This window comes from Streptomyces sp. NPDC002309 (assembly GCF_053593375.1).
Genome location: NZ_JBSFCI010000014.1, coordinates 1 through 57,671 on the forward strand (window position 1 = coordinate 1; position 57,671 = coordinate 57,671).

At 69.5% G+C, this 57,671-nt stretch carries 44 protein-coding genes and 2 pseudogenes (1 of these 46 running past the window's edge); 10 read left to right on the plus strand and 36 right to left on the minus strand.

The genetic code is table 11. From position 1 onward, the window contains the following. The 3 genes from ACWCPM_RS13990 to ACWCPM_RS14000 all read right to left on the minus strand — a co-directional run. Positions 1–321 (minus strand): cation:proton antiporter domain-containing protein (locus ACWCPM_RS13990; protein ID WP_450976392.1); only part of this gene is annotated, 321 nt, incomplete at its 3' end. A gap of 36 nt (positions 322–357) precedes the next feature. Continuing rightward, positions 358–828, minus strand: a complete 471-nt coding sequence (gene cynS / locus ACWCPM_RS13995; RefSeq protein ID WP_450976393.1) for a cyanase — start codon at positions 826–828, stop codon at positions 358–360. A gap of 223 nt (positions 829–1,051) precedes the next feature. After that, positions 1,052–1,765 (minus strand): cysteine hydrolase, encoded by a 714-nt coding sequence (locus ACWCPM_RS14000; protein ID WP_450976502.1) that lies wholly within the window; start codon positions 1,763–1,765, stop codon positions 1,052–1,054. 266 nt (positions 1,766–2,031) lie between these two features. Between ACWCPM_RS14000 and ACWCPM_RS14005 the strand changes: the two are divergent. After that, positions 2,032–2,154 (plus strand): annotated as a pseudogene (locus ACWCPM_RS14005) (AAA family ATPase); the annotation flags it as partial. 1,084 nt (positions 2,155–3,238) lie between these two features. Here the strand turns inward: ACWCPM_RS14005 and ACWCPM_RS14010 are convergent. Continuing rightward, positions 3,239–3,355 (minus strand): annotated as a pseudogene (locus ACWCPM_RS14010) (WXG100 family type VII secretion target); the annotation flags it as partial. On the opposite strand from ACWCPM_RS14010, the gene ACWCPM_RS14015 reads away from it, so the two are divergent. Both ACWCPM_RS14015 and ACWCPM_RS14020 read left to right on the plus strand, forming a co-directional pair. Further along, a complete protein-coding gene (locus tag ACWCPM_RS14015) occupies positions 3,314–3,487 on the plus strand; it encodes a hypothetical protein (protein ID WP_450976509.1) in 174 nt (57 codons plus the stop codon). The pseudogene ACWCPM_RS14010 and the gene ACWCPM_RS14015 sit on opposite strands and share 42 nt — an antisense overlap. A gap of 125 nt (positions 3,488–3,612) precedes the next feature. Further along, a complete protein-coding gene (locus tag ACWCPM_RS14020; RefSeq protein WP_450976394.1) occupies positions 3,613–4,458 on the plus strand; it encodes a hypothetical protein in 846 nt (281 codons plus the stop codon). Between the two features lie 277 nt (positions 4,459–4,735). Here ACWCPM_RS14020 and ACWCPM_RS14025 read toward each other — a convergent pair whose 3' ends face one another. The 8 genes from ACWCPM_RS14025 to ACWCPM_RS14060 all read right to left on the minus strand — a co-directional run bounded on the left by ACWCPM_RS14025 (position 4,736) and on the right by ACWCPM_RS14060 (position 14,547). Further along, the gene (locus tag ACWCPM_RS14025; RefSeq protein ID WP_450976395.1) at positions 4,736–6,094 is read right to left on the minus strand and encodes a GH1 family beta-glucosidase; all 1,359 of its coding nucleotides are present in this window, start codon (positions 6,092–6,094) and stop codon (positions 4,736–4,738) included. A 29-nt stretch (positions 6,095–6,123) separates the two neighbouring features. Then, positions 6,124–6,963, minus strand: a complete 840-nt coding sequence (locus tag ACWCPM_RS14030) for a carbohydrate ABC transporter permease (RefSeq protein ID WP_450976503.1) — start codon at positions 6,961–6,963, stop codon at positions 6,124–6,126. Positions 6,964–6,970: 7 nt separating this feature from the next. Beyond that, positions 6,971–7,972, minus strand: coding sequence for a carbohydrate ABC transporter permease (locus ACWCPM_RS14035; RefSeq protein ID WP_450976396.1), 1,002 nt, complete (start codon positions 7,970–7,972; stop codon positions 6,971–6,973). 14 nt (positions 7,973–7,986) lie between these two features. After that, the gene (locus ACWCPM_RS14040) at positions 7,987–9,303 is read right to left on the minus strand and encodes an ABC transporter substrate-binding protein (RefSeq protein ID WP_450976397.1); all 1,317 of its coding nucleotides are present in this window, start codon (positions 9,301–9,303) and stop codon (positions 7,987–7,989) included. 475 nt (positions 9,304–9,778) lie between these two features. Further along, complete coding sequence (gene fusA / locus ACWCPM_RS14045; RefSeq protein ID WP_450976398.1) at positions 9,779–11,830, minus strand: elongation factor G; 2,052 nt, start codon at positions 11,828–11,830, stop codon at positions 9,779–9,781. 528 nt (positions 11,831–12,358) lie between these two features. Next, the gene (locus tag ACWCPM_RS14050; RefSeq protein ID WP_450976399.1) at positions 12,359–12,997 is read right to left on the minus strand and encodes a hypothetical protein; all 639 of its coding nucleotides are present in this window, start codon (positions 12,995–12,997) and stop codon (positions 12,359–12,361) included. A 275-nt stretch (positions 12,998–13,272) separates the two neighbouring features. Next, the gene (locus ACWCPM_RS14055; RefSeq protein ID WP_450976400.1) at positions 13,273–13,782 is read right to left on the minus strand and encodes a hypothetical protein; all 510 of its coding nucleotides are present in this window, start codon (positions 13,780–13,782) and stop codon (positions 13,273–13,275) included. Between the two features lie 60 nt (positions 13,783–13,842). After that, entirely contained in the window at positions 13,843–14,547 is a 705-nt protein-coding gene (locus ACWCPM_RS14060; RefSeq protein ID WP_450976401.1) for a nucleotidyltransferase domain-containing protein, read from the minus strand. A gap of 286 nt (positions 14,548–14,833) precedes the next feature. Here ACWCPM_RS14060 and ACWCPM_RS14065 point away from each other — a divergent pair, with 286 nt between their 5' ends. The 3 genes from ACWCPM_RS14065 to ACWCPM_RS14075 all read left to right on the plus strand — a co-directional run bounded on the left by ACWCPM_RS14065 (position 14,834) and on the right by ACWCPM_RS14075 (position 18,581). Then, the gene (locus ACWCPM_RS14065; RefSeq protein ID WP_450976402.1) at positions 14,834–15,901 is read left to right on the plus strand and encodes a glycerophosphodiester phosphodiesterase family protein; all 1,068 of its coding nucleotides are present in this window, start codon (positions 14,834–14,836) and stop codon (positions 15,899–15,901) included. A gap of 177 nt (positions 15,902–16,078) precedes the next feature. Then, positions 16,079–17,101: an endonuclease/exonuclease/phosphatase family protein gene (locus ACWCPM_RS14070; RefSeq protein ID WP_450976403.1), complete on the plus strand. Its 1,023-nt coding sequence runs from the start codon at positions 16,079–16,081 to the stop codon at positions 17,099–17,101. A gap of 115 nt (positions 17,102–17,216) precedes the next feature. Beyond that, positions 17,217–18,581, plus strand: coding sequence for a glycoside hydrolase family 18 protein (locus tag ACWCPM_RS14075; RefSeq protein ID WP_450976404.1), 1,365 nt, complete (start codon positions 17,217–17,219; stop codon positions 18,579–18,581). Between the two features lie 99 nt (positions 18,582–18,680). On the opposite strand, the gene ACWCPM_RS14080 is transcribed toward ACWCPM_RS14075, so the two are convergent. From ACWCPM_RS14080 to ACWCPM_RS14120, 9 genes are all read right to left on the minus strand, one after another. Beyond that, positions 18,681–21,230 carry a beta-galactosidase gene (locus ACWCPM_RS14080; RefSeq protein ID WP_450976405.1) on the minus strand — a complete coding sequence of 850 codons (2,550 nt, stop codon included), beginning with the start codon at positions 21,228–21,230 and terminating at the stop codon, positions 18,681–18,683. A gap of 161 nt (positions 21,231–21,391) precedes the next feature. Then, positions 21,392–22,324, minus strand: a complete 933-nt coding sequence (locus ACWCPM_RS14085; protein ID WP_450976406.1) for a formylglycine-generating enzyme family protein — start codon at positions 22,322–22,324, stop codon at positions 21,392–21,394. A gap of 10 nt (positions 22,325–22,334) precedes the next feature. Further along, entirely contained in the window at positions 22,335–23,975 is a 1,641-nt protein-coding gene (locus tag ACWCPM_RS14090) for an alpha-amylase family glycosyl hydrolase (RefSeq protein WP_450976407.1), read from the minus strand. 12 nt (positions 23,976–23,987) lie between these two features. Next, positions 23,988–25,424, minus strand: a complete 1,437-nt coding sequence (locus ACWCPM_RS14095) for a sulfatase family protein (protein WP_450976408.1) — start codon at positions 25,422–25,424, stop codon at positions 23,988–23,990. A gap of 141 nt (positions 25,425–25,565) precedes the next feature. Then, positions 25,566–27,713: a glycoside hydrolase family 3 N-terminal domain-containing protein gene (locus tag ACWCPM_RS14100; protein WP_450976409.1), complete on the minus strand. Its 2,148-nt coding sequence runs from the start codon at positions 27,711–27,713 to the stop codon at positions 25,566–25,568. Positions 27,714–28,142: 429 nt separating this feature from the next. Beyond that, the gene (locus tag ACWCPM_RS14105; RefSeq protein ID WP_450976410.1) at positions 28,143–29,036 is read right to left on the minus strand and encodes a carbohydrate ABC transporter permease; all 894 of its coding nucleotides are present in this window, start codon (positions 29,034–29,036) and stop codon (positions 28,143–28,145) included. Further along, complete coding sequence (locus ACWCPM_RS14110) at positions 29,033–30,088, minus strand: carbohydrate ABC transporter permease (protein WP_450976411.1); 1,056 nt, start codon at positions 30,086–30,088, stop codon at positions 29,033–29,035. The genes ACWCPM_RS14105 and ACWCPM_RS14110 overlap by 4 nt, the downstream gene beginning before the upstream one ends. A 3-nt stretch (positions 30,089–30,091) precedes the next feature. After that, positions 30,092–31,339 carry a sugar ABC transporter substrate-binding protein gene (locus ACWCPM_RS14115; protein ID WP_450976412.1) on the minus strand — a complete coding sequence of 416 codons (1,248 nt, stop codon included), beginning with the start codon at positions 31,337–31,339 and terminating at the stop codon, positions 30,092–30,094. 466 nt (positions 31,340–31,805) lie between these two features. Next, the gene (locus tag ACWCPM_RS14120; protein ID WP_450976413.1) at positions 31,806–32,852 is read right to left on the minus strand and encodes a LacI family DNA-binding transcriptional regulator; all 1,047 of its coding nucleotides are present in this window, start codon (positions 32,850–32,852) and stop codon (positions 31,806–31,808) included. Between the two features lie 767 nt (positions 32,853–33,619). Between ACWCPM_RS14120 and ACWCPM_RS14125 the strand changes: the two genes are divergently transcribed. Next, positions 33,620–34,255, plus strand: coding sequence for a nucleotide-binding protein (locus tag ACWCPM_RS14125; protein WP_450976414.1), 636 nt, complete (start codon positions 33,620–33,622; stop codon positions 34,253–34,255). Continuing rightward, entirely contained in the window at positions 34,252–34,512 is a 261-nt protein-coding gene (locus tag ACWCPM_RS14130) for a hypothetical protein (protein ID WP_450976415.1), read from the plus strand. The genes ACWCPM_RS14125 and ACWCPM_RS14130 overlap by 4 nt, the downstream gene beginning before the upstream one ends. A gap of 236 nt (positions 34,513–34,748) precedes the next feature. Here ACWCPM_RS14130 and ACWCPM_RS14135 read toward each other — a convergent pair whose 3' ends face one another. The 11 genes from ACWCPM_RS14135 to ACWCPM_RS14185 form a co-directional block, all read right to left on the minus strand. After that, a complete protein-coding gene (locus ACWCPM_RS14135) occupies positions 34,749–35,363 on the minus strand; it encodes a GAF domain-containing protein (protein WP_450976416.1) in 615 nt (204 codons plus the stop codon). Beyond that, a complete protein-coding gene (locus ACWCPM_RS14140) occupies positions 35,326–35,949 on the minus strand; it encodes a GTP-binding protein (RefSeq protein WP_450976417.1) in 624 nt (207 codons plus the stop codon). Before ACWCPM_RS14140 ends, ACWCPM_RS14135 begins: the two co-directional genes overlap by 38 nt. Continuing rightward, complete coding sequence (locus tag ACWCPM_RS14145) at positions 35,927–36,304, minus strand: DUF742 domain-containing protein (RefSeq protein WP_450976418.1); 378 nt, start codon at positions 36,302–36,304, stop codon at positions 35,927–35,929. Before ACWCPM_RS14145 ends, ACWCPM_RS14140 begins: the two co-directional genes overlap by 23 nt. A 3-nt stretch (positions 36,305–36,307) precedes the next feature. After that, positions 36,308–36,700 carry a roadblock/LC7 domain-containing protein gene (locus ACWCPM_RS14150; protein WP_450976504.1) on the minus strand — a complete coding sequence of 131 codons (393 nt, stop codon included), beginning with the start codon at positions 36,698–36,700 and terminating at the stop codon, positions 36,308–36,310. A 74-nt stretch (positions 36,701–36,774) separates the two neighbouring features. Beyond that, positions 36,775–38,355, minus strand: a complete 1,581-nt coding sequence (locus ACWCPM_RS14155; RefSeq protein WP_450976419.1) for an ATP-binding protein — start codon at positions 38,353–38,355, stop codon at positions 36,775–36,777. A 247-nt stretch (positions 38,356–38,602) separates the two neighbouring features. Next, complete coding sequence (locus tag ACWCPM_RS14160; RefSeq protein WP_450976420.1) at positions 38,603–39,511, minus strand: DUF6879 family protein; 909 nt, start codon at positions 39,509–39,511, stop codon at positions 38,603–38,605. 40 nt (positions 39,512–39,551) lie between these two features. Continuing rightward, complete coding sequence (locus ACWCPM_RS14165) at positions 39,552–40,520, minus strand: SCO2521 family protein (protein ID WP_450976421.1); 969 nt, start codon at positions 40,518–40,520, stop codon at positions 39,552–39,554. Between the two features lies 1 nt (position 40,521). After that, positions 40,522–41,508, minus strand: coding sequence for an SCO2522 family protein (locus ACWCPM_RS14170; protein WP_450976422.1), 987 nt, complete (start codon positions 41,506–41,508; stop codon positions 40,522–40,524). Next, complete coding sequence (locus tag ACWCPM_RS14175) at positions 41,505–42,425, minus strand: SCO2523 family variant P-loop protein (RefSeq protein WP_450976423.1); 921 nt, start codon at positions 42,423–42,425, stop codon at positions 41,505–41,507. Before ACWCPM_RS14175 ends, ACWCPM_RS14170 begins: the two co-directional genes overlap by 4 nt. Before the next feature lie 3 nt (positions 42,426–42,428). Further along, on the minus strand, positions 42,429–44,291 hold the full coding sequence (locus ACWCPM_RS14180; protein ID WP_450976424.1) for an SCO2524 family protein: 1,863 nt from the start codon (positions 44,289–44,291) through the stop codon (positions 42,429–42,431). Between the two features lie 61 nt (positions 44,292–44,352). After that, positions 44,353–45,126, minus strand: a complete 774-nt coding sequence (locus ACWCPM_RS14185) for an SCO2525 family SAM-dependent methyltransferase (RefSeq protein WP_450976425.1) — start codon at positions 45,124–45,126, stop codon at positions 44,353–44,355. Positions 45,127–45,316: 190 nt separating this feature from the next. On the opposite strand from ACWCPM_RS14185, the gene ACWCPM_RS14190 reads away from it, so the two are divergent. Further along, the gene (locus tag ACWCPM_RS14190) at positions 45,317–45,778 is read left to right on the plus strand and encodes an N-acetyltransferase family protein (RefSeq protein WP_450976426.1); all 462 of its coding nucleotides are present in this window, start codon (positions 45,317–45,319) and stop codon (positions 45,776–45,778) included. A 786-nt stretch (positions 45,779–46,564) separates the two neighbouring features. On the opposite strand, the gene drmC is transcribed toward ACWCPM_RS14190, so the two are convergent. The 3 genes from drmC to drmA are packed head-to-tail and all read right to left on the minus strand — an operon-like array spanning position 46,565 to position 53,045. After that, on the minus strand, positions 46,565–47,329 hold the full coding sequence (gene drmC / locus ACWCPM_RS14195; RefSeq protein WP_450976427.1) for a DISARM system phospholipase D-like protein DrmC: 765 nt from the start codon (positions 47,327–47,329) through the stop codon (positions 46,565–46,567). After that, positions 47,326–49,218, minus strand: coding sequence for a DrmB family protein (drmB, locus tag ACWCPM_RS14200; protein WP_450976428.1), 1,893 nt, complete (start codon positions 49,216–49,218; stop codon positions 47,326–47,328). The genes drmC and drmB overlap by 4 nt, the downstream gene beginning before the upstream one ends. Beyond that, entirely contained in the window at positions 49,215–53,045 is a 3,831-nt protein-coding gene (drmA, locus tag ACWCPM_RS14205; RefSeq protein ID WP_450976429.1) for a DISARM system helicase DrmA, read from the minus strand. The genes drmB and drmA overlap by 4 nt, the downstream gene beginning before the upstream one ends. A 181-nt stretch (positions 53,046–53,226) precedes the next feature. Here drmA and ACWCPM_RS14210 point away from each other — a divergent pair, with 181 nt between their 5' ends. Beyond that, on the plus strand, positions 53,227–55,401 hold the full coding sequence (locus ACWCPM_RS14210) for a UvrD-helicase domain-containing protein (protein ID WP_450976430.1): 2,175 nt from the start codon (positions 53,227–53,229) through the stop codon (positions 55,399–55,401). A gap of 97 nt (positions 55,402–55,498) precedes the next feature. Here the strand turns inward: ACWCPM_RS14210 and ACWCPM_RS14215 are convergent, their stop codons facing one another. After that, on the minus strand, positions 55,499–57,671 hold the 3' end of the coding sequence (locus ACWCPM_RS14215; RefSeq protein ID WP_450976431.1) for an AAA domain-containing protein. The gene runs 3,806 nt beyond the window's last position; 2,173 of the gene's 5,979 nt are visible here — the last part of the coding sequence; its start codon lies beyond the right edge, outside the window; its stop codon occupies positions 55,499–55,501.

Consider the following 57,671-nt stretch of genomic DNA (forward strand, 5'->3'; position numbering starts at 1 on the left):
GATGTGCATCAGCCAGCCGACCGCAGCCGCGAGGGCGGCCGAGGCGAGAAGGCCGGTGCCGATCAGCCGCGCGCGGGGCCCGCGGAGCTGCTGGACATCGATCTCCAGACCGGCGAGGAACAACAGGAAGCCCAGGCCGATGACCGACAGCAACTCGACAGCGTTGTCCGCCGCGACGACGTGCAGCACGGCCGGGCCGAGGACGATGCCCGCCAGGATTTCGAGCACCGCACCGGGGAGGGGAAGCCGGGGGACGGTGGCGAGCACAAGCGGCACACCGGCCGCTACGGCCAGCACGATCAGAAGGTTGTCGTAGCCCATCGGGACTCCAGCCACCACGCGTGTCTGCGCGGCCTCTCAGAAGGGCTTGTAGGGCAGGTACTTTCCGTCCAGGGTGATCACGGCGCGCTCGCCGCCCTCGGGGTCGGCGACCTTCTTCACGTCGATCTTGAAGTTGATCGCGGAGATGATGCCGTCGCCGAACTCCTCGTGGACCAGGGCCTTGAGCGTGGTGCCGTAGACCTGGAGGATCTCGTAGAAGCGGTAGATCGTGGGGTCGGTGGGGATACCGCCCTCGATCGAGCCGCGGGTGGGAATGGTGCGCAGCAGCATCGCCGCGTCGTTGTCCAGGCCGAGGAGCTCGGCGACGGCCGTGGCCGACTTCTCCGGCAGGGCGTGCTGGCCGAGGACGGCGGCGGTGACGAACGCGACCGAGAGGCCGGCGGCGTCCGCGATCTGCTGCCAGGTGAGGTCCTTGCGGGTCTTGGCCGCGACTGCGGCGATCGCGAGCTGCTGACGGACGTTGCCGTCGAACTGAGCGTGCCCCATGGGAATGGTTCCTTTCAGCCGGTCCGTCCCCTGAGGTTGCAGGGGTCGGGAAGAAGTGGTTCCAGGGATGCGGTCAGGCCGGGCCGGGGACGGAGTGAAGAGATGGGGCAGGCCGCGGGGGCGGGTGCGTGCCGGTGTCGGGTTCTTCGACGGTTCCGGTGGCGACGTCGAAGATCCGGCCGTGCGTCCGCAGGCTGTCCTCAGCCGACGCGCGGGCCGCCGGTCAGCGTTCGCGCAGCGCCGCGACGGCTTCCGCCGTTGTCCACGTCGCACTGGCCAGGTAGCGGTAGTTGATGAGCGCGGAGAGGTACCCGTCGCCTTCGGGAAGCCGTGCTCCGGCTGTGGCGTCACGCACGACGGCCACTTCGAAGCCCTGCTCGATGAGTTCGCGCAGATGGCTCTCGACACACAGATTGGCGGCCATGCCGGCCAGGACGACCTGTGAGACTCCGTGCTTGCGCAGCTGAAGCACGAGGTCGTTCGACTCGGGCCCGAAGATCTTGTGCGGCGAGGTGATGACGGTCCTGCCGTCGAGTATGTGCTCCCGGTAGGCGGGCAGGAAGTCGGCTCCGGAGTCCGCGAAGCCGTCGAGAGCGAGAGGGCTCCGGCGTTTGAACATGCCCACCTGGTGCATGAACTGCTCCAGCGGCCCGCCGAACTGCCAGGCGTCGTCGGACGGGTAATAGTAGTGCGGCGAGATGGCCACGGTGATGTCAGCGGCCTTCGCGGCTTCGAGCAGTTGCCCGATATGGGAAACGGTGCCGTTGTCGGTGATGCTGGCGCCGAAGACCTCCCAGGTGGCACCGGCCGGGCTGAGGAAGTCGATCTGCGGGTCGGTGACGACGAGAGCCGTGCGTGAGAGGTCGAGACGGAAGCCGCTGTCCGGAAGCCCGGGCGCGGAGGGCTCCGCGTAGGGGTCGGCCGGGGTGGACGCCATGCGTGGACTCCTTGGTAGCTCGAAGCTGCAAGAGCAACTGCTTGCAGATACAGAAATCGATCTGTCGCGATTTGCCCATTTTAGGGGGTTGACCAGATAGCGCCTGGATCTGTGACAGGGCCGCAACCGCGACCGAGGCGGACCAGGGTCCGACGCGAGGGGGATCCTGGTCGTTGTGATCACACGCCGCGCCCCCCATACCCTTCGCGGTGGGCCCGCGATGGGGCGCCCTGCCTCCGGAGCCGGGATGACCTTCTCGCCTGTCGAAGGAAGTCGGCGGGTCGACCGACCAGCTGACCGTCGTGCTGCGCGAGAGCGGGCTGCGCCGCCTGACCCCGCTCGCCGATGCCTCGTACGGGACGGTCCGCCTCCTGGGGCTGCTCGCCCTGCGTGCGGGACGAGCGCGTCGACCCGCCGGTTGTAGGCGGTGACGATCGAGTTCAGCTTGGCGGTGTCCATGTTCAGGACGATGCCCTGGCCCAGCTGGCTCGCGCCCTTGGCGACGCCTTTGAGCAGGCCCTTGACGTCGTCCATGCCGACGCCGTCCTTGAGGTCGACCTCGACCTTGGGGATCGCGTCGCGCACGGCCTCGATGTAGACGTCCCACACCTCGCGATTGAGGTGGACGGCCGCCTCGGCGAACTCGTAGAGGAGATCGCCGACTTTCTGAGCCGTGTCGAACAGCACGGTCATCGCGGGGTGGGTGGCGGTCTGCGAGGAGGAGCTGTCGTGTTTCCACTCGTAGTTCTCGCGGCGCTGGCCCCATGCCGTCGTGCCCCACAGCGAACTGCAGAACTGGCGCATCGTGTCGTACCACTCGCTGTGGGTCTGCTGCGTGATGCTGCCGACGTTCCCGGTCAGCCCGCTCTCCGCCATGGAGAGCGAGGTGGTCGTCGCCATCCACGCCTTGGACAGCGAGTTCAGGTAGTGCTGCTGGGGGAACGGATGGACCTCGGCGACCTTGCCCATTCGGAAGGCGTGCTTCACCACCACGGGCCTCAGCACCTCCCGGACCGGCTCGGGCACCCACTCGATGATCCGGCGGACGAAGTCGTCGCCGCCGCCGTCGTCGCCCCACCTCATTCGGCACGGAGCCGTAGGCGGGCGGCTTCTCGATGACCTTCGGCAACGGCTGGACGACCGGCTTCGCCTTCCCCGTGGGGTCGTTGGCCGCTTCCGCCTTCGCGTAGGTGTTGGCCGTCGAGGTGAAGCCGACCGCCGCTCCCCCGATGCTGACGACGCTCTTGGCCCACACCTCGAGGAAGCGGTTGCCGACCTTGACGTACGACGTGGCGAACGCCTGGGGCGAGGTGCCGTAGCCGCCGGCGTCCGGGTACTTCTGCAGATCGTCGAGGAGACTCTTGGCACCTCTCTCCATCACCGTCTGCTGGCTCGCCACACCGCAGGAGACGCGGTGGAGGTCGGTCGGCTTGACGTCGATGGTGCCGTTCTGGCCCGGCGTTGGTGTCCCCATCAGCCGGCCCCCCAGCCGCGCAGCACGGCCTGGTGCGCTGCCGCATAGTTGATGTGGCTCTTGGTCGCGCACTCGTGCAGCCACTTCTGGGCCGCCTGGAGGTCCTGGGCCGAGCGGCGACCGAGTACCTGCGGAGGCTGCTGCCGGTCCTCGCGGACGAGGGCGTGCTGTCGGCGCGCACCGACAAGGAGCTGCCATTCATCCTGTTCGCCGCGGTCGGCCGGGCTTCCGCACTCGACGACTTCTGACACAGGCATGTCGAGGAGGCGTTGTGACGGTTGCACGTAAGTGAACCGTCGTTGTGATCAAGCAGTGATTGACAGCGCGGTTGTCCACGTCGGATGGTGCTTCATCGGACGACTGGGGTGGAAAAGTGGAACGGCAGCGGTATGTGGAGCGGTGCTCGGAGCTCTTCGCGGTGGGTGGCTACGCGGCTGTGAGAGCAGCGGCTGAAGCGGGGCTGGAGGAACTCGGACCGGATCCGGTTCTCTTCCGCTGGCTCGGACAGGCACACGCCGCGGAGGACGAGGAGGACCACGATCGTGAGGCTGAGGCCGCGTATCGCAAGGGCCTCGCATTGGCCGGGGACGATCTCGGGCTCCTGGTGTCGTATCTGGAGCTGTGCCTTCGCTCGGACGCTTTCGAATACCCAGGTCGGGCGCGCCGTGCGGTGGCTCTGCAAGAGAAAATCGAAGAGTTGGCTCCTCCTGGTTCAGCTGAACGCGAGCGCGTCGATGCTGTCACCGGCTGGGCCGGACGAGGCTATTGGGACGATCTGAGCGTAGCCGCTGCTCGTGGGCAGGCTGAGCAGGCAGCCACAGCGGAGCAGAGCGTCCTGGTCACCGACGCGCTGCGGCAAGCCGCTCGCGGGGACTCCGGCCAGGACCCAGGAGAGGACCTCCAGGCCGCTGAACTTGCCGCGGCTGTAGAGCTCCTGCAAGGGGCCCGTAACGCGCCGCTACGGCTGCTCCTCGCACACCGGGTCGGAGCGTATGTGCTGACGTTCGTCGCATCGTTCGGTGTGAACAAGGCATTGGTATGGGGCGGCGTCCTGGACTTCAGCCTGTGGGGCTGGTTGTTCTGGATCCCCCTGTTCGCTGCCGAAGCCAAGCTCCGCCAGGCCAAGAGGCTGGGACGGGAGCGTGTCATCGCGCGCATACAGGAGCGCCACGACGAGATGAACCGCTCCGCGATGCCGACTCCCCCGTCATCCACTTGAGCAATCATGGTGTACGCAGCTCACTCGAAGGTGCCGGTCGGGCACATGCCACACGGCAGACCGCTGGGACCGGCCACTAGGAGCGTCCGCCCCACTTCGCGTGGGGCTTCGGCTACGACCCTGCGGGAGCCCGGCCTGACCCCCTGCACGCTGCGCTGAAGGCGGTCGAAGTCGTCCCACGTCCACTGCGGCCGTACGGCCGCACAGCCGTTCAGCCGTGGTGGGCGCGGACTCCCGCGGCCGCGCCCACCACGGGGTCCCTCGGCCCGGCGGGGCCTTACGCCGCCTCGCGCTCCCGGCCCCGGTGGTCGCGGACGATCTCCGCGTAGCGGTGGCCCGAGCCCTTGATGGTGCGGACCTGCGTGGCGTAGTCGACGTGGACCAGCCCGAAGCGCTTGTCGTAGCCGTAGGCCCACTCGAAGTTGTCCAGCAGCGACCAGGCGAAGTACCCGGCCAGCGGTGCCCCCTTGCGGGCGGCCGAGGCGCACGCCGCCAGGTGCTGGGTCAGGTACGCCTGGCGCTCCGGGTCGTCGATCGTGCCGTCGGGGCGGACCATGTCCGGGAAGGAGGAGCCGTTCTCCGTGACGTACAGCTTGCGCGGGCCGTACTCCTCCGTGAGGCGCAGCAGCAGTTCCTCGATGCCGCTCGCGTCGATCTCCCAGTCCATGCCGGTGCGCGGGACGCCGTCGCGCCGGACGGCGCGCACCTGGGGGGCGGGGGCGGTGGGGTCGTCGGCGACCGTCTGCGGGAAGTAGTAGTTCAGGCCCAGCCAGTCCAGCTCGGCCCCGATGGCCGCCATGTCGCCGGGCTGCTCGGGGAGTTCGACGCCGTAGACCTCGCGCATGTCCTGGGGGAAGCCCCGGCCGTGCACCGGGTCCAGCCACCAGCGGTTGGTGTGGCCGTCCATGCGGCGGGCCGCGTCCAGGTCCTCGGGCCGGTCGGTCGCGGCGTGGATCGTGGAGAGGTTGTTGACGATGCCGACCTGGGCGCGCGGGGCCGCCGACCTGATCGCCTGCATGCCCAGGCCGTGGGCGAGGAGCAGGTGGTAGGAGGCGCGGACCGCCGCGGTCAGGTCGGTCCAGCCGGGGGCCATCTTGCCTTCCAGGTGGCCGATCCAGGCGGAGCACAGGGGCTCGTTGAGCGTCGCCCAGTGGGACACGCGGTCGCCGAGGCGCTCGGCCACCACGGCCGCGTACGCCGCGAAGTGCTCGGCGGTCTCGCGCTCCGGCCAGCCGCCGCGGTCCTGGAGCGCCTGGGGCAGGTCCCAGTGGTAGAGGGTGACGGAGGGGGTGATGCCCGCCTCCAGCAGACCGTCGACCAGTTCGTCGTAGAAGGCCAGGCCCTTGGGGTTCACCGGGCCGTCGCCGCCGGGGACGACGCGCGGCCAGGCGATCGACAGCCGGTAGGCGTTGGTGCCCAGCCGGCGCATCAGGCCGATGTCCTCACGCCAGCGGTGGTAGTGGTCGCAGGCCACGTCGCCGTGGTCGTCGCCCGCGATCTTGCCGGGGGTGTGCGAGAACGTGTCCCAGATCGACGGCGAGCGGCCGTCCTCCGCCACGGCTCCCTCGATCTGGTACGCCGAGGTGGCCGTGCCCCACAGGAAGTCGTGCGGGAGTGCGGCGAGGTCGATGGTCACGGAGGTCCCTTCGGATGCGGATGCGTCGGTCACTTGACGGCCCCGGCCGTCAGTCCGGCGACGAGATAGCGCTGGAGCAGCAGGAAGCCCGCGACCACGGGGACGCTCACCACGAGCGAGGCTGCCATGATCTGGTTCCAGTAGACGTCGTTGAGCGTGGAGTAGCCCTGGAGGCCGACCGCCAGGGTGCGGGTGGTCTCGTTGGTCATCACCGACGCGAACAGCACCTCGCCCCACGCGGTCATGAAGGCGTAGACGGCGACCGCGACGATGCCGGGGATCGCGGCCGGCACGACGACCTGGAACAGGGCGCGCAGCGGGCCGCAGCCGTCGACCAGCGCCGCCTCGTCCAGGTCGCGCGGGACCGAGTCGAAGTACCCGATCAGCATCCAGATCGAGAACGGCAGGGAGAAGGTGAGGTAGGTGAGGATCAGGCCGCCCCGGGAGCCGAACAGGGCGATTCCGGTGGCGTTGCCGATGTTGACGTAGATGAGGAACAGCGGCAGCAGGAACAGGATGCCGGGGAACATCTGCGTCGAGAGCACGGTGACCGAGAAGACGCGCTTGCCGGGGAAGTCGTAGCGGCTGACGGCGTAGGCGGCGAAGACCGCGATCACCACCGAGCAGACCGTGGCCGCGCCCGCCACGATGAGGGAGTTCACGAAGTACCGCGCGAGCGGGACCGTGGACCAGATGTCGACGTACGGGCGGAAGGTCAGCTCGCTGGGCAGCCAGCGGAACGTGCCGGTGACGTCCTGGAGCGGCTTCAGGGAGCTGGAGAGCATCACGTACACCGGCAGCAGGACGAAGCCGGTGAGCAGGGTCAGGAAGATCCGGCGGGTCCACAGGAAGGAGCGGGGCGCCGCCATCGGGGACCTAGGCATGGGTGGACCTCCGGCCGCGTGACGTCAGCAGCAGGTACACGCCCGTCACCACGAGCAGGAAGAGGAGCAGCAGCACGGACATGGCCGAGCCGGTGCCGAAGTTCCAGGTGACGAACGACGACTGGTAGATGTGGATGGAGATGAGGTCGGCCGCCGCCGGGGCCGCCTTGCCGAACAGGACGTACGGCGTGTTGAAGTCGTTGAAGGTCCACAGGAAGAGGACCAGGATCAGCACCTGGTTGACCGGGCGCAGCGAGGGCAGGGTGATGCGGCGGATCTGCTGCCACACGCCGGCGCCGTCCAGGGCCGCCGCCTCGTACAGGTCCCTGGGGATGTTCTGCAGGCCCGCCATGACGATCAGGAAGGCGAACGGCCAGCCCTTCCAGACGGAGACGACGAGCAGGGCGATGAAGCTGTTGTCGCCGATCAGCCAGAAGGAGGGCTTGTCGGTGAGGCCCAACTGGTCGTGCAGGACGTGGTTCACCAGGCCGTTGTCGTGCTGGAACATGAACGCCCAGGTGATGACGGCGGCGTAGACGGGCAGCGCGTAGGGGATAAGGAACAGGGCGCGCAGCAGGCCGCGTCCGCGGAACGCGTCCTGCATGCAGATCGCGGCGGCCGTGCCGATGAACCAGCACAGCCCGACGGACAGGACGGTGAAGGCGCAGGTGATGAGGAACGAGTCGAGCAGCGCCTGGCCGACGGGGGCGTCGAAGTCCACCGACATGCGGTAGTTGTCGACGCCGGTCCACGGGGCGAGGCTCCAGTCCCGGATGTAGAACTGGGTCAGTTCCTTGAAGCTCATCACGATGCCGATGACCATCGGCACCAGGTGGACGAGGAGTTCGAGGGCCAGCGCGGGGAGCAGCAGCAGGTAGGGCAGGCCGATCCGGCGGATCCGCCCGGTGCGGCGGCGGGGGCCGCGCGCCGCACCGGGGGAGGTCTTGCCGACCGTCCGCTCACCGGGCCCCGCGGGGGCGGTGGTGGTGGTCATGGGGGTGTCCGGGCTCACTTCGTCGGCATCTGCTGCTGGGCCTTGGTGAGAGCCGCCTTCACCGACTCATCGGTCACCGTGCGGCCGGCCGCCGCGTCGGCGAACAGTTCCTTGACCGCCGTGCCGACGACGGTCTCGAACTGGGACTCGTCCGGGACCTGGGGCAGCGCGGTGGCGCTGTTCGCCAGGGTCTCGCGCAGGACGGCCGTGGCGGGGGCGTTGAACGCCGCGTCGGACTGGGCCGCCTTGACCGGCGGGATGGAGCCGTACGCCTTGTTGAGGATCTTCTGCTCGGCGTCGCTGGTCATGAACTTCACGAACTCGGTGGCGCCGTCGAGGTTGTCGGAGTTCTTGAACACCGCCATGTTGATGCCGGCGACCATGGAGTTGGTGCTCGCGCCGGTACCGGGCGCACCGGACTGGACGGGGGCCGGCGCCACGCCCCACTCGTCCTCCTTCATGCCCATCGACGCGAAGGTGGCCGAGGCGGTCTGCCACAGGACCATCGCCGTCTTGCCCTTGGCGAAGTCGCTCAGTGACTGGTTCTGCGCGTACTCGGCGTTGCCCGGCGCGATGATCTTGTCCTTGGCCATCATGTCGACGTACTGCTTGACGGCCGCGACCGCGCCGTCGGAGGTGAAGTCGGGCTTGCCGTCGGCGGTGAAGAAGTCGGCGTCGTGCTGCTTGCCGAGGACGAAGACCTGGTGGATGTTGTTCGACAGGTTGGAACCCTCGGCGCCGAGGCCCCACTTGCCGTCCTTGGCGATCTTCTTGCCGGTCGCGACCAGCTCGTCCCAGGTGGCCGGGGGCTGCGAGATGCCCGCGTCGGCGAACATCTTCTTGTTGTAGTAGAGCGCGTACGCCATCGAGTACAGCGGTACGGCGGCCGGGTCCTGGCCCTGGGCGCCGGTCGAGCCGAGGGCGGAGTCGACGAAGCGGTCCTTGCCGCCGATCTTGTCGAGGTTCTTCGCGTCCCAGGGCAGCAGCGCGCCGGTGGCCTGGAGGGAGGCGCTCCAGGTGTTGCCGATGTTGAGCACGTCCGGGCCCTGACCGGAGGTGGTGGCGGTGAGGATGCGGTTGAGCAGGTCGGACCAGGGCACGACCTCCAGCTTCACCTTGATGCCGGTCTGCTTCTCGAACTTGTCGAGCTCGGGCTGGAGGACCTCCTTGTCGACCTCGACGCTGGCGCCCTGGTTGGAGGCCCAGTAGGTCAGCGTCTTGGGCGAGTCGTTGGACCCGCCGCCCGAGGCGGAACCGCCTCCGCAGGCCGAGGCGGTCAGAGCGAGAGACAGGGTGACGGCGCCTACGGCCGCGGCTCGGATGCTGCGCATGGCTCCTGGTGTCCCTTCCGGGAGTCGAGAAGTCCGAGGACGGCCCGGAGGCGCACGACGCCCGTTCGCGTTCACGCCCCGAAGCCCCTCAGGGCTTAATTTAGGACGTGAGTTAAACCTCAGGAGAAGAGCGCGTCAAGATGTCCGGCAGCGGCTCTTGACGGGGCCCACCGGACGCGGGGCGCACCCGGGGACCGTGAACGACGGGCGCGCCCCGATGACCTGGGACGATGGTCCGGACCTGCGACGGCACCCGTCGAGGCGGCGTTGTGCAACGGTTGGGTCTCGGCCGGCCGCGGACCCCGGGGAGCGCCCAACTCCTGTACGCCCCTTGGCCGTCGGCGCCGTCTCCCGACCTTGGGACCCCGGGCACGGGCACCACCGTCGTCATGACGGCGGTGGTGCCCGTCGCGTGACCGCGCGCCGGCGGCGGCCCCGCCCCGCGCCGCTCGCGCAGGCGGGGCCGCCCTCGGCGCTACCGGGCGGCCGTCGCGGTGGCCGTCACGGTCGCCGGTGCCGGCGCGTAGCCGGTGGGCCGGGCGGTGAAGGTGCCGCGGCCCTGGGTGCGGCTGCGCAACCGGGTCGCGTAGCCGAACAGTTCGGCCAGCGGCACGGTGGCGGTGACGACCGCCGAACCCGCCCGGCCTTGCGAACCGGAGACCCGGCCGCGCCGCGCGGCGAGGTCACCGAGGACACCGCCCACGGCCTCCTCGGGCACGGTGACCGTGACCTCGACGACCGGCTCCAGCAGGGCCATCCCGCAGACGCGCAGCGCGCCTTGCAGACCGGCCCGGCCGGCCGTCCGGAACGCCATCTCGGACGAGTCCTTCACATGGGTCGCCCCGTCGGTCAGCGTCACCCGCACCCCGGTCACCGGATGCCCGCCGAGCGGCCCGTCGGCCAGGGCGTCCCGGCAGCCGGCCTCGACGGCGCGCACGTACTCCTGCGGTACGCGCCCGCCGACGACCGCCGAGCGGAACTCGAACCCGCTCTCCAGCGGCTCGACGTCCAGGACGACATGGGCGAACTGGCCCGCGCCGCCGTCCTGTTTGACGTGCCGGTGGACATGCCCGGCCACACCGCGCACCACCGTCTCGCGGTACGTGACCCGGGGCCTGCCGACGTTGACGTCCAGCCCGTGGCCGCGCCGCAGCTTCTCCACCGCCACCTCCAGGTGCAGTTCGCCCATGCCGGACAGCACGGTCTGCCCGGTCTCGGGATCGGTCCGCGCGACCAGCGACGGGTCCTCCTCGGCCAGCCGGGCGAGTGCCGTGGCCAGCCGGTCGGTGTCGGTGGACGTACGGGCCTCGACGGCCACGGTGACGACCGGTTCGGCCACGCTCGGCGGCTCCAGGACGAGCGGCGCGTCCGGCGCGCACAGGGTCGACCCGGCGCGGGCGGACTTCAGCCCGACCACGGCCACGATGTCGCCCGCGACGGCCCGGTCCACCTGCGCGTGCCGGTCGGCCTGCACCCGCAGGATCCGCCCGATCCGCTCGGTGCGCCGGGTGCCCGACTCCCACACGGTGTCCCCCTTCTCCATCGTCCCCGAGTACAGCCGGACATACGTCAGACGTCCCGTCGGCGTCGCGCTGACCTTGAACGCCAGCGCCGCGAGGGGTGCCCCCGGATCGGCCGGGCGTTCCTCGCCGCCGGTGCCGCGCACCGCGGGCACGTCCAGCGGCGACGGCAGATACGCCACGACCGCGTCGAGCAGCGGCTCGATGCCGCGGTTGCGGTACGCCGAGCCGCACAGGACGACGACACCGTCGCCGCTGCGGGTGAGGTCCCGCAGGGCCGCCGCGAGCGTCTCCTCCGACAGCTCCGCTCCGGAGCAGAACTCCTCCAGTGCCTGCGGGTGCAGTTCGGCGACCGCTTCCTCCAGGAGCCGTCGCCGTCGCCGGGCCTCGTCCAGCAGGTCCGGCGGCACGGGTTGCGGCACGGCGGTCCCGTCGCCGTCGGCCCAGATCAGCGCCCGCATCCGGAGCAGGTCGACGACGCCGGTGAAGCCGTCCTCGCTGCCGATGGGCAGTTGCACGACCAGCGGGGCCGGGTGCAGCCGGTCGCGGATCGAGGCCACGGCCGCGTCGAGGTCGGCACCCGCCCGGTCCAGCTTGTTGACGAACGCGATCCTCGGTACGCCGTACCGGTCGGCCTGCCTCCAGACGGACTCGCTCTGCGGTTCGACACCGGCGACGGCGTCGAACACGGCGACCGCCCCGTCCAGCACCCGCAGGGAACGTTCCACCTCGTCGGCGAAGTCGACGTGCCCGGGGGTGTCGATCAGGTTGATCCGGTGCCCGTCCCAGGCGCAGGAGACGGCCGCGGCGAAGATGGTGATGCCCCGATCGCGTTCCTGGGGGTCGAAGTCGGTGACGGTGGTGCCGTCGTGGACCTCACCGCGACGGTGGGTGGTGCCGGTGGCGTAGAGGACGCGTTCGGTGAGGGTGGTCTTGCCGGCGTCGACGTGGGCGAGGATGCCCAGGTTGCGGACGGCGGTGAGGTGTCGGTCGAGTGCGGTGCGCACGGCCCTTGGCCTTTCGGGGTGATGTGTGTGCGTGGGCGGCGCGATGTCCGGACGTGACGTGAAGCGGCGTGCGTGCGCGAGGCGTCGGGGTGATGCGGATACTCGTACGCTCGTGCGCCTGCGCTCAGATGTTCGTCACGGCCTTCCGGTGCCGGCCGCGCAGCGGGCACCGGAAGGCCGAGGACACGAGGATCACCTCGTAGCGGGAGCGGGGAACGACGACAGCGGCACGATCACGCATGGCCCGTCCCCCCTCACTCGACTCGCTTGACGACAACGACGCGAGTGTAAGGAGAACGGTTCGCCGACCGCACGGCATTTTCGGATCCGGGGTCGGTCCGGTCCTAGGGCTTACAGACCATCAGCACGTAATCCTGATCTTGCTTTCCGGTTCGTTGCCCTGCGCGAGGACGGGTGCCCGGAGGGGCGCGACGGCAGCGGGTGGGGTGGTCGCCGGTGCGGCGGTCGCCGGTGCGGTGACGATGTCGTGCGCTTCGAGCAGTACGCTCCGGGCGTGAGCGGGTCTCGTCACGGTCTGAGGGGACCGCACGTCAACCGGTACGCCTCCTGGATCCAGGGTTCCGTGGTCTTGGGGTTCACCCCACAGGCCAGGGACGCACCGACATCGCCCGACCAGGTGGTCACGCTGCCGTAGACGTCGCGGCCGGGACAGCTCACGGTGAAGCTCGCATCGACGACCCGCACTCCCTCGGCCTGGACGAAACGCCCCCCGTGCCCGAGGGAGTCAACCTTGACGGGGTGGCGCCGACGGTCGGCGGATTCCTCCCCCGGAGTCGCCAGTTCCTCGACGTCCCACCACTTGAGGTGCTTGGCGAGCGCGGCGAGAGCCTGGTGCCGTGATACGCGGTCGTCGCTCATGCTGACCTGGGGCACTATGTTGCGGACGAGCCCCGGGTGAAACGTGACCCAGTCGTCGCTCTTTCGGACTTCCACGACCGGCGAGACTTCGGTCAGTCGCCACTCCCGGTGCACCGAGGTCCACCGGAAGGTCCCGCCCGCACAGGACGGCGTGGACGCTGTGGCCTTGTTCTCGGCCTCGGTCGTCTGCCTCGCCGCCGGCTTTTCGGCCGCGGCCGTACAGGCGGACGTCGACGCCGCAACCGCGCACAGCAGCGCCACCATCGCCCACCCATGACGTCGTGTCATCCTGCCGCGTGCCATTCGCTGTTGTTCCGCTCGCTCAAGCGCCGGCCCCCGGCCGGTCGGGAAAATGGATCAAGATCCAGGAGTCTGCGACTGTAGGCCTTCTGACCAGCCAAAACAGAGTTTGTGATGCAGTCGTGACGCACCGGGGCGGAGTGACGCCGTCATGGGTCCCCCACGTGATGGGGATCGCCACATGTGTCACCGACACGGGCGGGTGACCTGTCACTGCCTTGGTTTGCTTACAGTCCGTCAAGGACGGCGAGGCGCATGACGGGTCAGGCAGTCCCGCGGCTCACTTCGGAAAGCGTGGCGGCCTCGCCGACCGCGGCAAGCAGTTCGATGGGGAACTCTCGATCCCCTTGGCCGACGATGAGTCCGAGCCAGCGGCCAGTGGACGGCACCTGCCACATCTGCATGCTCCCAGCAAGGTTGCACAGGGAGACCAGGGGCTCGGGCGCCTCGATGTCTGGGCAGTCCGGGTTGTCGAGCCCCAGGTACGGCCACAGATCGACCACCGTCGGACTACCCCAACGTCCGGCCAGCACCGTGACCAGTGCGGTGAGGTCTGCCTCCAACTCCACCTCGGCTGCCGTGACCGTCTCCAGATCAGGAACGTCCCAGAAGTCCCGGCTCCGCCGGAGAGCAGCGATGTGATACCCGGCCCCGCTCCGTCCGTGTTGCGTCTCCGACTGGCCTTCCTGTTCGGGGAACGGCAGAGCAATCAAGGCATCGATGATCGACAGCTGCTCCTCAGTGGAACCTGCGGACCAGGGCTGGTTCGGCATGGCCGGAGTGTAGGGCTGGTGACAGACGTCGCGCCCAGTCACCACCAGCAAGATCACGATCTATGGATGGAACACCAGTAGGGCTTGGTCCGGCGTGTAGAACTGCTGCCGGACCCGTCGTAGCCATGCCTCGGCTGCCCTCTCATCGGGCTGTTCGGGCAGGACGCCGGGCGTCGCGTCGAAGGCTTCCTCGAAGTGGCGCAGCAGCGGCAGCGCGGACGACGGGTCGGCGGCGGCCCGCTCGCCGAAGGCGTGGTAGCTCTCGGGGTCCTCGACCCGGACGGTCAGCCGGCCGGTGGCGTACAACTCGTAGCCCTGGGTGCACAGCCGCTTGAGGTGCCGGGCGTGCTTGGCGGTGCGCGTGCGGATGCCCGGATCACCGGCGCGGTTCTGGAGCTTGCGGAACTGCTGTGTGGCGTACCCGAGATACGCGTCACGGACCCGGCCGGCGCACAGAAGGGTCGACCGGATACCGATCAGCTCCTCACCGAGAGGGGTCCTCACCTCGTACAACTCCTCCGGCAGCCAGACCAGTTCCATGACGGTCGGGTTTCCGCCGAGCGCGAGCCGGCACCACTTCGCCGCCTCGTGCAGGGTGTGGTCGGGTGCGGTGGTGACGTGGGTCTCCTTCGGGCCGTGCAGGCCGTGCAGGGTCTCGGTGGGGGCGGCGAACATGCCGAGCCGGTCCACGTCGGAGCCCTCGCGGGCGAGGCCGTACGCCGTCGAGCCGACGACGCCGGACAGCAGGATGTTGGTAACGGTCACGGAAGTCCCCCGGTCTCGGATCGCTCGCCCTTCGTTTCGGTGGCGAGGACGGCGGCGGACCGTCATGATGCCGTGTGCACGGCACTGACGGCCTGCCCTTTTCCGCCCACCGGCCCCTTCCGGCACGCCCCTCGGGTTCCTCCAGCGTTCACAGCCGCATCACATTCACGCCTTCGAGCGCGCCCGGTCTCGAACTAGCGTCCAGGAGTCGACCGTCCGGATCACCCCGATCCCGGTGACCTGAACGGTCTTCACGATCACCCCGATTTTCACGAGTGAGGTTCCGATGTCCGCACGACATGCCCTTGTCGGCCTGGCCCTGCTGCCGGTGCTGGCCGCCCCGACCGCCGCCCAGGCGACGACGGACGCCCCGCACGCGTCGTCCCACAAGGCGCGCTTCGACCTCCAGGCCCACCGCGGCGGCCTCGGCATGACGACCGAGAGCACGCTGGAGGGGTTCGGCAAGGCGCTGCGGCTGGGCGTCTCCACCCTGGAGCTGGACACCCAGGTCACCAAGGACCACAAGGTCGTCGTCACGCACGACCGGCAGGTCAGCGCGCAGAAGTGCAAGGACACGGCACCGGTCGTGCCGGGCGACGCGCAGTACCCGTACGTCGGGAAGTACATCAAGGACCTGACGCTGGCGCAGATCAAGACCATGGACTGCGGCTTCCAGCAGCTGCCCGGCCACCCCGAGCAGGAGCAGATCGCGGGCGCCCGGATGGCCGAACTCCGGGACGTGCTGAACCTGGTCAAGCGCTACAAGGCCAAGGACGTCACCCTCAACATCGAGACGAAGGTCGAGGCGGGCGCGCCCGAGCAGACCGCGCCGCGTGAGCTGTTCGTGCGCCGGGTGTTCGAGGAGATCCGCGCCTCCGGCCTGGAGCGCCAGGTCAGCATCCAGTCCTTCGACTGGGGCGCGCTGAAGGCGATGCACAAGCTGGCGCCGCGCTGGCCGCTGGTGGCGCTGACCAACTACGACTTCCTCCAGGTCGGCAAGGACGGCGCCTCGCCCTGGCTGGGCGGGATCGACGCCGACGACTACGACGGCGACTTCGTGAAGGCCGCCGCGACCGTCCCGGGTGTCAAGGCCCTCTCCCCCAACTACGGCTTCCCGCAGAACGGCAAGATCGGCGACCCCGGCTTCCGCTTCTACCCCGACTCCACGATGATCCGCGACGCGCACGCCCGGGGCCTGAAGGTCGTCCCGTGGACCTGCGACGACCCGGCGACCGTGGCGGCGCTCATGGACATGGGCGTCGACGGCATCATCACGAACTACCCGAACCGCGTCCGCGAGCTGATGGCGGACCGCGGGATGCGGCTGCCGAAGCCGCACTTCCCGCGCCACTGACGCGGGTCGCCCGTGGACGGGCCGGCGGACGTCCGGCCCGTGACGGCCCCGCTGACCCGGGGCACCCTCGCGCGGGCCGGGCGGTCGTCCCGGCCCGCGACGGCGTATCGTCACCGGCGGACGGCCGGTGATCACAGGGGTGGGCCCGGCGGGGCGTACAGCACTTCGGGGGTGTCCGTGGCCGCGCGTCCGTGCGGGGACCTGTTCCGACGACGGCCCTGGCGGGGGCGTGACGAGGACGGGCGGACCACCTGGACACGCGGCCGCGTCACGGCGACCCTGGGCCTGCTGGTCGCCCTCCCGCTGCTCTTCCCGTCGCTCGTGCCGAGCACGCCGGGCAATGTGGGCGGCCTGACCGAGAACTTCCTGCCCTGGCTCGGCGTGCCGGTAGCGCCGCTGCTCGCCGTGGCCGCCCTGCGCCGGTCGGCGAGCGGGCTCACGGCCGGGGTCGCGGCCGCCGTGGTCTGGATCGCCCAGTTCGGCCCGTCGTGGGCACCCCGGGAACCCGGCGACCACGACCTGGCGGTGGTGCAGCACAACGTCAGCGACGTGAACGAGGACCCGGCGGCCACGGCACGCTCGCTCGTCGAGGCCGGACCTGATCTGCTGGCGCTCCAGGAACTCACGGAGGAAGCGCTCCCCGACTACGAGGCGGCGTTCAGGAGCCGTTACCCGCATCACGTCGTGGTCGGGACGGTCGGCCTGTGGTCGCGGTACCTGCTGACGGACGGGGGCGCGGCGGACATCCGGCCCGAGGAGGTCCCGGGCGACTGGAACCGGGGGCTGCGCGCCGTCGTCCGGTTCGGACCGGAGCACGCGGTCGCCGTGTACGTGGCGCATCTGCCCTCGGTGCGGATCAGGCCGGCCGCCGGATTCGACACCCGGTGGCGCGACGAGAGCGCGCGGCTGCTGGGAGAGAGGGTCGCCGCCGAGAGGACGGACACGGTGATCGTCGCGGGCGACCTCAACGGCACGACGCGGGACCGCGGCCTGGACCCGCTGACGTCCCGGCTGCGCTTCGCGGACGAGGACTTCGAGTTCAGCTGGCCCACCGTGTTCCCCGTCGCCAGGATCGACCAGGTGATGACGCGGGGCGGCACGGTGACGGACGTCCGGACCCTCCCCGCGACGGGAAGCGACCACCTTCCGGTGCTGGCCCGGATCGCGTTGGATGACGAGCGGGACGGCACAGGCACCTAGGACCGGCCGTCCGACAGGGGCTACCACCCGGCAGGCCGGCGACTGGACCCTCGCCGAAGCACTCCGCGCCGCGAAACCATTGACGGCAATGGTCCATACCAATACGTTCCCACCCATGTTAAGAACCCTGAGAAGACTGGCCGTTGCCACCTGCTCCCTGTCGCTGCTCGCCGTCCTCGCCCCGGCGGCCGGAACAGCCGTCGCCGGGGAGTCGCACTCCGCGACCTCCCAGCACGGCAAGCACGGTAAGCACGGCAAGCGGGTGGGCTACTTCACGCAGTGGGGCGTGTACGGCCGCGACTTCCAGGTCAAGGACCTGGACACGAGCGGTCAGGCGGCCAGGCTGACGCACATCAACTACGCCTTCGGCAACGTGAACGCCGAAGGCGAGTGCTTCACCGGGAACGTGCCGGGCGAGGCCGACGCCTGGGCCGACTACGCGCGCCCCCTCGACGCCGCGAACTCCGTGGACGGCGTCGCCGACACCGACACGCAGCAGCTCGCCGGCAACTTCAACCAGCTGCGTGAGCTCAAGGCGAAACATCCCGGCCTCAAGGTGCTGATCTCGCTGGGCGGCTGGAGCTGGTCCACCCACTTCTCCGACGCCGCGCTGACCCCGGCCTCGCGCAAGAAGTTCGTGTCCTCCTGCATCGACCTGTACATCAAGGGCAACCTGCCGGTCGACGGCGCGCGCGGTGGCGCGGGCTCGGCGGCCGGGCTGTTCGACGGCGTGGACCTGGACTGGGAGTGGCCCGGTTCGCCGGGTGACACGGACACGGTCTACCGGCCCGAGGACAAGCGGAACTTCACCGCCCTCGTGCACGAGTTCCGCACCCAGCTCGACGCGTACGCCAAGAGCCAGGCACCGCGCGGCAAGAAGGCCAGGCACTACGAACTGACGGCGTTCGTACCGGCCGCTCCGGGCGCGATCGACGCCGGGTTCGACATCCCGCGCATCATGCGGGACTTCGACTTCGTGAACCTCCAGGGGTACGACTACCACGTGTCGGGCCAGCCCACGACGGCCCAGCAGTCGGCCCTGTTCGCGCCGGGCGACTTCAGCGTGGACCGGACGGTCCGGGACTGGGTGCGCAGGGGCGCCCAGCCCCGCAAGCTGGTGGTCGGCATGCCGTTCTACGGGCAGGGCTGGACCGGGGTGAGCGGTGGCGGCGACGGCCTCGGCCAGCCGGCCACCGGTCCGGCGAAGGCCACGTACGCGGACGGCTACGAGGACTACAAGGTCCTCAAGGGTCTGGCCTCCTCCGGCGCGTACACCGTGCACCGCGACCGCTGGAACGGCAGCGCGTGGCTCTTCGACGGCACGACGCTGTGGACGTACGACGACCCGAAGGTCCTGAAGACCAAGGCCTCGTACATCCGCAAGCTCGGTCTGGGCGGCGCGATGTTCTGGTCGATGGACGGCGACACGGCCGACGGCGAGCTGACGGCGGCGGTGGACAAGGGCCTCAACGGCCGCTGATCCACGGTCGGATGACGGACCTCGGCACCTGACACAGGTGCCGAGGTCCGGGCGTGAGCCATCAGGCCGGACCGCCCGCTCCGGCCGCCGTCGCGGACCTCAGAGCCCCTGGCCGAGCCGGATCCGCAGCCGTGCGCCGTCCGCGCCGCCCGGCCAGGTGACGAGTCGGCAGCCGTTCTCCGCCTCCGTCACCTCGGCGCCGCCGCCCTCGTCGACGAGAACCTCCCGGCCGGTCTCCAGCAGGGCGCTGCCGGGGCCCTCGCCACGGCGCAGCAGGAGCGTGGAACCGTCGCCCGCGCCGTCCAGTTCGGCGGTCGCCCACCGCAGGACGGCGCCGTCCAGGCGGATGTCGAGCGGCAGCATCCGCCCGCTGCGCACCGGCAGCTCCAGCGCGGCTCCCCCGGCCAGCGGCACGCCGTCCACGTCCAGGGTGAACTTCTGCGGGACCTGGGAGATGTTGACCAGGTGGAGGAGGCGCTGGCCGGTCGCGTCCGCCGTGCTGGTGACGACGAGACCGGGCGCCTCGCCGTGCGCGACCAGGCGCCGGCGCACTCCGAGCCTGGCGCACACGGCGCGCCAGAAGTCGAGGTGGCAGGGGTAGTCGCAGGCCATGACGATCGCGTGGCCGCCGCCCTCCGTGCGTACCTCGAAGGCGACCGGCGAGCCGTCGGCGACGTCGAGGACGAGCGGTTGCGCGTCGGTCTCTCCCGTGGCGCGCAGGCGTTGCAGGACGCCGACCCGGACCTCGGGCTGCGGGCCGGCCCAGTCGCCGGCGCGCACGGACGGGAAGTAGTGGACCGTGGCGTCGACGGTCTCGGTGACGGCGACGCCCAGGGCGTCGGCGAGCACCGTGCACGGTGTCCCGTCGTCGTCCAGCACGGGCAGCACTCCGTGCAGCAGCAGGCGTCCGCCGGCCCGGACGAACGCGGCGAGGCGCTCCTGCACGGCCCGGCCCAGGACGGACGGCGTGGCAAGGGCCACGGCCGGTCCGGCCGGGTCGAGGGCGCTGCCGGCCGAGGTGGGGGCGGCGGACAGGTCGACCGCCCCGAAGGAGTGACCTCCGAGCAGCAGGGCACGGGCCAGGATGTCGCGGGGGCCCATGCCCCGGTACCGCTCGACCTCTTGGACGAGCTCGCGCCGCCGGGCGGCTTCCGGGTGCGAGTACTCGGTGAGGTAGTGGTCCTGGACGTAGCCGAGGACGACGTCGTCGTGCTCCTCGTCCATGTCGGCCAGCAGGTGCTCGGCGCCGTGGACGGCCCGGACCACGTTGCGAACCGCCGGATAGGTGGGGCTGATCCGGCCCTCGGGGTCGACGGGGGCGGCGAATCCGTGGCGCTCCCCGGTGAAGGCGATCCGGTCGTTGCCGTCCCCGACGGGCTCGTCGAGGGGCGGGTTGTGGCCGCCCGCGAAGAGGTAGTAGCTGATCAGCCGGTTGCCCTGCGCGACGCACAGCCGCGTCTTCAGCTCGGTGGCCTCCGGACTGGCCTCGCGGCTGAGGTCCTCGACGTAGTTGCCGGTGCCGGACTCGAACTCGAGGGAGGTCAGGGGCTGGTCGGCGTCGTGGACGGCGGCCATGAACGCGTTCATGACGTACAGGTCCGGGACGTTCTCGACGGTCAGTTCGCCGAGGTAGTGGTCGGAGCCCGAGGTGGTCTGCGGCAGGCCCGCGTACGCCTTGGAGAGCTGGCTGATGCCGATCGGGAACGTCCGGCCGCGCCCCTCGGACGTGCCGTGCAGATTGACGAGGAACGGCACACCGTGGATGCCGTGCCGCACGGCGCTCTCGCGCAGCCGCAGCAGGTACCGGGCGTAGCGGTCGCGGTGGTGGGTGCCGAGGTCGTGGTGGAGCGCCAGCTGCTGCGCCTCGCTGCCGCCCCGGGTTCCTCCCGCGCGCCACTGGGCCGCCCATGCCTCGGGGTCGCGCGGGTCGGCGCCGTAGCGCTGCCGCGCGTCGTCGGCTCCCCACTGCTCGACCGCCCAGGACGCCAGATCCTGGAGGGTGCGGTCGGTCAGCTCGGGGGTGTTGGTGACCCAGGAGAGCATGCCGACCTCGTTGTCGAGCTGCACCGCGGCGACAGGTCCACCGCGGGTGACCAGCCGGTCGGCGAGAACGGGAATGATCTCGCCGAACCAGCGCTCGGCCTGGGCGAGGTAGCCGGGTTCGAGGTAGTCGAGCGTCTGCGTCGGGCCGCGCTCACCGTCCCAGCCGAGGGGTATCGCGGCGGGGTGTTCGCGGTAGACGCGGAACGGGATGCCCTCGTTCTTGAGCTCGGCCATGATGAACGGGCCGGGGCGGGCGATGACCAGGAGGTCGCGTTCGGCGGCGAGGTCGAGGAAGCCGACCAGGTCGCGGTACTCGCTGGTGGCGCCGGTCAGGTCGACCTCGCCGGAGGCGGTCTCGTGGATCAGCCACGGCATGTAGGCGGCGACGGCGGTGCATCCCGCGGCGACGAGCTTGTCGAGCCGGTCCGCCCAGTCGCGGCGGTGGAGGCGGAAGTAGTGCACCTCGCCTGCCATCAGGATCCGCGGGACCCCGTCGACGAGGAGTCGGCGCCGCTCCAGCCGCACTCCGTCCGCGGGCCGACCGGGGGTGTCGGGGTGGCCGGGAATCGTCGCTGCCGGGGCGTTGTCTGAAGGGGGTGTCTTCACGGAGGAGTCCTCGGGTGATCGTCAGGGGGTATCGGACGGGCGGTGGTCCGCGGTGCCGGGCCGCGCTCGACTACGAGGGCGCGCCACGGTCATACCGAGGGGAGCTCGCCGGCGACCGTGCGGTCCGGGCCGAGGTCGGCGGCGTCGTACGGCCGCTCGACTCAGGGTTCTCGCCTCTCGCGGCTCTCCGGTGCGCGCACCACCCTGAACCCCGTGTTCCCGCTGGAGCTGTCCGGGGTGTTGCCCATGCGGGCCGATGTGCGGTAGCGGAGGCAGTACGACTCGTGGCACAGGTGCGAGCCGCCCTTGAGGACGCGGGCGCCCGGGGCGAACCGGTCCGCGCACCACTCCCACACGTTGCCGGTCATGTTGAACAGGCCGTGGGCGTTCGGCGGGAAGGCGTCCACCGGGCAGGTCGCGCGGTAGCCGTCGGCGGCGGTGTTCCGCCCGGGGAACGTGCCGCGGAAGATGTTCATGCGGTACTCGCCGCCCGGGTCGCGTTCGTCGCCCCAGGGGTACGGCCGGCCCTCCAGTCCGCCACGCGCGGCGTACTCCCACTCGGCCTCGGACGGCAGCCGTGCCCCCGCCCAGCGGCAGTACGCGAGGGCGTCGTCGTACGACACGTGGACCACCGGGTGGTCCCCGCGGCCGTCGAGGACGGACGCGGGGCCTTCCGGGTGGCGCCAGTCGGCGCCGTGGACCTGCCGCCACCACGGGGTGTCGGCCGCCGCGCGGGTCGGCGGGAAGTCGTCGGGGAGGAAGCCGCCGAAGACGAAGGACCAGCCGAAGCGTTCGGCGTCCGTACGGTGGCCGGTGGCCTCGGCGAAGGCGGCGAACTCCGTGGTGGTGACGGCCGTCGCGCCGATGGTGAAGGCGTCGACCGTCACCTCGCGGACCGGGCCCTCGCGGTCCGCCGGGTACGGGGAGTCGTCGCTGCCCATGAGGAAGGAGCCGCCGGGCAGCTCCCGCCAGCCGCCGTGCGGGACGGCGGCGGCGGGAGCGTGCTCGACGCGGATCGCGGTCGCCGCCGCCGTGCGTGACTGCGGGGGCCGCCGCGGAGCGCAGCAGGCCGAGCGATCCGAGTCGTGGCTCACCGGGCGGCCCTCACTCGGCAGGGCGGAGATCGAAGATCCCGTACCCGAAGCCCGCGACGGTCAGCAGGTCGTCGTCGTTCACCTCGGCTCCGGCTGCCTCGACAGCCTGGGTGGCGCCGCTGGTGACGCCTTCCGGCAGCGTGAACTCCGCCCGCTCACGGCGGGGGTTGACGACGATCAGGTACCGCCCGCCGCGCACGTACACGAAGGGGTACCCCTCGTGCAGCACCCGCACCTCCGCCTCGCTGCCCAGCTCGGGCGTCGACTTGCGCAGGGCGATCAGGCGGCGCACCAGGTTCAGGAGGGAGTCGGGGTCCTCGCGCTGGGCGGCGACGGTGGGGTGGGCGGGGTCCGGGTCCACGGGGAGGTAGAGGCGTTCGGCGGTGGCGGTGGAGAAGCCGGCGTTCGCGGTGTCGTCCCACTGCATCGGGGTGCGCGAGCCGGCCCGGTTGTAGCGGGGGCCGAGGACGCTGCCCTCGTGCTCCGGCAGGCCGGGGACGTAGCGCATGCCGATCTCGTCGCCGTAGTACACGGCAGGCAGGGTCGGCCAGGTCAGCTGGAAGGCGAAGGCCGCGGGGAGCTGCTCGGCGGTGCGCGGTCCGGAGGCGAGGCGGGAGAAGTCGTGGTTGGCGGTGGGCAGGGCGACGAAGCCACCGCGCCCGGCGTCGGAGATCGCGGCGGTGGCGGTCCGCCAGCCGTCGAGGAAGGTCCCCAGGGACCCCGCGCCGTCGGCGCCGAAGTAGGGCTCCAGCGGGGCCCAGCCCTCGCTGACGGTGCCGGTGTTGTTGTTCCACAGGGAGCGCAGTTTGAGGCCGTCGTCCTCGGCGCCGAACTGCAGGAAGAAGTCGGCGTGGAAGCCGGCCGGCACGGAGACGGCCGGGTCGCCCCACTCGGACAGCATCGCGGCCCGCGGATGCCTCTTGTCCATCCAGTCGCGCATGTCGCGCCAGAGGCGGGCCGACTCGGCGTGGCCGGGGTCGTCCTTGACGAGCGACGCGGCCATGTCGACGCGGAATCCGGACAGACCCAGGTCGATCCAGTGCTCCATGATGTCGCGCAGGGCCTGGCGGTTGGCGCGCGGTCCTTCGGCGTCGACGGGCTGCCGCCAGGGCTCGTCCGGGTGGGTGCGCGCGTAGCCGAAGTTGAGGGCGGGCTGGCTGGGGAAGAAGTTCGGCTTGTACCAGCCGCGCCGGGTGCCGGGCGAGGGCTGGAATCCGTCGCCCGGGTCGGTGTCGCCCTCGGCCCAGATGTAGCGGTGGTCGGAGGTGTCGTCGGCGGACGCCCTGAACCAGGGGTGCTGGTCGGAGGTGTGGCCCGCCACGAGGTCGAGCAGGAGGCGGATACCGCGGCGCCGGGCGCTGTCGGCGAGCCTGGCCAGGCTGTCGTTGGTGCCGTAGCGGGGGGCGACGGTGAGGTAGTCGGACACGTCGTAGCCGGCGTCCTGGAACGGCGAGGCGAAGCACGGGTTGAGCCAGACCGTGTTCACACCGAGCCAGGCGAGATGGTCGAGCCGCTGCTCGATGCCGGCGAAGTCACCGATGCCGTCGCCGTCCGCGTCGGCGAAGCTCTGCGGATAGATCTGGTAGAGGACCGCGTCGGCCAGCCACTCCGTGGCCGGGCGGTTGTCGGGGCCGGAGCCGTTCGTCGTCATGGGATCGTCCCTTCAGGAGGCGGTCGGCGCGGGCAGCACGCCCTCCGGCGTGTCGCCGAAGTGGCGCTGGAGTTGGGCCAGTTGTGCCGTGAGGTCCTCGACGATGTCCGCATACAGCGGGTCGTCGTGGCGGTTGTGCAGCTCGTGCGGGTCCTGGGTCAGGTCGAACAGCTCCCAGGCGGGCGTGCGCGGCGCCTGCTTGGCACCGTCCGCCCCCGACCCGTGACCCGGGTAGTGGATGAGCTTGTGTGTGCGGGTGCGGATGCCGTAGCAGGCCTGGACGTTGTGGCAGACGTCCAGATGCATGTAGTAGCGGTAGTAGACGGCGTCCCGCCACTCCTGCCCGTCCTCCCCCTTCAGCAGGGGTAGGAGCGACCGGCCCTGCATGCGGGAAGGAGGTGCCACGCCCGCCATGTCCAGCAGGGTGGGGGCGTAGTCGATGTTGGCCACCAGTTCGTCGTGGCGGGAACCGGCCTCGGTGACGCCGGGCCAGCGCATCACCAGCGGGATACGCATGCCCTCCTCGTACATGAACCGCTTGTCGAACCAGCCGTGCTCGCCGAGGAAGAAGCCGTGGTCCGAGGTGTACGTGACGGCCGTCGAGCCCGCCAGGCCGGCGACGTCGAGGTAGTGCAGCACGCGGCCGACGTTCTCGTCGAGGGCGGCGATCACCCGGAGGTAGTCCTTGATGTAGTGCTGGTAGCGCCACTCGCGCTCCTCGCGCGGTGACAGTCCGGGCGGCACCGGCACACCTTTGAGGTCCTGGTCGTCGAGGTCCTCCATGCTCATCCGCGCCTCGTGCGCGGCGGGGGCGCGGCCGTCGAGGTCGTCGTGGAGGGTGGGCGGGGCGGGGATGTCCTCGTGCGCGTACAGGTGCCGGTGGCGTTCGGCGGGCTCGAACGGGCGGTGCGGCGCCTTGTGCTGGATCAGCAGGCAGAAGGGCTGGTCGGGGTCACGCTTGTCGAGCCAGTTCAGCGCGAGGTCGGTGATGATGTCGGTGACGTAGCCCGGGTACGTCTTCCTGCCGTGGGCGGTGAGGAACTCGGGGTCGTGGTAGACGCCGTGTTCCGGCAGGATCTCCCAGTGGTCGAAGCCCTCGGGGTCGTGGCCCTCGCCGTGGCCGAGGTGCCATTTTCCGACGATGGCGGTCTGGTAGCCCGCCTCCTGGAGCATCTTCGGGAACGAGGGCTGCCTCGCGTCGAACCTGTGGTCCGGGCCCTCCAGCGAGGTCATGCCGTTGACATGGCTGTAGGTGCCGGTCAGGAGGGTGGCGCGGGCGGGCGAGCAGATCGCGTTGGTGCAGAAGGTGTTCTCGAAGACCGTGCCCTCGGCGGCGAGGCGGTCGACCGACGGCGTCTCGTTGATCACGCTGCCGTAGGCCCCGATGGCCGCGGGAGCGTGGTCGTCGGTCATGAACAGGATGATGTTCGGACGCTGGTCGGTGGTCATGGGCGGTGGGCTCCGGTGAGGGGGGGGGTGAGAGCGTACGTTCCGTTGCGAGAGCCGGGGTGGCACCGCGGCGAGAGGCGACGCCTACGCCGGGGGTCACGTCCGCCGTCGCGAACGGCGGACGTGACCGGACCCGGCGTGTCAGCCGACCGTCAGAGTGCAGCGGGCCTCGGCCAGGGAGTCCGTACCGGCGTAGAGGTCGATCCTGCCCGGCTCGACGGTGAAGTGACCGGCCTGGTCGTTCGTCCAGAAGCCGAGGTCCTCGGCGCCGAGCGTGAAGCGCACCTGCGTGGTCCGCCCCGGTTCGAGCGTGACGCGACGGAACCCGCGCAGCCGGCGCACCGGCTGGGCGATGCTCGCCACCGGGTCGTGGACGTAAAGCTGGACGACCTCGTCGCCGGTGAGTTCGCCGGTGTTCGTCACGTCCACGCGGACCTCGACGGACTCGCCGCGCCCCAGCTCGTCGACGGTGACCGACTGCCGGTCGAGCCGGGGCTCCCCGATGGCGAACGTGGTGTAGCTCAGGCCGTGCCCGAAGGCGAACTGCGGTCCGTCGGCGAGGTCCAGGTACTTGGAGACGTACTTCTCCTCGTCGTTGGCCGGGTCGTAGGGGCGTCCCGTCCTCTCCCGGTTGTAGTAGAGCGGGATCTGGCCGACCGCGCGGGGGAAGGTGACCGGCAGCTTGCCGCCGGGGTTGACGGCCCCGAAGAGCACGTCGGCGACGGCGTTCCCGGCCTCGATGCCCGGGTGCCACGCCTCGAGCAGCGCCGGGACGCCGTCCACCCAGTTGCCGATCGTCAGCGGACGGCCGTTGAGCAGCACGACCGCGAACGGCCTGCCGGTGGCGGCGACGGCGGCGATGAGCTCCTCCTGCCCGTCGGGCAGGGAGATCTCGCTGCGCACCGCGGCCTCACCGCTGAGCTCGGGCTCCTCACCGACGACGACGACCGTGACCTCGGCGGACTCGGCGGCGGCGACGGCCTCGGCCACGTCGGACCCGGCGTGCACGACCTTCGCGGCGGGGACGGCGGCGCGTACCGCCTCCAGGACGCTGACCGACGGGAACCGGCGGCAGCCGGGACCGGCCCAGGTGCCGTGCAGATCCGTGTGGTCGGCGAACGGGCCGACCACCGCGATGGACCCGGCACCGGTGTCCAGCGGCAGCACACCGCCGTCGTTCTTCATGAGCACCATGGAGCGGGCTGCGGTCTGCCGCGCCGCCTCCCGGGCCTGCGGTGTCGGCGCGTCGATGGCCGCGGACTCGTCGGTGTACGGGTCGTCGAAGAGGCCGAGCGCGAACTTCAGCCGCAGGATGCGGGCGACGGCGTCGTTCAGTCGGTCCTCGGTGATCCGGCCTTCCGCGAGCAGCCGCTCGCCGTGCGCGGCGATGTTCGTGCTGACCATCTCCATGTCGAGGCCGGCCATCAGGGCCAGTCGCGCCGCGTCGGCGCCGTCCTCGGCGTAGCCGTGGGCGATGAGCTCCTCGACACCCGTGTAGTCGCTGACGACCACCCCGTCGAAGCCCCACTCCTCCTTGAGGATGCCGGTCATCGTGTGCGGGTTGCCGTGCGCCGGGACGCCGCTGACGGTGTTGAACGCCGCCATGACGGTGGCCACTCCGGCGTCGACGGCGGCCCGGAACGGCGGCAGGTAGAGATTACGGAGCCGCTGCTCGGAGGCGTCGACCGTGTTGTAGTCCCGCCCGCCCTCGGCGCCGCCGTAGGCGACGAAGTGCTTCGCGCAGGCGGCGACGTTGCCGTCGGCGGTGAGGTCGTCGCCCTGGTAGCCGCGGACCTTGGCCACCGCGAGGACGGCGTTGAGGTACGGGTCCTCGCCGCTGCTCTCCGCGATACGGCCCCAGCGGGGCTCGTGGGTGACGTCCATCATCGGCGAGAACGTCCAGCGCACGCCATTGGACCTGGTCTCCCTCGCCGAGACCTCGGCGTCGCGCTCGACCACCGCCGGGTCGAAGCTGGAGGCCTGGGCCAGCGGGATCGGGAAGGTGGTCCAGAAGCCGTGGATCACGTCGAAGCCGAAGAGCAGCGGGATGCCCAGCCGGGACTCCTCGACCGCCATGCGCTGGAGGGTGTTGGTGTGGGCCGCGCCGTGCAGGTTCAGCACCGAGCCGAGCAGGCCGGCCCGGGCCGCACGCTCGACCTCCTCGGTCTGGCCGCCGCCGGGGCCGGTGTCGCCGGTCCAGGTCAACTGTTGGAGCTGGCCCAGCTTCTCCTCGATCGTCATCGAGTCGAGCAGGTCCTTGACCTTGTCTTCGTACGGTCCGCCGAGCATCTCAGTCCCTTTACTCGTTCGCGCCGCCATCGCAGGGCTGACGACCCCTGGCTGTATGCGCATACATTCTCTCTTGCACGATATCCCCCGCACCTGCGGGTGGGGCAACACCGGTGGGTGCGGCACCCGGTGCCCCTCGCCGGCCGACACAGCCGGGCGGCGAGGGGGAGTTCAGCCCTGGTACACGGTGAACTCCGGCCGCCGCGTCCGCGGTACGGTGCGGAAGTTCCGCCCCGGTACACGGTGAACGCCGGCCGCCGCGTCCGCGGCACGGTACGGCGGCCCCCCGGAGAAGACCTTCGCGCCGGTGCGGCGGGCCCGTTCACCGACGGCCATGCCGGTCCCGTCACTTGACGAGCGGCGGTGGGTGGTACGGGGCCGGCGGCCGTCAGGGTGCCGCCGGCCCCGTACGGATCACGGGCGCGCCCGCTACTTGATGCCCGCCGTGGCGATGCTCTGCGTGAAGTAGCGCTGCAGCACGATGAAGACGGCGAGGACCGGCAGCACGACCAGGAACGCGCCGGCCATCAGCACACCGTTCGAGCCGTTGGCCTTGGTCGGGTCGGTGGCGAAGGTGGCCAGCGCCACCGGGAGCGTGTACTTCTCGACGTCGTTGGTCGCGATCAGCGGCCACAGGAAGTTGTTCCACGAGCCGAGGAAGACGAAGATCGACAGGGTCGCCAGAGCGGGCTTCACCTGGGGAATCACGATCCGCCAGAAGATGTACCACTCGCGCGCCCCGTCCACCCGGGCGGCCTCCAGCAGCTCGTCGGGGACGGCTGACATGAACTGCCGCATCAGGAAGACCCCGAAGGCACCGGCCGCCGACGGCAGGACGAGCCCCGCGTAGGTGTCGAGGAGGTTCATCTTGCTCACCATGACGAACTGCGGCATCAGCATCAGGTTGCCGGGCACCATCAGCGCCGCCATGACGACGCCGAAGACCACCTTCTTGCCCGCGAAGTTCAGCTTGGCCAGGGCGTAGCCCAGCATGGAGCAGAACAGCAGGTTGCACAGGGTGACGAGGAGCGCGACAAGTGTCGAGTTGAAGAAGTAGCGGGGCACGTCCAGGAGGTCGAACAGCCTGCTGAAGTTGGCCGTCGTCCAGTCCGTGGGGATCCACACCGGCGGACTCGCCGAGAGGTCCTGGGGCGTCTTGAACGCGGACAGGCCCATCCACACGAAGGGCGCGGTCGTGACCAGCAGACCGAGGCCGAGCAGCGCGTAGGTGACGCCCCTCGCCCGGCGGGTACGGCGGTCCCGGGCGGCGTACCCGTCGCGGCGCGCGGTGGTGGTGGCACTCGTGTCGGTCGTGGCGCTCATTTGGTCTTGTCCTTCAGCAGCCGCATCTGGAGCAGCGTGACGGCCAGGATGATCACGAACAGGGTGTAGGCCATCGAGCTGGCGTAGCCCATGTTGAAGAAGTTGAAGCCCTCGCGGTACATGAGGAGCGAGACCGTGAGCGTGCTGTCCGAGGGACCGCCGTTGGTCATCACGAACGGCTCCTCGAAGACGTTGAGGAAGCCGATCGTCGTCATCACCGTCACGTAGAGCGTGGTGGGCCGCAGCAGCGGGACGGTGATCCTGCGGAACTCCTGGAAGGCGCCCGCGCCGTCGAGCTTCGCGGCCTCCCGTACCTCGGTGGGGATCGCCTGCAGCCCCGCGAGGAACAGCACCATCGACGTGCCCATGTTCCGCCAGACCGCCATCGCGATCAGCGACGGCATGGCGAGGGACTCGGAGGCGAGGAAGTCGGGGGCGGTGAGTCCCACCTGGGCGGCCAGCCCGGCGATCAGGCCCTCACTCGGGTCGAGGACGAAGCGCCACACCACGGCGACGGCGACGATGGCCGTGACCACCGGGGCGTAGAAGCCGACCCGGAAGAAGGTGCGGAACCGTTCGATGCCGGAGTTCAGCAGCACCGCCGCCAGCAGGCCGCAGCCGATGGTCAGCGGTACGCCCAGCACCACGAAGTAGCCGGTGTTGAACAGCGCCCGCAGGAACTGCTCGTCGCCGAACAGCTCGGAGTAGTTCTCCAGTCCGACGAACTCGGCGTCGAACGGCTTGGTGACGTTGCGCAGACCGAAGTCCGTGAAGCTCATCACCAGCGTCGCCACTATGGGGATCGCCATGAAGGTGACGAAGAACGCCAGGAAGGGCGTCGAGTAGAGCCAGCCGGCGAGGTTGTGCCGGGAGAGCCGGTCGGGGCGCGGCGGTGTGCCGCCCGGCGACGTCCGGGTGCCGGCTCCGGCCGCCTTGCGCGGCGGACGGGCGGCGGCCCCGCCGGTCACGTCCGGCTCGGCGGGAGTGTCGGTGGCGCCGGCGGCGGCCCGCCCGCTGGGGGCGGACCGCTCGGCGGAGTTCGTACCGCTCATGCCTCAGGACACCAGGCCCTCGGTCTTCTTCTGCAGCTCCTCGGCGAGCGCAGCCGGGTCGCCGCCCTTGGCGAGCTTCTCCAGGGCGACGTCGATCTCGTGGGCGATCTGCTCCCACTTCGCCAGCGGCGGGATCTCCCCGGCACTGTTCAGCGCCTCCTCGAAGACCGCCAGATCGGCGTTCTTGAGCGCCGGCTCGCCCCATGCCTTCTTGTTGGCGGGCAGCGACTTGGACATCTCGTACCAGTCCGCCTGCGTCGCCGGGCTCGTCAGGAACTCGGTGAACTCCTTGGCCGCGGCCTTGTGCTCACTGCTCTCGAAGGTGACGAGGTTGGAGCCGCCGATGATGGAGGCGGGCTGCTTGCCGGCCGGGAGCGGGACCGCCGCCCACTTGCCCTCGATCTGCGGGGCCTGGTCGGTGATGTTCTGCACCATCCAGGGGCCGGAGGCGAACATCGGCACGCTGCCCGCGCCGAAGTCCTTGATCACGTCATATCCGGGGGCGGCGGGAGTGTCCTTCGCCAGACCCTTGTCGAAGAACTTGGCGTACTCGGTGAACGCCGTGACCGCCTCCGGCGAGTTCAGTGCCGGCTTGCCGTCCTTGTCCAGGATGCTGCCGCCCGCCGAGAACAGGTACGGCGCCCAGTTCTGCCAGGAGCCCTGGCCGCCCGCGGGGTGGGAGTAGGCCCACTTCGTGGTGTCGAGCTTCTTGTACGCCTCGGCGAGGGCGAGCTGGTCGTTCCAGGTTTCCGGGGCCTTGGCCACCCCCGCCTTGTCGGCGAGGTCGGTGCGGTAGTAGAGGACGCGGGTGTCGACGTACCACGGCACGCCGTAGACCTGCCCGTCCCTCTCGCTGCCCTTCCAGGCGGCGGGGAAGAAGTCGTCCGCGTTGAACGCCTTCTTGTCCACCGGCTCCAGCACGCCCAGGTCCATGAACTCACCCATCCAGGTGGAGCCCAGCTGCGCCAGGTCGGGCAGCTCGTCGGCGGCCGCGGCGGAGACGAGCTTCTGGTGCGCGACGTCCCAGCCCACCGGGGTCACCTTGACGGTGATGTCCGGGTGCGTGTCGTTGAACTTCTTGGCGATCTCCGCGACCCGCTTGCCCTCCTCACCCATGGCCCACACGGTGAGGGTCTGCTTGGCGTCCGCGCCCAGCTGGTCGCCGTCTCCGCTGCTGCAGGCCGTCAGTCCGAGCGACAGTGCGACGGCGGTTGTGGCGATGGCGGCACGCGACAAAGCAATACGGGACATGCGAGCTCCTCCTTGAGTACGCGCGTCTTTCTGTAAGCGCATACATGATCCTTCAGGACGCGTTCGGGCTGACGCAAGCGACAAGTGGTAACGCTTCTGTAAACGTGCCGAAACCTTGCTTGCGGCGGGTTGCCGGCGCACACGTGACGGGCGCGGGCGGCCCGACAGGTGCCGGAAATGGTGCGCGAGGAGGTGCGGACTGCGTCAGTCCGGGGCCGTGGTGGCGTTACGCGGCCGGATGATGACCGTCGGTAGGGGAATCGCTGAGAGAAGTTCGCTGTATGCGCATACCGGGTCGGGGCGGGGCGACCTGGAGCGCGTCGGGCGTCGGTGCCTTGGGGGACGGGCGTCGGCGCATCGTGGGACCGGCGTCGGGCGACAGGTACCGGGCGTCGGCGCGCCCCAGGTACCGGGCGTCGGGTGCCGGGACCGGCCGCGTGCCGGGAGCGGCCAGGTGCGAGGTTGCCTAGACCCCGCACCCGCAACTGGCGCGCAGGGCCAACGTGGTCGGCAGGGTGCGCGAGAGCGTCGGGCGGGCACGGTCGGCGATCCGCGCGACGAGCAACTCCACGGCCTCCTCGCCGAGTCGGCTCATGGGCTGCCGGACGGTGGTGAGCGCCGGGGTGACCAGGCGGCCCAGCGGAATACCGTCGAACCCGGTGACGGCGAGTTCGGCGGGAACGCGGATCCCCCGCTCGGCGAGCGCCTGGAGTGCCCCCACGGCCATCTGGTCGTTCGCGAAGACCATGCCCTGCGGACGCGGCCCCTCCCCGTCCAGCAGTTCCATCGCGGCCTTGCGTCCGGAGAGCAGGGTCAGGTCGCCCCGCACGGCGGGCCGCTCGGGCAGCGGCAGTCCCGCCGCGAGATGGGCCGCCTGGAAGCCGCGGAATCGCGCCTCCGCGTCCGGCGAGTCCTCGGCTCCGCCGACGAACGCGAGGTTCGTCAGCCGGTGGCCTTCGATCAGGTGCCGGGTGAGTTCGAGCAGGCCGTCGAAGTTGGCCACCTCGACGGCGTCGAGACCGGCCGACAGCGACCCCGCGAGCACGACCACCGGCAGCCGCCGCGAGACCACGTCCAGCACCGCCGGCGGAACGTGCTGAGCGAGGATCGCGAGGCCGTCGACCCGGCCGGCCACGTCCGACAGCACCTCCCCCGCCCGGTCGGCATGGGCCGCGGAGATGAGCAGCGCGTAACCGTGCCGCCGCGCGGCGCGCTCCATCCCCCGGATGACCTCGTCGCCGTAGAAACTCAACTCGGCCTGGTCGGCGTCCGGCGCCGTCCCCTCGGCCTCCGGATCGGCGAAGTCGGGGAAGCACAGCCCGAGCACCCCGGTGGCCCGGCTGGCCAGCCCCCGCGCGCTCGCACTGGGCAGGTAGCCGAGATCGTAGGCCGCGGCCAGCACCTTCTCGCGCGTGGCGACCCGTACCGAGTCGGGCATGCGGTAGACACGGGAGACCGTCGCGATGGACACACCGGCGCGCTCGGCGACGTCGTAAACGGTGGGATCACCCATGCTGGAGCTGCCCGCCCTCGATATCTGCTGAGATTTTCACAAATCTGCGCCGTCTGACTGTGGAAGCGCATTCAGCCTAGTTGGCGCACTCCGGGACTGACAACCTTGCCCCGGCGGAACGGACACGTCCGCGCCACCCCGCCTCGACCAGCTGAAGCTGTGTCATCACCGACGCGTTCCGCGACACCGGCACCCACTGTTGCGTGCACCGGCCCCCGTGCGAGCAGCACGCGCGTCAGAGCCCGACCGACCCGTGACGGACCGACGTGATCCTCGCCGACGGGCCGCCCGCACCGCGCCCCACGTCTGCACGGGCGGTGAGCGGGAACGGCGACCGTGGCCGCCGGCAGGGCACCGTGACGGCGTCCGTTCGCGCGCCCGCTCCAGCTGACATCAGGCCGATCTTCGCGTGGCCGGTCCCGCTGTCCGATCCTCCGCGGCACAGCAGGAACCGGGCCCGCCAGGCGATCAAGGATCAAGGGCTGCGCACGCCGACTCGCCCGCCGCCGGGCGAACCGAAGCCGGCACCGACCTCGCCGCCGACACCGGATGGATAAGGAATCCCCACTCGACGCGCAACAGATCCGGCCGACCGCTGCCGGCCTCGCCGGTGATGCACAGCGCGTCCATGGGGCCGACGCAGACAAGCAGGACTCCGCTTCGTACGACGCCCTGGCCGACTCCCCGGCCGACTCCCGGGTGAAACCCGGGCACCTGCTCCGCGCGGCGGGCGGCACCGGCCAGCCGGGCTCAATACGGTGGCGGACGTGCTGCTGAGCTGTGCGTTCGTCAATCTGAAGCCCGGGGTCGGGAAGACGACCAGCGCTGTCTGGCTGGCCCATGCGCTCCACGAGCTGGGCCTGCCCCCGCTGCTCGTCGACAGCGATCCGGCCGGTTCCGCGTTGCGCTGGAGCGAACTCGCCGGCGGCTTCCCGTTCCCTGTGATCGCCCTGCCGGTGGGCGACGTCCACCGTCGCATCGACGACTTCCTCGGCGGCCGGCGGGCCGTGGTGCTCGACGCCCCGCAGCTCGAGGACCACGCCCGCATCGCCCGTAGCGTCATGCGCCACGCCAACGAGTGGCTCGTGCCGGTCACTCCGGCCCCCATCGAGCTGGACCGGATGGCCCCCATTCAGAACGAGATGGGCGATGTGCAGTCCCTGCGCGCGGAACCGGCCCGCACCGCGGTGCTGCTCAACCGCACCAACCGGCCCGACACCACCCGTACCGGTCCCGACGCCGACGCCCGGGAGGTGCTCGCGGAACGGGGGTTCCACGTGCTCGACACGCAGATCGCCCGCCTCGACCTCTACTCGCAGTCGTTCGGCGGTCCGGTCCGCGTCCGGGGGACGGCCTACATCGACCTCGCGAACGAACTCCTCAAGCGTCAGGAAAACGCATGAACCAACGCAAGGACAACTACCGCGCGGCCCTGCGACGCGGTCAGGCGGACCCGCAACCCCAGACGCCCAAAGCAGCGACGCTGACCAGCAGGTACGTCCGGATCACCATCGAGCTCGAACCGGACCTGCAGCGTCACCTGGACCAGTGGACGGCGCCGACGATCGCCCTGCTGACGAACGCCGGTACGGCCGCCCTGCGTGTCCTGACCGCGTTCGCTCCCGGCACGCCGTCGTCGGGCACGGGGAGCCGTACCTGACCGCTGGACACATCACGTGGCACCGCGAGGAGTTGGCCGACCGTGCGACGAGGGACGGTGGCCGCAGAGTCGACCTGGTCGTTCTCGCGCCCTTCACCGTCTTTGTCCGCGGCTCTCATCGGCCTTTGTCCGCCGCTGTCATCGACGGCAGTCGCAGGAGAGCGAACCCGCCCGCCACGGCGAGGCAGGGACTTCCCGGACCGCACAGGCCGCGCGCGGGTCCGGCAGCGCGCCGGTCAGCCACGACGGCCTGCCGACTCCTCCAGACGCTCGACCAGTTCGGCGGCCATGGCCTTGACGGTCTCCAGCCCCGTGTGCCCCCACGGGTGCGGGTCCTGGTCGACCACGCAGATCGTGCCGAGCACCACACCGGTGCTGTCTATCAGCGGTGCGCCCAGATAGGAAAGAACGCCGAGCGCGTCGACCACCGGGTTGCCCGCGAACCGCGGGAAGTCCCGGATGTCCTCCAGCACCAGCGCCCGGCGGCGCTTGACCACGTGCGGGCAGATGCCCATGTCGATGGTGCGGGGCACGACCCGGCCGGGTATGGGTACCTCCAGCAACGGCGGCCCCAAGTGGACCGTGGTGTCCTGCGCGGCGCTGTACAACCCCGCGTAGTACTGGCGGTCGGCGTCGACGAAGAAGTTGACTCCGGCGTAGCAGCCGCCGGCGCGGTGTGCCAGCTCCCTTGCGAAGGCGTCGAGTTCCGCGTCCGGACGGGCGTCGATGCCCAGCTCGCGCAGCCGCTCGGACCGGGCACGCACCTCCGGGTCCTCCGGGGGGATGAGCAGATGGCGCAGGGCGATCCCTGACTCAGGCCCGGACGAGGGGTTCGTCGGTGTCGCTGCCATGGAGACTCCTTGTCGTGATCAGGTGCTGAATCAGATCGAGCAGCACGCGGATGCCCGTGCTCTGGACGCGGGCGTCGCACAGCACGACCGGCACCTCCTGCCTGAGGTCGAGCGCGGTCCGCACCTCCTCGGCGCGGTAGCGGTGGGCCCCGTCGAACTCGTTGACGGCGACGACGAAGGGAATGCCGCGCCGCTCGAAGAAGTCCACCGCCGCGAAGGAGTGCTCCAGCCTGCGGGTGTCGGCGAGGACCACCGCTCCGAGCGCTCCCTCGGAGAGTTCGTCCCACATGAACCAGAAGCGCTCCTGTCCGGGCGCACCGAACAGGTACAGGACATGGGACGGACTGAGCGTGATCCGGCCGAAGTCCAGGGCCACTGTCGTGGTGGCCTTGTTCTCCACTCCGTCGAGCCGGTCCGTGGCCGCGCTGACCGAGGTCAGCATCTCCTCGGTGCTCAGCGGCTCGATCTCGCTGAGCGCGTTGACGAAGGTGGTCTTTCCCACGCCGAACCCGCCGGCGATCAGTACCTTGATCCCCACCGGCAGGACTTCGGCGGTCAGCGGGTCACAGTCGTTTGAGGAGGCCATCGCGTACCGCTTCCAGGAGGTCTTGGTCAGGTCGTGCGTAGTGGCCCGGGGGCGCGTCACCTGCGACCACCGCGCCGCCCTCGGCCAGATCGGACAGCAGCACCTTGACCACGGCGGCGGGCACCTGCATCCGGGCCGCGACCTCGGCGACGCTCACAGGCCGCTCGCAGAGCGCCAGCACCTGCGCGTGCTCCAGGCCGAAGGCGCCCTGCGTCTGGGTACCGGTGGCCCGCACCACGGTCACCAGCGTGAAGTGGGACGTGGCCCTGGTCCGGCCGTCGCTCACGGTGTAGGGACGGACCAGTCGCCCGGCCGCTTCTTCGGTCAGCGGTCCGTCCGGGAGGACCGGCGTCATCCGTTACCCCACCCGGTGCCGGGGCGGCGTGACCAGGTGCGGGCGCACGCTCTTCACCAACATCCCCATCTCGTAGCCCAGCACCGCCGCGTCGGCCTCGCGCCCGGCCAGCACCGCCAGCACCGCGCCGTGCCCGGCGGCCGAGACGAACAGCAGCGAGTTGCTGAGCTCCGTCACGACCTGTCGCACGTCACCGCCGTCGTCGAAGTACCGGCCCGCGCTGCGCGCCAAGGAGTACAGCCCACTGGCGAGGGCGGCCAACTGGTCCGCGGCGTCCTTGTCGAGCCCCTCCGCCGCCTTCACCAGCCCGTCCGAGGACAGCAACAAGGCGCTGCGGGTGTGCGGAACTCGGTTCACCAGGCCCGCCAACACCCAGGAAAGGTCTTCGCTCGCCACGATCGTGTACTCCTGTTCGACGGAAGGAAACGGCTTGCTGACCGGGCCCCACGCCTTCGGGGCGGCCTCGGCCATCAGGGCGTCGCATCCTCGGCCCTGCGCAGTCCGGTCTGGAACGCGGCCATCAGGCCCGGGTCGTGTGCGATGTCCTCGGAAGCACCGGCACTGCGGACCGGGTGCCGCTGTTCGGCGGCGTGGTCCCGGCGGCGGCGCTGAGGCAGCCGCGGACGGTCGCCCTCGACCTCCTCCTCGCCCTGGCTCTGGCCCTCGGAGGGCACCGGGGCCGGCCGGGGTTCGGCATCGGGCACGGGCGGATCCTCGACGACGGTCACGGCCGCCCCCCGGGGCTCCGCCGCTTCCGGCCGCACCGGGACGTGCGGCGCCGCGTCAGGGGTCGGGGCCCTGTGACGCACGGGAGCCGGCGACTGCGGGCCGAGCAGCGCGGTGGGCAGCACCATGACCGCCTGCGTGCCGCCGTACACGTTGCTCTGCAACCGCACGGCGATGTCGTGCCGCTGGGCCAGGACGGAGACCACATAGAGGCCGATACGGCCGTCCTGCAGCAGCTCGCCGAGGACGACCTTGTCGGGTGCGCCCAGAACGGTGTTCATCTGGGAGCGTTCGGCCGGGGACATGCCCAGGCCCCGGTCCTCGACCTCGATCGCCACCCCCGCGGCGACGGACTCCACGCGCACGTGCACGGTGGTGTGGGGCGGCGAGAAGATCGTGGCGTTCTCCAGCAGCTCGGCCAGCAAGTGGACGACATCGACCACCGCGTGGCCGCTGACCGTCCCCTCGATGGGCGGGACCAGCTTGACCCGGGTGTACTGGTCGATCTCGGCGACGGCGGAACGAAGCACGTCCGTCAGGCTGACGGGGCGGGTCCACTGGCGGTGTGTGTTCGCGCCGCCGAGCACGGCCAGGTTCTCGGCGTAGCGCCGGATCCGGGTGGACAGGTGGTCGACCCGGAACAGCCCCTTGAGCAGGTCGGGGTCCTCGACCTCGTCCTCCAGGCTGTCCAGCAGGCCGATCTCGCGGTGCACCAGGGACTCCAGCCGGCGCGCCAGGTTGGCGAACACCTCGAACTGCTCCAGCCGGGACCCGAGTTCCCCACCGACCGCGCCGGCGGCGGTCTCCAGCAGGGCAGCCTCCGACTCGTGCCGGGCCGCGGCGATCTCGAATCCGAGGCGGGAGAGTTCATCCGCGCCGGCCGGCGGCGGCAGTTCCCGCCGGCGTCGCACTGGGGGCTCTCCGGCACGCAGGCGGCGGCAGAGCTCCTCCAGTTCGGCCCTGCCCTCGACCGTGCTACGGGTCAGCTCGGCCAGCTCGGCACGGTTCCGGTCAGCCGCACGGGACAGCTCCGCCCAGTTCTCGGTGACGGCTCGCGCCTCCGCCGAAGTCCGTATGCCCGCGATCCCGGCCGCCAGGGTGCCGATGAGCACCACGCCGCCGAACACCGCGCTCTGCTCCACCCGGTCCAAGTGGCCGGCGAGAACCAGCGCTGTGGCCGTCGCACCGGCCAACGCGACCACGCCCGGCGGCAGCACGGACCACAGCACCAGGCGCCGCCTCGACGACTCGGCTCGCGCGTCGTCCGGCACACGGGGCACGGACGACGCCGGCCGGTCGTCCGGCGGCATGGAAGCATCACTCATAAAAGTCCCCCCGGACAGTGCGAAGATCAGTCCGAGCGCGCACGCTACCTCGCACAAGGACCCCGGTGTCAGTCCCTGGCCCGTACAGAGATCGAACCGTTGTCCTAGACATCGCCCGGAATCGCCGGTCCAAGGCGTGCGAGGGGGAGGAGCACCAGAAGTGCGGACCGCTGTCCGGGCACTCCACTGAGCCCGGACAGTCCGCCGGTCCGGTGCGCGTGCTTCCGGTGGTTACGGTGCTGTTGGTCTACGACCGGAGGCTGTCCGGGTCGGGGTGGCCGTTCACGGACAGCTGCTGTTGCTCGGCGGCCTCCCACAGTTGCTCGAACCGGCGCAGCAGGGGCTGGACCAGTTCAGGCCGGGCGTTCACGGCGGTTCTCGAGTTCAGCCCCAGCTGGTCGGGGTGGATCTCGTACGACAGCGAATCGTCGAACACGATGAAGTCGATCATGTTGCCGCGGCGGTGGTGAGCCGGGAGCTGGTCCAGAGCCACCACGCGCACCTGCATGCGCATGTCCCGCTGCTCCTCGCAGATCGGGGCCAACGCGGCGCGCTCACCGCGCTTCTTGACGATGAACAGGCGCCGGACCGTGACGCCCCGCTCGACGATCGCCTCGTGCTGGGCGGTCAGATAGCGGTTCGCCGGCTCGGTGGACCAGAAGTTCTCGTCGACGACGCTGGTGCTGATGGCGTCGATGCTGGTTCGGGTGCACTTGGTCAGCGTCATGAGCCAGTCGTGGTTCTCTCCGGGCGTCTCGGCATTGAAGCTGGTCAGGTCCTCCATCACCCCGGCGAGTCGGTTGATCTCCCCGTTCGCGAAGTCGTGCAGGATCCTGGGGCCCGTGGAGACGACCTTGGTGGCGTTCTCGGCGAGTCGGGGCACCCCGTCGTCGCGCAGTTTCTCCACCTCGTTGAAGAGCTTGGTCGCCCTGCCTATGTCGGCGAACCGCTTGCCCACGGCGTCGTTCATGGCGTGCATCTGGTTCACGAAGGACACCAGGAACTGGGCGAGCAGCACTATGCCGCCGCACAGCACCGAGAGCACGAGCTGCCAGGGCCCGTCCTCCTCGGACGAAATGACGTTGGTGAGCAGGTAGACGACTCCACCCACCACGATGGTGACCAGGAGTTTCAGGGTCACATGTCGTGCATTCATTTCTCTTTCTCCCCCCGTTGGGATCTTCTGTGCCGGATTGTCAGGGTGTCGGTAACGGGTCTCGTCGGACCGTGAGGTTCTGCAGGATGAGCTGGTCGCGGATGCGCTGGGCCAGGGCGTGCCACTGCCTGCTGTAGCCGGGGTTCTTCTCCAGTTCGTCCCAGGCGGTGTGCAGGGCTCCGTGGAGGCGGGCCTTCGGCATCCACAGGTGCAGCAGGTGGTCGACGAGCGGGCGCAGCACCTTCAGGACGGCCCGGTCGTCCTCGTAGCCGACGCGGAGCCCGTCGAGCTTGTCCGCGACGGTCGTCAGCAACCAGTCGTGCAGGGCGAGGTCCTCGCACAGCCCGGCCGCGGCGGCGGGCGCGGTGCCACGCGGCAGCCGCAGTTCGACGATCCGCAGACCGTCGTCGGCCTTGGTGAACACCAGGGACGGCTCCGCACCGTCGGCGGCCGCTGCCGCCGTCCAGCGCAAGCCGGTGTCGGCGGTGGTGAGCGGGGGGCCGTGGTCGAGGATCCGGTGCTGCCGGGAGATCCTCGCCAGCAGGCTCTCGGCGATGGAGCCGACGTCCAGTTCGCCCGGCTGGTGTCCCGCCAGGAACCCTTCGGTGACGGAGTTCTCGGGCAGCCGGCCGACCGGGACCAGCGAGCCGGGGCGAACCAGGTAGTAGCCCCAGGGCCGGCGCCGGTCGGGGCCGGCGGCGGGTGCGGAGAAGTACGCGGTGGACTGGAGGACCCGGCCCTCGGTGAGCGCCGCCCGGGCCGTCACCGTGCCCACCGCCCGGGTGCGGGCGCCCTTGGCGGTGGGCAGTCGGCAGTCGACGCCGGTGAGGACGTCCGGGGAGACGGCACGCCGGTTGGGGTGCCGGGAGACCCGTACGCGTTCGTCGGCGCGCAGCCGCAGCAGCTGCACGGCGGCGCGCTCGTCCACCGCGTCGCGGGTGGGTAACAGGCAGGTGCGCACCTCGCCGCAGATGAGGACGGGACCCGAGGTGGTGCCCAGGCCGCTCATGTCACAGCCCCGGCGGGAACACGTAGGAGGTACGGTCCACCACGCCCGTGGGCACGGCGAACCCCTCCGCCGCGGACCGCTCGGCGACCTGGTCGAGTGCCGCGGCCTCGACATGGACCTGGTCGAGGATGACGCGTACGGCGTGCTCGACGGGCAGGAAGCGGGCGGGGAGCACGCTGCAGGTGACGTACGCCGTGAAGGGCGCGGCCCGCGGGTTGAGGCGCAGCACGGGGGGCAGCGCGTCCCATTCGGCGGGGAACTCCTTGCCGTCCCAGGTGGTGGGGGTGAGCACCGCGCGGCCGTTGTCGCGCAGCAGTCCGAGGCGGACCAGCTGCCAGACGGAGGCGAGGAAGGCGCAGGACCAGGTGCGGTCGTCCTCGGGACCGCTCCACAGTTCGACGTCCATGAAGACGGAGTGGCCGCGGGCGCCGGTCTCGCTGGGCGGCTGCCAGACGGTACCGGTGGAGTCCAGGGCGGCGGAGGTGCGCCGGCCGGGGGCTCGCCGGCCGTTGGTGAGCCAGCCGGTGCGGCTGACGGGCGGGCGGAAGCCGTTGCTGCCGGGGGGCGGTGACTCCACGAGCCGGTGCAGGACGGACTCGGCGAGTTCGGCCCGGTCCTGGTGTGCCGGTTCGGCCACGGCACAACCCGATTCACGGGCCAGGTAGTCGATGGTCAGTCCGGCCTCGGCTGCGGCCTCCAGGAGCGGCGGTATCAATTCGGAGGGGGTGGAGAGCACGGAGAAGTAGTCGTCGATCAGGAAGCAGGTACTGATCCGGTGGCCTTTGCCGTGGGGCGGCGGGCCGAGGCCGGCCCGGGCGGCCTCCACCCAGGGCCGTACGGCGGCGAAGTGGCTGCGCAGCCGGGCAGGCCCCTCGACGAAGTCCTCCATGTACAAGTGGCCTAATTCCAGGGAGAGATGGGAGAACGGCACGGATTCCGTGCGCGACTCGGCGCTGGTCTCCCGAAAGACGGTCTCGGACCGGTTCACAACTCCCCCCAGCACTTTCCGTCGGTGACCCGTTGGGCGAGGTCTCCCATGGCCTGCCAGGTCTCGTTGTTGGCGATCCTGCGGTCGTGCACGTCCTCGTCGGTGATGAGGCGTTCCTGCCATTGCAGGACGGGTTCCAGCGGAATACTGGTCAGCACCCGGGTCTTGCCGATGCCGCGACCGGCGGCGAGTGCCTCGAGTTCCTTGTCGCACTTCCGCATCCACGCGTACTGAGCGGGCGACACCTGCGACCACAGGGGCGACTCCAGATCGGGTACGGCCGCCCGGACGAAACGGATCGAGTCGTTGAGCGCGTCGGGCTGATGGCCCATCGCCAAGCCGGCCTGCACAATGCCCTGTTTGCCGTACACGAGTTCGGCGGCGGCCATCACGTGCTGGCGGGTCCAGCGATGGTAGACGAGCCACCGTGTCTTGAGGCGGCCGAGCCCGCCGCGGGGAGAGGTGGCGACGAGTGCGAGGTCCATCGCATAACTGCGTCCGGCACTCAAGTCGACGATGATGACGTCGAATTCGCGTTTCAGGCTCAGGACGAGATCGACACAGCGGTGGAGGTTCTCGTCGTCGGTGACGAACTCCCCGCCGGTGCGGTCGCCGGGCAGCAGGACCAGCCGGCCGGATCCGCTGGGCCGGTTGCGCAGGTCGGGGTGTTCGGTGCGGGCCCAGACATCGACCCGGAGCGGTTTGCCGGTCTTGCCCTGCAGATACGAGTGCAGACCGCGTCCCTCAGCCTCGGACAGGACATCGGGCAGGTCGAACACGGCGGCCGCGGTGGGCGATCCGAAGTCGAAGTCCAGGTAGCAGACGTCGTCCCCGTTGAGGGCCTGGTGATAGGCGAGGTTGGCGCTGGTCACGGAGCGGCCCGTGCCTCCCTTGTCGGAGGCGGCGAACACGAGCACGGATCACACCCCCAGGGAGCCGGAGTCGCTCCGGGCGCGGTCGAGTTCGTACAGCCGGGCGAGCACGCCGAGGGCCAGGGAGTGGGCGGTGCCGGGCTGTTTGTCGACCAGTTGCCGAGCGCGGCGCAGATCTGCCTCGATGCCCCTGACCTGTTCCCCCTGGGAACTCCTCGGGGCGGGTGCCGGCTGCTCCAGCTGCTCCTTGCCGAAGAGGTGGGCCGCCTCGCTGATCGCCGCCTGGGCGAGCGTGGACATCTCGGCGCTGCGGATCGGATTCTGGGTGTAGAGACCGCGCGCGACGACCATGCACTCGGTGACGCGTTCCGTGATGCTCCAGGACAACGGGCCCTCACGGACCGGGAATTCGGGGTAGACGGCGTGCACGTTGTCCCACAGGCCGACGCCCTCGCCATCGGTGATCCGACGGGCCCAGAGGTGGTCGAGGATGTCCTCGGCGAGTCGCAGCAGACGGTCCTGCGAGCTGATGTTCCTCGACAGCGCGCACAGTTGGAGGGTCCGCTTGAGCAGCTGCGCGGAGAAGTCACCCATCGTCCACCTCATGGCGGGGCCCAGCTTCTCGCTGCCCAGCAGGGGCAGGGAGACGCCGGGGTTGTGCAGGCCGACCGCCGGGTCGTCACGGGTGGGGCGGCTGGTGATGCGGCCGCGGTCGGCGAGACGTTCCATCACCGCGACGGTGCGGGTGAGGTCGTCGTCGGTGGCGCGCCGGCGGACCAGGTCGTGGACGAGGATGGAAGCGACGGAGAGGGAGAAGTACTCCGACTCCAACTGCTGGAGGGTGGTGCGCCAGGGAATCTCCTCCAGCGGCCAGGTCGCGTCGTCGAAGCGGGCGATGGCGGACCAGTACTGCTGGGTGATCTCCCAGCGCAGCCGGAGCGCGTCGGCCAGCTTCTGCTGTTCGGCGGTGAGCAGGCCGAGGACGAGGGTGCGCTCGGAGGACAGGTCGGGGATGCCGTCGAGCGCGACGACGGTGAAGTACAGGTAGGGCACGGCGCGGGCGACGCCCTCGTGCTGTTTGCCGATGCCCTCGGCGGTCTGCGGCTCCACGTCGATCTCGGGTGCGCCCTTCACCAGGCTCCAGGCCCAGCCGCACTCGAAGAGGCGGTTCTCATTGCGGAGTTCGTCGGTGACGTCGGAGTCGAGGCCGAGGGTGACGCTCTCGGTGATGAGGGCGCGCAGCGACTTGAAGCGTTCCTGGAAGCGTGCCAGGACCTGCCGGTCGGAGAGCCGACCGCGGCTGAGGAGCCGGGCGAGCGCCTGACCCTGTTCGGAGGAGATGTCGACGACGTTGACCGTGAAGGAGCGCAGCAGGCTCACCATGGCGGCGGTCAGCCGGGCGCTGGTCTCGTCCCTGAGTTTGTCGATCCGGGCATGGGTGGACGCCCGTCGGGTCTTGTCCCGGTACACCTTGAGGAAGCCGAGGGTGGCCAGGCACAGGGTGATCGACATGGAGTAGGAGTCGACGACGCCGACCTCCCGCTGCTCCTTGGAGAGTTCCTGCTCGGGGTCCTCCGCCGCAAAGTAGTAGCCGCCCGCGAAGGTGGGGCCCTCCTCGCTGTGGTGCTTCTCCATGAAGTCGCCGAGGATCTCCACCAGGTTCGCGGGAATCTCGCTGGAGTCCCCCGCGTTACGTAAGGCCCTTTCCACGTCGAGCTGGGTGGTATCGGGGTCGTCGAGACGGAACGGCTCGATTTCGGTGGCCGGGTAGAGAAGGCAGAGCAGACGCTCGGCGTCGGCGACGCTGCTGAGGCCGCCCCATTCTCCCCAGTCCCATTCACCGTCACGGAAGGAGTGGCGGGCGATGGCCTGCCACACTTCGAGCAAATTCTGTCTCGGCTTGATCTGCATGCCCATTCCCCTCGCACAGGCCGGTATTCACGGAAAAGCACGGTCCGACGTCGTCCGCCGGTCATTCTTTCCGTCGGCCGCAGACGAGAATCATTCCGGTGTACCCGTCGCGCACGAGATCGCGGGGATTCGCCAGACGGTACATCTTCGCGTCCTGAGTGAAACCTCCGAGTGCCGTCTCGACTTCCACCTCGTCGATTTCACGGGTGGCGGGGAAATCCACCTCGCCCACGCGGTAACCCTGGGAATGCTCCATGAATGCGGCGGCGAAAGGCGCGCCCGGCTTCAGAGCGCTCATGAAACAGAACACGCCGCGCCGGAACTCGTCGATCGACGTCGTGATGGACTCGGCGACGAAGAACATCGTGCCGAGATCCCAGCGGCGGGTGTCCGCGCAGAGATCGAAGAGGCTGCCGGGCTCGGGCGGGTGCACGGCTTCCTTGAAGCGGACCCTGGGCGTGACGTCGAGCCCGGCATATGCCCTGTCCTCGCACAGGACCTCCCAGAACTGGTCCCAGTGCTGGTCGTAGTCGGCGTACTGGCCGCGGAGGTACTCCAGATTCCGGGAGGACCGCTCCAGGAGTGTGATCCGGTCGCACCAGGGAAGCATGGCGAGGGCGGGATAGAGATTGGGACCGGCCCCGACGTCAATGCCGGTAGCTACTCTGCCGCCTCCCCCGAAGTGATCACTGAAGTGATCCCGTACCCGCGAAACAATCTCCTTGTCCACCGCCTGCATCTCGAGGTAGTTGTGGCTGATGTAGGCACCAGGGTCGAAGTCATCCCAGGGCACCTCTTCATTCAACTTCTGAACGGCGGCGGCTTCAGCGGTCATAGTTCAGCCTAACAGTAAGTCTGGCACTACGCGGGGTCTTGAAGGCGTGGATGCGCGTGGCAATGATGGGAGATCGGGTACGGAAATCACACAAGGTCCCAATTCGGTTTATCGACATCCACAAGGGGACGACATGACTCCACTTCCCGGAGATCATTTCCGGTCGGCCGCCGGTTCGACAGTGGGACGGGTGCCCGGAGAAGCGAACTTACGGATCAGAACGGCGACCGAGGCGGATCTGCCCCATATCGTCCACCTCGACGCGCAGGCCTTCCCGACGGACCCCTACCCGTTCTTCGTGCTGCGCCAACTCCTCACCGCGTTCCCGGACTTCCTGCTTCTCGTGGAGGACGGCACGGACCTGCGCGGGTATGTGCTCTCGACGCCGCCACACGACGCGCAGAGCTGGGTCCTCAGCCTCGGCATCGTCCCCCACCTGCGGGGGCAGGGGCTGGGTCGGCAGCTCATGACGAGGATGCTCGGTCACCTCCGCGCGCAGGGCACCCATTCCGTGTGGCTCTCGGTGGAGCCCGGCAACGACACCGCCGTCGCCCTCTACGGCTCCCTGGGCTTCGTCGCGGAGCCCGACGGCCCCCGCAAGGACTACTTCGGCCCCGGCGAACACCGACTGCTCATGTCGCTCGCCTTGTGAGCCGCCGTGGACAGCACCGCTGCCAGGGCGTCTCCACGGCGCGCTGGCCGCAATACCGGCGAACTCCACGGCCTCCTCGGCCGGTACGCCGTCCAGTACCGCCAGGCACCCCCATCAAGTGCCGGACGGTGGCGCAGTCGCGGCACTCGACGCCGGAGCCGATTCAGCCGTCGTCACCCAGTGGATCAACGATCCACAGCGGGACCAGGAGCCGACGCGGACACAAAGGGGCCACCCTGCGGAGCCTTCGGCATCACCATCAGCCATGCACATGCAACGAGGGCCGCGACCGTCGGGTCGAGGCCCTCGAAAGTGGCTTGTCAAACATTGTGGGTTGTTCACGAGTTCCGCTGACCACCAGCGATGCGGTCGGCCGATCATGCGCTTGCCGTCGACGCCAAGATCACTCCCCGAATATTTGCACATGCATGTAATCTGCCAGGCGACTCGGGGAAAACGTGCATGGTCGGGCGCACCGTGTGCGCGGCCTGTGCCCCCTCGATCCGCGCTTTCCTTCCCATCGTCTCCGGCGTCACGCGAAGGCGCCGTGGAGTCATAGGCCCTCCGAGCTCCTGCTGGACCCGGTCGGTTGACCCCAGTCGGCATTCCCAAGAGCATCGCGGTTCCTCTACTGTCGGAGCGATTCTGCTCGCCGGTCGTGCAGCATCACGGCGACCGCGATGACCCGGTCACCGAATGTCACGGTTACAGTCGTCGTACCTCAGGCTGTAGATTCCCTCGCCCTCGAGCGACCGATGTCCGCTCGAAAACGGGTTGGTTCGCCACTCAGGGCCGAAGGGGACGGAGCACACCCAGGCGTTGCAGCTCGACGATGTGCTCTGCTGCACGCCGTGGCGCTTCGCCACCGTTGACCAGTACTCCCGCCTCGATATTGCGCCGCGCCGCCGACTCGGTCAGGTTGGCGCTGCCCAGGAAGAGCATGCGCCTGTCGGCTACGGCGAGTTTGGCGTGCTGGCGCGAGTGCGCATGCCCGACTGAGTCACGTTCCCAGTGCCAAAGACGCACCCCCGGTACGGACGCGAACGCATCGGCGGGCTCCTGGCCCGAGAGAAGACCGCGTGCGCCTGCCAAGGTCTCGACCACGACGTGGATTTTCACCCCTCTTGCCGCGGCATCGGTCAGCGCCCGCGTCAGCGCCGGATACGGACGGGCCGCGTACGTCATGGCGACAAGTTCCACGCTAGCCTCATTGATGACTTCGACAAGTACCTGCGCAGTCGCCCGCACCGGCACTGTAGGCGTCGAGGGGCCGCTCCACACCGTCCGGACCTGAACCGCGTTCCGGGCACGCTGCATGGCCGCCACATAGCCCCGGACATAGGCGGCAGCCTCAACGGCGGGAATCGACTCCGTCTGCAGTACGTCGTACAGCTTCACGACGGCCTCACCGATTCCCGGCGTCGCCAGTTCCGTTAGTGCCCGTTCCCTGCTGCGCCCTCGAGCCAGCAGTCCGGCGAGGTCCTTGGCCCGGGAAAGCCCCAGGGCCAGAACGGCAGCTTCGGCGGTGGCCTCGAACTCCTTTCTGCTCACGACAGCAGGGTGACCGGTGTCAGTACCTGGTCCTTGTCTCCGGAGAGCGGGACCAGGAAACGACGGTCCAGGAACCGGTTACCGCGTTCGCATGTGGTCTCGGACACGAAGAGGCACACATGGCACGCGGCACCATGCAAATAGTCGCCCGGGTCGTGCGGCAGCCGCTCGGAGCAGAGTGGGTCGGCGGAACAATGCGAGGCATCAGCCAGGGCACGTCGGACGATCCGGTCGAACTCGCGCTCCTCGGCGAGGGAGACAAGACCACCCAGTGTGCCTTCCGAGTCCGGAACGGCCGTGTAGATGAGGAGGCCCGTCTTCGGATTCTGTTCATCTCCCGCATAGATCCGCTCGGCGAGTGAGGCGGAGTTGTATCCGCATTCGAGGGCGATCGTACGGATCAACAGGTGGGAAAGGGTGTGCAGTGCGATGTACCTCGCCCCGGGCCAGCCGTAGTAGGGGTCGAAGTCGCTCGTCTTACGGTCCGACTTCCGGTTGGCGCGGAAGCGGCCGAACGCCTCCCTGTGGGCTTCCATCTGCGGCGACTTCTCCACACGCGCCACCCAGTCGGCCATGAGGCCGTCCCGCACGCGCAGAAAAATGCCTTCACCGCGCACCTCGCTGGCCGGAACCCAGTTCAGCACGCCGCGTGACAGGTCCACCCGGTCGGCGATCTCCGGCGATTCGGGGTCGGGGGCATCGAGCCGGGTGAATCCGATCAGGGCACGTGCCTCACGCAACCGCTCGACCTGGCGGATGTCGGAGAAGAGGTCGTCCAGAGGGGGCCGTACGGAAACCTGCCTCAAGGCGAAGTCGTCACTGGGCAGTGGAACAGGACCGGACAGAGCATCCCATTCAGGGCCGAACAGGTCGGCCTGGACATCGGGCGCCGAGGGAGCCGGAGCGTCGGCTCCCTGCTTGCGCGACACGATCGCCGCGACAACCGCGTCAGCGTCGAACTCCTTGAGAAACCCGAACTTGGGCATGCTGGCCATGAAGTCGAACTGGTTGCGCTCGCCGATGACTTGCAGGTCGGGCCAGTGGTCCTCAAGCAGCTTGTCGATGTCCCCGCCCTGCCCCTTGGGCAGGGCCAAGGCGCTGAGAGTGAGCGGGAACCATTGGTTGGACGCGCCGGCGACCATCAGGACCGAATCCTGATCGCAGCCGTTCGTCGCGTACGTACCCACGTGCGGGTGGCGTCCGCGGCACCGGGGCAGGTTGTGCCGGCCACGCTCGCCCATCGCCTCCCGGATATTGCGCTTCGCACCGCAGGCCACGCATTCGATGGTCACGTTGGCGGCCTGGTTGCCGCCATGGTCCTTCATTCGCAGCTTGGGGCGGGGGGTCGTGGTGCAGGACTGCCCGTGGTGGACGTATGCCGTGTAGGGAAACTCGTCGAGATGCCCCCTGGTGCAGACCAGGGTGAACCGAGCAGCCACCGCGAGAGGCTTCCCCCGCTTGCAGTCGTGGACGAATTTCGCCTCGTGCGGCGTGCGCGGATTGGAGTTGATGAAGGCGAACTCGGCCGAGTCGACCGCGGCCAGCACATTGCAGGCTGTGCAACGCAGCCATTGGGGAAACGGCGTGACGGGCACCCCCACCCCCTGCGCGGCCCATCCCTTGGGATCCGTGTCCCCGCCCTCCAGCCAAGGGGCCGCCCGCAACTGCTCGACCTGTCCACGCCCGTAGCGCTGGAGGGATCGGTTGACGGCGGCTCGCAGCCGAGGCTCGTCGATGTCGTAGTCGGTGATGCCGGAGTAGTTCCAGGAGTCGAGCCCCTTGACGAGAACCGAGAAGTTCGGCAGGTCCACGAGGGAGCCGATACCGGCCGTGAACATGAGGTGGCTGGGGCGGACGGAGCCGACCCTGCGGTTGCCGTTGGTGCTCATCGCTGTCCCTTCTTGGCCGCATCGGCAGTGGTGGGTCCGAACTCGTCGCTGTCCACGGTGGCTTCCATGTCCTGGTCGCCATCGGAATCGGTGTCGGACACCCCGAAGTTCCAGTCCGGTCCGCCTCCGGAGGATTCTTCGAGCACGGCTCCGCCGCCAGGAAGGAGGAGGTTGATCTCATTCTCCGTCTCGCGCATCGACATGCCGACGGTGAGCTCGGTCCACTGAGTACCGTCCGCCCTCCTCAGCAGCCCGCTCACGATCGTCGTCTTGCGCTTCTCCTTGCGGTAGCCGAGAGCTGAGCTGTTCTCATCGCGCTTGCGGCGCCATTCGTCCTTGAGTCGGTCCAGGCGTTCGCTCAGGTACTGGCGAGGGCGCTCGCCCCCCACGCGTTCGGCCCGTTCCAAGAGACGACGCTCCACCTCTTGGGCAAGGGGCCCGTCAAGGTCGACGCTGTGAGCATCCAGATTGCGAGACGTCTCGAACGACGCCTGGCGCAGCGCGGCCACATAGGTGGCGGCCACACCCCGGTCCAGGGCCCGGCGAGTGAACGGCGTGACAGAGAGCGCCTCGACCTGGCGGTAGAACGTGGCGTGGTAGTGCTCGAAGTCCTCGTAGTGCGCGAGATCTCGGGGACGTGACCAGTTGTACAGGGTCACAACGAGACCCGGGCGTCTGGCATCGCGGCCGACGCGCGAGGACGCCTGGATGTATTCGGCCGTGTTCTTCGGCTGGCCGACGACGAGCATCAGGCCGAACCGGGAGACGTCGACACCGACCTGCAGCATGGAAGTGGCCAGGACGACATCGACCGCTTGCCTGGAGGTCGGAGTCATGGCCGCGCGTGGTTCTCGCTTCTCCTTCATGGCGGTCGCGTACTCGCGCAGGAAGGCGCGTCGCCGGTCCGAGGTGTCGCGCTCCGCATCGAATCCGATCTCCAGGCGTTTGAGGGCCGCGCCGATGTCGGACGAGGAGATGCGCGAGGTCAGCTCCTGGATGCTGAGCATGCCCGCTCTGCTGACGATGCGATCGGACAGTGTGTCCTGGCCTCGGCGGCTGCCGTTGGAGCGCACTCGGGTGGTGATGTCGTCGTCCATGTACCGGCGCATGCCCGCGAGTTCGCGGGTGGCATTGAAGTAGCCGACGAGAGTCATGTAGGGGTCTGCGGACTTGCCGTAGTCGTCGAAGAGCTGTTGCCCGGCGAGGAGCAGGATCTCGGCGACCCGGATCTCGGCCGCCTTGAGCCGGGTTCCGTGCGCGCAGACGCCCAGGTAGCGTCGGCCGGGGTTCTCACGGCTCAGCTCGACCTGCCGGGAGAAGAAGGTGTCGCCGACGTCGAGCACCTGCGGTGGGAAGACGGCGACCTTGCGGCCGAAGACGCCGAGCACCTGGTCCGCGGCCCGTTTGGTGGTCGCGGTGGATGCGACGATCTTGGGACCGACCTCACGGCGCCGGCCGTGCACATCGGTGAGGCTCCAGGTGCAGAGCTGATCGACGGCCGACTCGAACAGGCCGACCATGGTACCGAGCGCACCGGAGATCAGGTGCAGCTCGTCCTGGATGATGAGATCCGGGGGCCGCAGCCGGTTGACGGGCTGCGCCGTGACGCCAGGGAGTTCGCCCTTCGCGTTGTGACGGCTTCCGCAGCCTGTTTTGGCGTCGAGGTCGTCGTGGCGATAGCCGTGCCGTGGGCAGAGCTCGGTGACCCTGCCGAACAGCAGCCCGGCGTAACCGTTCCAGGGCAGCTGGGCGAACTTGTCCACGGTGGCGATCAGCAGTGCGGGGGCGAGCCGGTAGATCTCCTCGTCGACGGTGAGGACAGGGATGCCTTCACCGGGCGACTCCCGCCGTGAGAAGGGGCAGCGGTCCTCGCCTTCGGCACGCGGACAGTAGAGCAGGACTCGCCGCCGTCCCTCGTCGTACTCCATGTGGGAACGGGCCGTCAGCCCGCTCCCACACCAGGGGCACGTGAGGACCTGCAGAACCCGTGCGTGTTTGTCGCTCGCGCTCTCTCTCGCGTCGGCGATCTGCTCTTTGGCCTCGTCGAACCAGTTGGGCGAGACCGATGTTCCGACCCAGAGCCCGATACGGAAGGGAGTCGCGCCCCAGCGGACGTCCCGCGTGAACTCCTCACGACGCAGTACCTCGCAGGCACTCACCAGCGCAGCGGCACGTTGGAACTGCTGGGCGGTCAGGAGCCGCAGGGTGTAGCGCATAAGGACCCCGACGCCGGCCTCGCCGCCGCGTGCGTCGACTCCCGAGCCGAGAGTGCCTTGCAGGCGTCGCAGCGCGAACGTGTAGGCGGCCAGGCCGAGGTAGGCCTCTGTCTTGCCACCACCGGTTGGAAAAAACAGCAGGTCTACGAGGGCCTCACGGCCGGTCCCGCGGTGGGCGTGTCCGGGCTGGGTGAGGGAGTCGAGATTCAGCAGGACGAAGGCGAGCTGGAACGGACGCCAGCTGGCAGCCTCCTTGCCCTTGGCATAGACCTCGTCGTACGCCTCCTGGTAGGAGCTGTTTTCGTCCTCATGACCGGCGCGAGCAGCGGCGATCGCCGTGTTGCGCCGCTGGAGTGCCATGGCGCGGTTGGCGAACCGGAAGGCGTCCAGGGCGACGTCGTCGGCCACGAGTCGGTCGATCCCCAGTGTGATGCGGTCGCAGATCTCCAACGCCTGCTCGATGGCGACGTCCGCCGACTCACGCAGGTCGTCCGGGAGCGAGAGGGCCTTGCGACGCTGCTGTTCGAGCCATGTGCCGTAGCCGTCGGCCAGCGGTGCGAGTGCGGCACTGAGTTCGTTCCGGCGGGCCGGCAGCGCGAGTGCGGCGAGTTCGTCCATACCGAGCTCGAGTCCACGAAGGAGGTCCTGCTCCTCGAGAGTCGGTGCGGTGGTGGCCCGGACATCGTATTCCGGGAGCCAGGTCGTGGTGAGCCGATGCGCGTTGCGCTCGCCGTCACGCACATGCGCGTGCACGGCGACATTTCGGCCCTTCGCGTGGCTGAGGCTGTCCCGGTAAAGGAGGCGAAGCCGCCGGTCCTCGGAATCCTCGGGGGCACCACCCCGGTTCGCGAGGTCTAGGGGGTCGTCAACCGGAAGGAAGATCGCGGCCTGATCGTCCGGAAAGGCGGTGATGTCGATCTCGGTCTGGAAAAGCCAGTGGGCATCGCGCGCTTCACGACTGTCCTGCTGCCTGTTCACCAAAGTCAGTTCGACGACACGCAGCTCTTCGGCGCCTGCGCGACCGACGTGCTGCCGTACTTGTACGTCGAGAGCAACGGCTTCGCGTTCCAGTTCGATGATCCGGCCGACCATGCTGGTCACATCGATGTCCACGGGATGCTCGACCGGCTCGCGCGACCAGACCCTGCGGGTCGTCCCCCGATCAGTGGCTTCCTCGGACTGCGTGTAACGGCCCCACCGCACATAGGCGCTGAGCGTGCCGACGGAAACGGGAACCGTAAAGGACAACCCCATGGAGGATGCCCAGATATGACCGGCCGCCTGCGGGGTCAACCGGTCCCCGGGTCCCCCGTCGTCCCCCTCCTGCTCGTCGCCCGAGTCGCCGTCGGTGCTCTGGGCCGCCGCGACGGCGATCTCTTCTCCGGTGACGGCCTGCGGCTGCGGCCCGATCATGCCGACGAGGTAACGGTCTCGCGGCCCGGAGGAAGCACTCGTCAGGGTCTCGGTCTCTCCGTCCCAGGGCCCCTGGAGATCACGGCGGACATAGGTGACGAGTTCGTCCCGCACAGCGTACGAGTCTCCGGCACGAAACGTCTGAGGCACTTCGTCGAGCGGGTGCGGGACAGCGGCCTGGGCAGGCTGGGCCGGCATGCGGTGGGTCCTTCCGGACAGGTCCGATGGGTCACGAGCGTGGATCGATCGTACGACAGCATCAGCAATATAGATCGTTGACTCAGTTCACACAATGACTATGTGGTGGATCGTCGCTCCTGGCGGAACAAGTCTCTAGGCTGGGCCTCGACCACCGCCCACGTGCGACCCGAGGACGCCCATGCCCCGACTCGCCCTCTCCGACGACTTCGTCACGGACCTCATCTCGCTCCAGAGGCCCGTCCAAAAGGAAGTCAACGACGCGATCCAGATGTTCCGGGGCATGTCCGTCCCCCAGCTCCACGCGAGCAAGGGCATGCACCTGGAGAAGCTTGAGCGGGCGCGCGATCCCCGGATTCGCACCATACGCATCACCAAGTTCTATCGGGGAGTTCTCCTCGCTCCCGACGACGGAAGCGAACTCTTCACGCTCCTTCGGGTCGCCTCTCACGACGAGGCCATCAACTGGGCCTGCAAGCGCGCCTACTCGGTCAACAGCGCCACCGGAGGCCTGGAGGTGCGCAACGTCGAAGCCCTCGAGCAGATGGAGACCTACTTCGAGACGAAGGAGGTCTCCACCCCCTCCCGCCTCTTCGAGGAATACTCCGATACAGTGCTGCGCGACCTCGGCATCGACGAGCAGGTTCTACGCCTGGCACGTGTCTGTGTGACGGCCGACGATCTGACGGTCATGGCACCGCCCATGATGCCGGCCGACCAGTATGAAGTGCTGGAGTATCTGGCCGACGAGTACTCCCCTGAGGATGTCTGGGAGCAGCTGATCGCTCCGCGCGGACAGACCGTGCGGACGGCGGAGGACCGACCGACGGTCACCCTCACCGAAGCGATTCTCAACACTCCGAACCGCATCGTGGAAGTGACGGGCCCCGGCGAGCTGGAACGCATCCTCACCGAGGACCTCACCCGCTGGCGCATCTTCCTCCACCCGGCCCAGCGCAGATACGCCTATCACCCGGGCTTCAACGGAGCCGCCCAGGTCACGGGCGGCCCCGGCACCGGCAAGACGGTCGTCGCTCTGCACCGCGTTCGGCATCTGCTCCGTAGCGGCCACGAAGGCGACCGAATTCTGCTGACCACCTTCACGAACGCCATGGCGGGCGCCCTGCGGGACAGTCTGGCACTGTTGCTCGGTGAAACGGACGCCCACCTTCTGGCTCGCGTCGACGTCACAACGGTGGATTCCCTCGCCGCCCGGGTCGTACGAGAGGCGCGAGGCAGTGCGCCGAAACCTCTTTCGGCGGCCGCGGAGAAGAGCGCCTGGACCCGTGCGACCGCTCGCGAGGACCTCCCTTGGCCGGAGCAGTTCCTGTCCCAGGAGTTCCGCAACGTCGTCCTGGCCCAAGGCCTGCGTACGCCCGAGGAGTATCTGCGCTGTGTACGACGGGGGCGTGGTACTCAGGTGGGACGGGTGCAAAGAGCCAGGTTGTGGCGCGTGATGGAACGGTTCACCGCGGATCTCTCGTCCCGTGACTCGGCGACGTACACCCAGTTGTGCGACCAAGCCGCAAGAATCCTGACCGATGGCGAACCCCGTTACCGCCACGTCGTCGTGGACGAGGCCCAGGACCTCCACCCGGTCCAGTGGCGGGTCCTTCGCGCCTGCGTGGCGCCGCAATCCGACGACATGTTCCTCGTCGGTGACCCTCATCAGCGTATCTACGACTCTCGCGTCTCGCTCCGCTCGCTGGGCATCAACGTGCGAGGACGCACGTCCCGGCTTCGCCTCAACTACCGCAGCACGGAAGAGATCCTGCGCTGGTCCGCGTCCTTGCTCGACGGTCGGACCGTGGGCCGGCTCGGTGAGGATGACGACGATGACGGTGGCCGGGATTCGCTGCGTGGCTACCGTTCCCAGTTGCACGGCCGTACCCCGGCGGCCCACGGATACGGCAGTCAGGACGAGGAACTTCGGGCCCTGACCGAGCAGATCCGCACCTGGATCGAACAGGACGGTGTCAAGCCGTCGGAAGTGGCGGTGTGCGCCCGGTTCAACACGATGGTCGACGCGGTCATCGCACGACTGAGGCGCGAGGGCATCCCGGCGGTCGCGGTAAAGGACGACCCGGGGCCGGAGAGATCGGGCGTGCGAGTCGCCACCATGCACGCGATGAAGGGGTTGGAGTTCCGCTGTGTGGCAGTCGTGGGCGTGACATCCAGCGTGCTGCCTTTCGCTCCGCACGTGACACCGGCCGACGTGGACCCCGTCCAGCACCAGTCCGATCTCCTTTCGGAGCACTGCCTGCTGTTCGTGGCGTGCACACGGGCCCGCGACGCACTGGCCGTGTCGTGGAGCGGTGACCGCAGTCGCATGCTGGACCCGGTCGCCGGTCGATGAGCACATACCCGCTGCCCGAACCGCAAGGCGGTACGGGCAGCGGGGCTCATCGCTATCGGCGGACGCTCAGAACCGTCGTCCAGCCTTACCCAGCGCCTCAGACACGGATCTCCCGGACGACGATCGTGTGGGTCTTGCCCTGAGAGGCGTCGTACGAGATCTCACGTCCCGGCGGCTGCCACATCAGCGCGTGGCCCAACGGTGACGACGGAGAAACGATGTCCGCCTCGTCCGTGGGTAGTTCGGCGACCGTGTACAAGGTGTCGTCGTCGACCTGCCCGTCGAACTCGAGGACGAGCAGCGCACCAGGAATGACAACCTGCGGAATGCCCGGTTCATGGCCGACACGGGCGGCATCGAGGAATGCCCGCAGAAAGACTAGGCGCTTCGTTCGGCGATCACGCTGATCGGCTTGTGTCTTTCTGAGGAAGACGAGGTTGGCCGCGTCCATTCCCTCCGGAATCTCGTCCGCGGTGTCCACGGCGACCTGGAGCTTCTGTATCTCTCGGACCAGCCGCTGAAAGGCGGCGGCGGGAATCTCCTGAACGGGGACAGAAGTCTGCGGTGCTCGGAGTGACGCCGCCTGTTCCCGCTGCTGCGACATGGATGTCACGGGCTGCACGGCAGGCCTGGTTGTCGGTGCCGATACACGCGCGGACTCCGAAGTCCGGACTCGCCGCTGCACCGGAGCAGGAGTGGAAGGGGCCGACTTCTTTGCAGGGGTCGGCGTGGACGAACGCGGCCCCTGGGGCTGAAGGACCATGTCCGCGGACGGGGTCGAGATGCCGACGGCTGCCTGGGCGTCAGGCCGCGGGCTGTTGCCCTCAGTGGCCTCGCGCTCCGGAATCACGCTCCCCTGGTCGTCCCCAACCGGGCCGCCCAACGGCGAGGCCACGGTCTGCACCGCCTGGGACGGAGAGGTGGGCTCTTCCGCTTCTTCGCAGACCGGTTCGATCCCCAGCCTTTCCAACTCTGCCCAGAGCGGCGCGAGCGCCTGTTCGCGGTCCAGGTGGAACCGGCTTCCGCGGATGCGGACGAAGGTCCAGTCGACACGTTCCAGGTCACGCTGCCTGGCCGCCGCAGTCGATGCGTCCTCGCCCTCCGCGAAAGCGTCGCCGTCACAGGCGACGGCGAGTCTGCGTGTCCCGCCCTCGACAACCAGGTCGAGGGAGTGCCGGCCGACCCGGTACCCGGGACGTACGCGATAGCCGCGCGCGGTCAGTTCCCGATACACCTTCTGCTGGAAGAGGCTGTCGAACGCCTCGTGCCGTACGTCCGCGAGCACCTCACCGTCGACCGCGACGGTTTCCTCCTCCGCCGGCCGTGTGAGGTGGTCGAGCCACTGTCGGCGCAAGTCGTTCTCGTGGAACTGTTCGGTGCGCGCACTGTGGAACACCCACACCTGGTCCTGGGCACGTGAGGCGGCGACGTTGAGCCGTTGTTCGTACGTCTTGCCGTTGAAGCCTCCGGGCACTGAACCAGCGGCGGTGGTCGCTGAGTTCACGCAGGAGATGAACATGACGTGGCGTTCGTCGCCCTGGAAGTCCTCCGCGTCGCCGACCCGGATGCGCCGCTCCTCACGCTGCTCGTAGTCAAGACGTTCGGCGAGCAGGTTCTCCAGTTCCGCCAAGTGTCCCTTGCTGGCGCGGAGGCTGATGACGCCCATGGTCTTCCCGTCGTACGCGGGGTCCGCGCAGCAGCGCACGATCGCGTCGACGAGCGCCTCCGCCTCGGCCGTGTTGGCCAGTCGGGCACTGCTCCCGAGGGCTTCGCCGTCCTCGACATACACGGTACGGACCGGGGCCAGACGATCGGCACCGTACTGCCGCAACGGCTGCAGTCGCCCGTTGTAGCACAGTTCGTTGGAGAAGGAGATGATCTCCGGCATGCACCGGAAGTGCTCCTTGAGCATGAGTGTGCCCCGGCCCGCGGAAAGCGCCTCCGTGAGATCGAAGAAGCTGGAGTCGGGCCCGAAGAGGCTGCGGACATCCGGCTCGAGTGCGGTGAGCAGTCGGTCCCTCAGATGGAAGTACTCGTCCTGCTTGAGGCCGACATTGGAGGGGCTGACCTGCTTGCTGTCGCCGACGACGACCATCCGGTCGGCGAGCCAGCTCAGCAGCATGGCCTCCAGACCGGACTGGCTCGCCTCATCGACGATGACGACGTCGAAAATGCCGGGGCGGTCCATGGGCACGGTCTCAGCGACCTGGTGCAACGGCATGATCCAGGCCGGCACCGCGGTCTGTGCCTTCCGCAGGGCGGCCTGTGCG

Excerpts from the sequence above, each read along its gene's own strand:
- cynS (WP_450976393.1), bottom strand. The coding sequence starts at position 828 with ATGGGGCACGCTCAGTTCGACGGCAACGTCCGTCAGCAGCTCGCGATC.
- ACWCPM_RS14000 (WP_450976502.1), bottom strand. The coding sequence starts at position 1,765 with ATGGCGTCCACCCCGGCCGACCCCTACGCGGAGCCCTCCGCGCCCGGG.
- ACWCPM_RS14030 (WP_450976503.1), bottom strand. The coding sequence starts at position 6,963 with ATGGCGGCGCCCCGCTCCTTCCTGTGGACCCGCCGGATCTTCCTGACC.
- ACWCPM_RS14035 (WP_450976396.1), bottom strand. The coding sequence starts at position 7,972 with ATGACCACCACCACCGCCCCCGCGGGGCCCGGTGAGCGGACGGTCGGC.
- ACWCPM_RS14040 (WP_450976397.1), bottom strand. The coding sequence starts at position 9,303 with ATGCGCAGCATCCGAGCCGCGGCCGTAGGCGCCGTCACCCTGTCTCTC.
- ACWCPM_RS14050 (WP_450976399.1), bottom strand. The coding sequence starts at position 12,997 with ATGACACGACGTCATGGGTGGGCGATGGTGGCGCTGCTGTGCGCGGTT.
- ACWCPM_RS14055 (WP_450976400.1), bottom strand. The coding sequence starts at position 13,782 with ATGCCGAACCAGCCCTGGTCCGCAGGTTCCACTGAGGAGCAGCTGTCG.
- ACWCPM_RS14065 (WP_450976402.1), top strand. The coding sequence starts at position 14,834 with ATGTCCGCACGACATGCCCTTGTCGGCCTGGCCCTGCTGCCGGTGCTG.
- ACWCPM_RS14075 (WP_450976404.1), top strand. The coding sequence starts at position 17,217 with ATGTTAAGAACCCTGAGAAGACTGGCCGTTGCCACCTGCTCCCTGTCG.
- ACWCPM_RS14090 (WP_450976407.1), bottom strand. The coding sequence starts at position 23,975 with ATGACGACGAACGGCTCCGGCCCCGACAACCGCCCGGCCACGGAGTGG.
- ACWCPM_RS14095 (WP_450976408.1), bottom strand. The coding sequence starts at position 25,424 with ATGACCACCGACCAGCGTCCGAACATCATCCTGTTCATGACCGACGAC.
- ACWCPM_RS14100 (WP_450976409.1), bottom strand. The coding sequence starts at position 27,713 with ATGCTCGGCGGACCGTACGAAGACAAGGTCAAGGACCTGCTCGACTCG.
- ACWCPM_RS14105 (WP_450976410.1), bottom strand. The coding sequence starts at position 29,036 with ATGAGCGCCACGACCGACACGAGTGCCACCACCACCGCGCGCCGCGAC.
- ACWCPM_RS14110 (WP_450976411.1), bottom strand. The coding sequence starts at position 30,088 with ATGAGCGGTACGAACTCCGCCGAGCGGTCCGCCCCCAGCGGGCGGGCC.
- ACWCPM_RS14115 (WP_450976412.1), bottom strand. The coding sequence starts at position 31,339 with ATGTCCCGTATTGCTTTGTCGCGTGCCGCCATCGCCACAACCGCCGTC.
- ACWCPM_RS14120 (WP_450976413.1), bottom strand. The coding sequence starts at position 32,852 with ATGGGTGATCCCACCGTTTACGACGTCGCCGAGCGCGCCGGTGTGTCC.
- ACWCPM_RS14130 (WP_450976415.1), top strand. The coding sequence starts at position 34,252 with ATGAACCAACGCAAGGACAACTACCGCGCGGCCCTGCGACGCGGTCAG.
- ACWCPM_RS14135 (WP_450976416.1), bottom strand. The coding sequence starts at position 35,363 with ATGGCAGCGACACCGACGAACCCCTCGTCCGGGCCTGAGTCAGGGATC.
- ACWCPM_RS14140 (WP_450976417.1), bottom strand. The coding sequence starts at position 35,949 with ATGGCCTCCTCAAACGACTGTGACCCGCTGACCGCCGAAGTCCTGCCG.
- ACWCPM_RS14145 (WP_450976418.1), bottom strand. The coding sequence starts at position 36,304 with ATGACGCCGGTCCTCCCGGACGGACCGCTGACCGAAGAAGCGGCCGGG.
- ACWCPM_RS14155 (WP_450976419.1), bottom strand. The coding sequence starts at position 38,355 with ATGAGTGATGCTTCCATGCCGCCGGACGACCGGCCGGCGTCGTCCGTG.
- ACWCPM_RS14160 (WP_450976420.1), bottom strand. The coding sequence starts at position 39,511 with ATGAATGCACGACATGTGACCCTGAAACTCCTGGTCACCATCGTGGTG.
- ACWCPM_RS14165 (WP_450976421.1), bottom strand. The coding sequence starts at position 40,520 with ATGAGCGGCCTGGGCACCACCTCGGGTCCCGTCCTCATCTGCGGCGAG.
- ACWCPM_RS14180 (WP_450976424.1), bottom strand. The coding sequence starts at position 44,291 with ATGCAGATCAAGCCGAGACAGAATTTGCTCGAAGTGTGGCAGGCCATC.
- ACWCPM_RS14185 (WP_450976425.1), bottom strand. The coding sequence starts at position 45,126 with ATGACCGCTGAAGCCGCCGCCGTTCAGAAGTTGAATGAAGAGGTGCCC.
- drmB (WP_450976428.1), bottom strand. The coding sequence starts at position 49,218 with ATGAGCACCAACGGCAACCGCAGGGTCGGCTCCGTCCGCCCCAGCCAC.
- drmA (WP_450976429.1), bottom strand. The coding sequence starts at position 53,045 with ATGCCGGCCCAGCCTGCCCAGGCCGCTGTCCCGCACCCGCTCGACGAA.
- ACWCPM_RS14210 (WP_450976430.1), top strand. The coding sequence starts at position 53,227 with ATGCCCCGACTCGCCCTCTCCGACGACTTCGTCACGGACCTCATCTCG.